51 protein-coding genes and 1 riboswitch are annotated in these 56993 nt (G+C 62.8%); of the genes, 17 read left to right on the top strand and 34 right to left on the bottom strand.

Annotated features, from left to right (window positions below; translation table 11 throughout):
- Positions 1-1244 precede the first annotated feature (1244 nt).
- Genes pglX through J4F42_01190 form a run of 3 tightly spaced genes read right to left on the bottom strand, consistent with a single transcriptional unit; the run spans position 1245 to position 7425 of the window.
- Positions 1245-2360: a BREX-2 system adenine-specific DNA-methyltransferase PglX gene (gene pglX, locus J4F42_01200; protein MCE2484100.1), complete on the bottom strand. Its 1116-nt coding sequence runs from the start codon at positions 2358-2360 to the stop codon at positions 1245-1247.
- A gap of 11 nt (positions 2361-2371) precedes the next feature.
- On the bottom strand, positions 2372-6544 hold the full coding sequence (gene pglW / locus J4F42_01195) for a BREX system serine/threonine kinase PglW (GenBank protein ID MCE2484099.1): 4173 nt from the start codon (positions 6542-6544) through the stop codon (positions 2372-2374).
- Positions 6545-6558: 14 nt separating this feature from the next.
- Positions 6559-7425, bottom strand: coding sequence for an SDR family NAD(P)-dependent oxidoreductase (locus J4F42_01190; GenBank protein ID MCE2484098.1), 867 nt, complete (start codon positions 7423-7425; stop codon positions 6559-6561).
- A gap of 190 nt (positions 7426-7615) precedes the next feature.
- Between J4F42_01190 and J4F42_01185 the strand changes: the two genes are divergently transcribed.
- Positions 7616-8389 carry an SDR family oxidoreductase gene (locus tag J4F42_01185; GenBank protein ID MCE2484097.1) on the top strand — a complete coding sequence of 258 codons (774 nt, stop codon included), beginning with the start codon at positions 7616-7618 and terminating at the stop codon, positions 8387-8389.
- A 12-nt stretch (positions 8390-8401) separates the two neighbouring features.
- Here J4F42_01185 and J4F42_01180 read toward each other — a convergent pair whose 3' ends face one another.
- Positions 8402-9109, bottom strand: a complete 708-nt coding sequence (locus J4F42_01180; protein MCE2484096.1) for an SDR family NAD(P)-dependent oxidoreductase — start codon at positions 9107-9109, stop codon at positions 8402-8404.
- Positions 9110-9252: 143 nt separating this feature from the next.
- Here J4F42_01180 and J4F42_01175 point away from each other — a divergent pair, with 143 nt between their 5' ends.
- From J4F42_01175 to shc, 4 genes are all read left to right on the top strand, one after another.
- The gene (locus tag J4F42_01175; protein ID MCE2484095.1) at positions 9253-10137 is read left to right on the top strand and encodes a CoA transferase subunit A; all 885 of its coding nucleotides are present in this window, start codon (positions 9253-9255) and stop codon (positions 10135-10137) included.
- Positions 10138-10227: 90 nt separating this feature from the next.
- Positions 10228-11025: a hypothetical protein gene (locus J4F42_01170; GenBank protein MCE2484094.1), complete on the top strand. Its 798-nt coding sequence runs from the start codon at positions 10228-10230 to the stop codon at positions 11023-11025.
- Positions 11026-11027: 2 nt separating this feature from the next.
- Entirely contained in the window at positions 11028-11300 is a 273-nt protein-coding gene (locus tag J4F42_01165) for a hypothetical protein (protein ID MCE2484093.1), read from the top strand.
- A 3-nt stretch (positions 11301-11303) separates the two neighbouring features.
- The gene (shc, locus tag J4F42_01160; protein MCE2484092.1) at positions 11304-13382 is read left to right on the top strand and encodes a squalene--hopene cyclase; all 2079 of its coding nucleotides are present in this window, start codon (positions 11304-11306) and stop codon (positions 13380-13382) included.
- On the opposite strand, the gene J4F42_01155 is transcribed toward shc, so the two are convergent.
- Positions 13268-14080, bottom strand: coding sequence for an arginyltransferase (locus J4F42_01155; GenBank protein ID MCE2484091.1), 813 nt, complete (start codon positions 14078-14080; stop codon positions 13268-13270). The two genes, shc and J4F42_01155, sit on opposite strands and share 115 nt — an antisense overlap.
- Positions 14081-14083: 3 nt before the next feature.
- Positions 14084-15985, bottom strand: coding sequence for a PQQ-binding-like beta-propeller repeat protein (locus J4F42_01150; protein MCE2484090.1), 1902 nt, complete (start codon positions 15983-15985; stop codon positions 14084-14086).
- 214 nt (positions 15986-16199) lie between these two features.
- Here J4F42_01150 and J4F42_01145 point away from each other — a divergent pair, with 214 nt between their 5' ends.
- Both J4F42_01145 and J4F42_01140 read left to right on the top strand, forming a co-directional pair.
- Positions 16200-17402: a DUF418 domain-containing protein gene (locus J4F42_01145; protein ID MCE2484089.1), complete on the top strand. Its 1203-nt coding sequence runs from the start codon at positions 16200-16202 to the stop codon at positions 17400-17402.
- A 226-nt stretch (positions 17403-17628) separates the two neighbouring features.
- Positions 17629-18825: an ATP-binding protein gene (locus J4F42_01140; GenBank protein ID MCE2484088.1), complete on the top strand. Its 1197-nt coding sequence runs from the start codon at positions 17629-17631 to the stop codon at positions 18823-18825.
- 160 nt (positions 18826-18985) lie between these two features.
- Here the strand turns inward: J4F42_01140 and J4F42_01135 are convergent, their stop codons facing one another.
- The 4 genes from J4F42_01135 to J4F42_01120 form a co-directional block, all read right to left on the bottom strand.
- On the bottom strand, positions 18986-19723 hold the full coding sequence (locus J4F42_01135) for a hypothetical protein (GenBank protein MCE2484087.1): 738 nt from the start codon (positions 19721-19723) through the stop codon (positions 18986-18988).
- A 167-nt stretch (positions 19724-19890) separates the two neighbouring features.
- Positions 19891-20280, bottom strand: coding sequence for a DUF2237 domain-containing protein (locus tag J4F42_01130; protein ID MCE2484086.1), 390 nt, complete (start codon positions 20278-20280; stop codon positions 19891-19893).
- Positions 20281-20353: 73 nt separating this feature from the next.
- Positions 20354-20848 (bottom strand): DUF3617 family protein, encoded by a 495-nt coding sequence (locus tag J4F42_01125; GenBank protein ID MCE2484085.1) that lies wholly within the window; start codon positions 20846-20848, stop codon positions 20354-20356.
- Between the two features lie 14 nt (positions 20849-20862).
- Entirely contained in the window at positions 20863-23244 is a 2382-nt protein-coding gene (locus J4F42_01120) for an MMPL family transporter (GenBank protein ID MCE2484084.1), read from the bottom strand.
- Positions 23245-23462: 218 nt separating this feature from the next.
- Between J4F42_01120 and J4F42_01115 the strand changes: the two genes are divergently transcribed.
- From J4F42_01115 to mnhG, 6 genes are all read left to right on the top strand, one after another.
- Positions 23463-26234 carry a DUF4040 domain-containing protein gene (locus J4F42_01115; GenBank protein ID MCE2484083.1) on the top strand — a complete coding sequence of 924 codons (2772 nt, stop codon included), beginning with the start codon at positions 23463-23465 and terminating at the stop codon, positions 26232-26234.
- Between the two features lie 10 nt (positions 26235-26244).
- Positions 26245-26577, top strand: coding sequence for a Na(+)/H(+) antiporter subunit C (locus J4F42_01110; GenBank protein ID MCE2484082.1), 333 nt, complete (start codon positions 26245-26247; stop codon positions 26575-26577).
- 59 nt (positions 26578-26636) lie between these two features.
- Positions 26637-28124, top strand: a complete 1488-nt coding sequence (locus J4F42_01105) for a hypothetical protein (protein ID MCE2484081.1) — start codon at positions 26637-26639, stop codon at positions 28122-28124.
- A 94-nt stretch (positions 28125-28218) separates the two neighbouring features.
- On the top strand, positions 28219-28758 hold the full coding sequence (locus tag J4F42_01100) for a Na+/H+ antiporter subunit E (protein ID MCE2484080.1): 540 nt from the start codon (positions 28219-28221) through the stop codon (positions 28756-28758).
- Between the two features lie 12 nt (positions 28759-28770).
- Positions 28771-29058: a hypothetical protein gene (locus J4F42_01095; protein MCE2484079.1), complete on the top strand. Its 288-nt coding sequence runs from the start codon at positions 28771-28773 to the stop codon at positions 29056-29058.
- Positions 29036-29434: a monovalent cation/H(+) antiporter subunit G gene (gene mnhG, locus J4F42_01090; GenBank protein ID MCE2484078.1), complete on the top strand. Its 399-nt coding sequence runs from the start codon at positions 29036-29038 to the stop codon at positions 29432-29434. Before J4F42_01095 ends, mnhG begins: the two co-directional genes overlap by 23 nt.
- Here the strand turns inward: mnhG and J4F42_01085 are convergent.
- From J4F42_01085 to J4F42_01075, 3 genes are read right to left on the bottom strand one after another with little or no spacing between them, the layout of a single operon-like run.
- A complete protein-coding gene (locus tag J4F42_01085) occupies positions 29411-31636 on the bottom strand; it encodes an LPS-assembly protein LptD (GenBank protein MCE2484077.1) in 2226 nt (741 codons plus the stop codon). The genes mnhG and J4F42_01085 overlap by 24 nt on opposite strands.
- Positions 31633-32913: a bifunctional folylpolyglutamate synthase/dihydrofolate synthase gene (locus J4F42_01080; protein ID MCE2484076.1), complete on the bottom strand. Its 1281-nt coding sequence runs from the start codon at positions 32911-32913 to the stop codon at positions 31633-31635. The genes J4F42_01085 and J4F42_01080 overlap by 4 nt, the downstream gene beginning before the upstream one ends.
- A gap of 21 nt (positions 32914-32934) precedes the next feature.
- Positions 32935-33792, bottom strand: coding sequence for an acetyl-CoA carboxylase carboxyltransferase subunit beta (locus J4F42_01075; GenBank protein MCE2484075.1), 858 nt, complete (start codon positions 33790-33792; stop codon positions 32935-32937).
- Positions 33793-34002: 210 nt separating this feature from the next.
- On the opposite strand from J4F42_01075, the gene J4F42_01070 reads away from it, so the two are divergent.
- Positions 34003-35832, top strand: a complete 1830-nt coding sequence (locus tag J4F42_01070) for an NAD(P)/FAD-dependent oxidoreductase (GenBank protein ID MCE2484074.1) — start codon at positions 34003-34005, stop codon at positions 35830-35832.
- Here the strand turns inward: J4F42_01070 and J4F42_01065 are convergent.
- The 3 genes from J4F42_01065 to J4F42_01055 are packed head-to-tail and all read right to left on the bottom strand — an operon-like array spanning position 35817 to position 36631.
- Entirely contained in the window at positions 35817-35978 is a 162-nt protein-coding gene (locus J4F42_01065; GenBank protein MCE2484073.1) for a hypothetical protein, read from the bottom strand. The two genes, J4F42_01070 and J4F42_01065, sit on opposite strands and share 16 nt — an antisense overlap.
- A gap of 25 nt (positions 35979-36003) precedes the next feature.
- Complete coding sequence (locus J4F42_01060) at positions 36004-36291, bottom strand: HigA family addiction module antidote protein (GenBank protein ID MCE2484072.1); 288 nt, start codon at positions 36289-36291, stop codon at positions 36004-36006.
- Between the two features lie 16 nt (positions 36292-36307).
- Entirely contained in the window at positions 36308-36631 is a 324-nt protein-coding gene (locus tag J4F42_01055; protein ID MCE2484071.1) for a type II toxin-antitoxin system RelE/ParE family toxin, read from the bottom strand.
- A gap of 117 nt (positions 36632-36748) precedes the next feature.
- Here J4F42_01055 and J4F42_01050 point away from each other — a divergent pair, with 117 nt between their 5' ends.
- Positions 36749-36925, top strand: a complete 177-nt coding sequence (locus tag J4F42_01050; protein ID MCE2484070.1) for a hypothetical protein — start codon at positions 36749-36751, stop codon at positions 36923-36925.
- Between the two features lie 18 nt (positions 36926-36943).
- Here the strand turns inward: J4F42_01050 and J4F42_01045 are convergent, their stop codons facing one another.
- From J4F42_01045 to J4F42_01015, 7 genes are all read right to left on the bottom strand, one after another.
- Complete coding sequence (locus J4F42_01045) at positions 36944-37228, bottom strand: HigA family addiction module antidote protein (protein ID MCE2484069.1); 285 nt, start codon at positions 37226-37228, stop codon at positions 36944-36946.
- Positions 37229-37301: 73 nt separating this feature from the next.
- Positions 37302-37967: a hypothetical protein gene (locus J4F42_01040; protein MCE2484068.1), complete on the bottom strand. Its 666-nt coding sequence runs from the start codon at positions 37965-37967 to the stop codon at positions 37302-37304.
- Between the two features lie 72 nt (positions 37968-38039).
- The gene (locus J4F42_01035) at positions 38040-38984 is read right to left on the bottom strand and encodes a DUF262 domain-containing protein (GenBank protein MCE2484067.1); all 945 of its coding nucleotides are present in this window, start codon (positions 38982-38984) and stop codon (positions 38040-38042) included.
- Positions 38985-39165: 181 nt separating this feature from the next.
- Positions 39166-39504, bottom strand: a complete 339-nt coding sequence (locus tag J4F42_01030) for an XRE family transcriptional regulator (protein ID MCE2484066.1) — start codon at positions 39502-39504, stop codon at positions 39166-39168.
- Positions 39501-39869, bottom strand: coding sequence for a type II toxin-antitoxin system RelE/ParE family toxin (locus tag J4F42_01025; protein ID MCE2484065.1), 369 nt, complete (start codon positions 39867-39869; stop codon positions 39501-39503). The genes J4F42_01030 and J4F42_01025 overlap by 4 nt, the downstream gene beginning before the upstream one ends.
- 350 nt (positions 39870-40219) lie before the next feature.
- On the bottom strand, positions 40220-40894 hold the full coding sequence (locus tag J4F42_01020; protein ID MCE2484064.1) for a hypothetical protein: 675 nt from the start codon (positions 40892-40894) through the stop codon (positions 40220-40222).
- A complete protein-coding gene (locus J4F42_01015; GenBank protein ID MCE2484063.1) occupies positions 40878-41267 on the bottom strand; it encodes a hypothetical protein in 390 nt (129 codons plus the stop codon). The genes J4F42_01020 and J4F42_01015 overlap by 17 nt, the downstream gene beginning before the upstream one ends.
- Before the next feature lie 111 nt (positions 41268-41378).
- Positions 41379-41581: riboswitch (cobalamin riboswitch) on the top strand.
- A gap of 154 nt (positions 41582-41735) precedes the next feature.
- On the opposite strand from J4F42_01015, the gene J4F42_01010 reads away from it, so the two are divergent.
- On the top strand, positions 41736-43775 hold the full coding sequence (locus J4F42_01010; GenBank protein MCE2484062.1) for a TonB-dependent receptor: 2040 nt from the start codon (positions 41736-41738) through the stop codon (positions 43773-43775).
- Positions 43776-43791: 16 nt separating this feature from the next.
- Here J4F42_01010 and J4F42_01005 read toward each other — a convergent pair whose 3' ends face one another.
- The 11 genes from J4F42_01005 to J4F42_00955 all read right to left on the bottom strand — a co-directional run bounded on the left by J4F42_01005 (position 43792) and on the right by J4F42_00955 (position 55345).
- On the bottom strand, positions 43792-44799 hold the full coding sequence (locus J4F42_01005; protein MCE2484061.1) for a threonine-phosphate decarboxylase: 1008 nt from the start codon (positions 44797-44799) through the stop codon (positions 43792-43794).
- On the bottom strand, positions 44796-45746 hold the full coding sequence (cobD, locus tag J4F42_01000) for a cobalamin biosynthesis protein CobD (GenBank protein ID MCE2484060.1): 951 nt from the start codon (positions 45744-45746) through the stop codon (positions 44796-44798). Before cobD ends, J4F42_01005 begins: the two co-directional genes overlap by 4 nt.
- A gap of 2 nt (positions 45747-45748) precedes the next feature.
- Entirely contained in the window at positions 45749-46522 is a 774-nt protein-coding gene (locus tag J4F42_00995) for an ABC transporter ATP-binding protein (protein MCE2484059.1), read from the bottom strand.
- A complete protein-coding gene (locus J4F42_00990) occupies positions 46515-47504 on the bottom strand; it encodes an iron ABC transporter permease (GenBank protein ID MCE2484058.1) in 990 nt (329 codons plus the stop codon). Before J4F42_00990 ends, J4F42_00995 begins: the two co-directional genes overlap by 8 nt.
- On the bottom strand, positions 47501-48352 hold the full coding sequence (locus J4F42_00985) for an ABC transporter substrate-binding protein (protein MCE2484057.1): 852 nt from the start codon (positions 48350-48352) through the stop codon (positions 47501-47503). Before J4F42_00985 ends, J4F42_00990 begins: the two co-directional genes overlap by 4 nt.
- Positions 48336-48908 (bottom strand): cob(I)yrinic acid a,c-diamide adenosyltransferase, encoded by a 573-nt coding sequence (gene cobO, locus J4F42_00980; protein MCE2484056.1) that lies wholly within the window; start codon positions 48906-48908, stop codon positions 48336-48338. Before cobO ends, J4F42_00985 begins: the two co-directional genes overlap by 17 nt.
- Before the next feature lie 142 nt (positions 48909-49050).
- Positions 49051-49584 carry a bifunctional adenosylcobinamide kinase/adenosylcobinamide-phosphate guanylyltransferase gene (gene cobU / locus J4F42_00975; GenBank protein MCE2484055.1) on the bottom strand — a complete coding sequence of 178 codons (534 nt, stop codon included), beginning with the start codon at positions 49582-49584 and terminating at the stop codon, positions 49051-49053.
- Between the two features lie 27 nt (positions 49585-49611).
- On the bottom strand, positions 49612-51237 hold the full coding sequence (locus J4F42_00970) for a YdiU family protein (protein ID MCE2484054.1): 1626 nt from the start codon (positions 51235-51237) through the stop codon (positions 49612-49614).
- 494 nt (positions 51238-51731) lie between these two features.
- Complete coding sequence (locus J4F42_00965; GenBank protein ID MCE2484053.1) at positions 51732-52643, bottom strand: ATP-grasp domain-containing protein; 912 nt, start codon at positions 52641-52643, stop codon at positions 51732-51734.
- Entirely contained in the window at positions 52592-54298 is a 1707-nt protein-coding gene (locus J4F42_00960; GenBank protein MCE2484052.1) for a glutamine--tRNA ligase/YqeY domain fusion protein, read from the bottom strand. The genes J4F42_00965 and J4F42_00960 overlap by 52 nt, the downstream gene beginning before the upstream one ends.
- A 36-nt stretch (positions 54299-54334) precedes the next feature.
- Positions 54335-55345 (bottom strand): LLM class F420-dependent oxidoreductase, encoded by a 1011-nt coding sequence (locus tag J4F42_00955; GenBank protein MCE2484051.1) that lies wholly within the window; start codon positions 55343-55345, stop codon positions 54335-54337.
- 152 nt (positions 55346-55497) lie between these two features.
- On the opposite strand from J4F42_00955, the gene J4F42_00950 reads away from it, so the two are divergent.
- A complete protein-coding gene (locus tag J4F42_00950; protein MCE2484050.1) occupies positions 55498-56913 on the top strand; it encodes an FAD-dependent oxidoreductase in 1416 nt (471 codons plus the stop codon).
- The last annotated feature ends 80 nt before the right edge of the window (positions 56914-56993 follow it).

Below are 56993 nucleotides of genomic sequence, written 5' to 3'. Positions count from 1 at the left end.
TACCTCTCGTTATGGAATCTGGTCGGCTCTGTTTATACTCCTCTGTCAAGGAGTTGAGAAAATTAGGCAGTTCTTCTGGTTTCCGTTTGGGTACTGGAAACTTGGCTAAGCCCCCGGAGGTATATTCGAAAAAGCGTTCCCATTCTTCATTTGCGATTCCCCCACCTATTCCTCCGTTTCCTTTATCGTGGAGCACCTGCTTCATCCAAAAGCACGCCGTAGAGCTATTGAGCAGACCGAGCAGAGCAAGATGATCATCCTCGGTGGCATCGCTGGGCAACTTGATGATCGGCGCTGAGCGGTTGAAGACCTTCCCGCCACGATCAAGGACGAAGTGATTATGGGTCGAAACGAAGGCAAAGGCGATGGAGAGAGGGGTGCGAAAGCGTTCGCGCTGGAATCGGCTCCACTCATACCACGTGAGCCCTATCTCTCGATGGTTACCATTGGGCTCTCGTCGGAGCCACAAATGAGTACGATGAGGCCAAAGGAAACGTATAACAGGCGCCTCTGAGAACTCGACTATTGGTTGCAATTCAGAGTTGTAAGGGAAAAGAGTTGCATTGGGGTCTGTGATGGCCCAGTCGCGGACGCGATCACCTTCCACATTAAATACCGTATTTTTTTTCTCGATTCCGCGTCTGAGAAAGTCGCCCTCTTTCGCAAAATAGACATCATCGGCCCGGGTCATGCAGACAAACCCAATTATCCCGATACATTCGGAAAGCGTCTGATTCGATTCCTGATCAAGAAAATCTTTTAAGTCTGTCGCACCACCTCCGCTGAGAGTCCAGGGATGGTGAGTGAAGGATAGGAGGTCTGCATCTCGGACACTGATGTAATCGCTTTCCGAGTTAGGATGATGAATTTGATTTAGGATAGCTGTCCAGACCAATCCTTGTGAGGGATCGGTCGGCGTAGTCGGTTCTCCCTTAATCCCCATCGCGGTGCGAACCGTTGCTCCCCTAGAACGTCTGTTACGTCCAAAGAGAATAATCGTTGGGGTCCCATGCCCAGGGATATATGCTCCCGATGTATCAATAACGTGAGTCAGATCAATCGTAGGCAAAAACTTTTCGATCAGCTTCTTACCAAACTCCCGCTTCATAAACGAATTAGCCGTAATTTGACCAGTGAATCCACCACTGACGGCAAGGCTGAATATTCTCTGCATAAATGGAACGGAGAGGGAATACTGGCGGTGGCAGGAAGAGTGGCGTTCCCGATACGCATTGTTCAACGCCCTATCCTTCACCGTGATATATGGCGGGTTCGCCACCACCGCATGATAATGCCCCGGCTTCAGAATCCGATACAGCTCTTCCCGATCTTCGTTCTGATACACATGATCGAGTGCGTGCCAGCCCATCCCCAGCTGATCGCCACCCGGTACACCATGAATCAACGAATCCCCACACGCCACATGAATCCGAAACGCCGGCGTCAGCCATCCGCTTAATCCCGGACTCTTTCATCGCCGCCAGCAGTAAGCGAAAGCGGGCGATTGCGGCGGCATACGGGTTCACGTCTACGCCACACACGCTATCCAAGGCCCGCTGTGCCAATACCCGCACGTTCGTGCCCGGCTCCTGGCGCTGCCAGCGGTCGAGCAAACGGCCGAAACTGCCCAGCAGAAAATGACCACTGCCGCAGGCCGGGTCAATCATACGGAAGTCTTGCAGCCCAAATTCCTCCAGAGCCGGCTCTAAGGTCCGGTCGAGAATGAACTCTTCGACAAACTTCGGGGTTTGCAAAAGGGCGTACTTCTTGCGGGCGGCTTCGGACAGGTCTTGATACAGGTCGCCCAAGAAGCGGGTGGCCCAGTCCGGGTCGGTGAAGTCGTGGACTAAAGCGCCCGTCTCGGCGTCAATGCGCTGAAAGAATCTCAGCAGCTGTCCCGCCGCGTCGCCACTCAACCAGTTGGGAAGTTCGTGGACCGGGTTGTGCTGACCGAAGATGTCACTCGCGCCCGGCAAGGCAGACAGGCTGCGGAAGGTGTGGAGCAGGTACTCCCGGTCTGTCTCGGTTGGATGGGTACGAAAGTACAGCTCGTGTTCGTCTCGGGCGCGGACGAGGCGCTCTCCCGGGCCGGAGATGGTGGGTGGGATGGGATCGATGAGCCGGTTGTCTTCCAGGAAACGGGCGAAGACGCAGCTGAGAACCCAGGCGGCAGCGACCTGGGTGATGTAGTCTTCGCGCCACGTCTCGTAGATCTGGGCGGTGCGTTCGGCCTCTTGGGCTTTTCGGTATTCTGAGTAAAGGGTCTGGCGGACTTCCGGGATGGCGTCGGAGTCGCTGCGTTCCAGGAGGTCGGCTTCAAGGGTACGAAGCCGGGCTTGGAGGTCTGTGAGGAGAGACATGAATAGAACTCCTATCGCAGCCACAGGTCCGGCACCCGCACCCGTTGGCCCGGACTCAACAGCGGAACCGCCCTCCCCTCCAGCATTGCCTGCTGATCTCCCGCCAACAGCAACCACAGCCCCGGTATGCCCCCGGGTCTCCCGACCGACTCCCGCAGCCGTTCCAGCACTGCCATCTGATCGTAGCGCGCCAATAAGCCGGCATACATCATCAGGACCGTTTTCTCCGCCCGCATTAACCGCTCCTCAACCAGCGGCATTGCTCGATACTCGACCAACCTCGTTAAAGAGTCCCAATCTCCCTGGTACGGTCTTGCATCAGCCTGTAGCACCAGCTCCCAATCCACCTTCGCCTCGTCCGCCTTGTGTCGGAGCGCCTCAATAAACATCCCCTCAAAATCCACCAACTCAACCGGAAACCGTTCTGACAACGCTCGCCCCGCCGATTCATAACGCTTCGGATTGACCACTAAGGCCAAAAACGATCCTTCCTGCGCCCCTCGCCTCAGGCGTTCCTCAAACCGCCGCGCATCGGCCTGTTCGGGAGTCACCTCTCCTCCCTCGACCACCGACCCGGAAAACGAGTCGCTCGTTCCAGAAACAGAAACTGCCTCAAACGAGCGACTGACATACTTCTTCTCTGTCGCCTTCCACTCAAAATGTAATCCTGCATCGCGCAGCACGGCGTCCAGCTCTGGGCGGTCAAGCAGCTTTGCCGCCTCTGGATACCGGCTCTGCACCCGGGCATGCAGCTCCTGCACGCTAAGCTTGCCGACATACAAGGCGCCTTGCGACAGCTTGAGCGCTCGCGCGGCATCCATTCCGCGCGGGTATAACTCCTGACGGCTGGATACCGCTGCGTGCCGCGAAGCCGCCGCCGCCAGCTGCACGAGGCGAGAATCAGACAAGGTCGGAGCCCCGGTCGGAGGCTGAATCTTCCGGAGTCGCTCCAAGACCCAAGCCGGAGAAACGAGCGGGTCCTCCTTAGCAAGTGAATCTGCCTGATTGCCGAGACGGCTGGCATACGCGGCCAACTCTTGGCTGACTGCCACCAGCACGCGCTCGGGGTCGCGTCGCACGGCAAACCGTGGCGCTTTTTTTGTCTGCTCAGCTTCGATACCCGAGCGTGCCACTGCCAGCGCAAGCTGGGTGCGCAGCGGTTCGTCCCGAGAGGAACCACGGGCCAGCAGCAGCGCCTCGGCCAGTTCGGTGACAACCATCACTCCGCCGGCATGAGTCAGTATGTCTACCATATCGCTCCGCAGCTTGGTCAGCGCGGGCTCTTTAGACCAGCGTATGAAGAATTTGCCGAGCCGTTGCCCAACCTGTGCTCGCGACATCTTCAGATGTCGCCCAACGTCAGACTGACTCGGCCACGCGTCGCCTAACTGAGAATCGAGGCCCAGCAGGGCTCGCACGGACCGCCGGCTTGTCTCGTCATCCCGTGTTCCGCCACTGGTGATGCGGCGAGCCAATAGATCCACGCTCAGCAAGCCATACTCAATCGGCGCTGTAGGGGGCACCGGCTCGTCTGCCAGGCTGTCCAGACTGTCGGCAATCGACGGGCTGTCGGGCTGTTCGCGGAGGATTTTGATAAGCGTCGCAATATCGCGTCGGGTCTTATTGCCGACGCCCCGCAGTCGCTGCAACTTACGCAAAGGAACGCTCAACAGGTCTTCGACAGTCAGGATGTTTTCCCGATCAAGGACGTTGCTGGCGAGGGTTCCCAAAGCAAGCTCTGAGATGCGGGTATCGGGCGCCACTCCAGCGAGGCGCTGACGGAGCGTTTCTTCGTCGTCAAGATCAGCGACCAACTGGGACTGCTCCACCCCTTCAAAAGCCTGCCGCCAGGTCCGCAGCATGTCCTCAGCGTTATCAAACCGCTCGGCCGGGTTACGACGAAAGGCCGCTTGGAAGAACGCGGTTAGGCCATCTCGCAGACTGGAGTCAAACAGTTCGGCATCGAGCGTAATCTCACAGTCAAGAAGCGAAGGATCGGTCTTGCCGTCCCCCCACTGGGGCAGCGTGCCGGTGGCCAGTTCATGCAGTGTCATGGCTGCGGCGTAACGCTCCGCGTGCAGATCCCAGCGGGGTGGTTTGCGCAGCGGCAGGAGCGGATCGAGATAGCTCGTCGTACCGGCTCGGATATTGTCGGCGGGGGCGCGAGAGAGCGAAAAATCGAACAGCACCAGATGCAGGCGGGAGCCGCTGCCGACATTACCAACGGCGATATTGTCGGGCTTGATGTCGCGGTGCGAAATCCCCTGTTCCTCCAAAAAATTCACAACCCCAAGGAGATCTTCACCAAACCGCTGGAGGAGGTCTATTGACAGCCGCCCCTCCTTACGGAGCCGCTCGCCGAGGGTTTCGACCCGACGCGTTTCCCGGTCGGCGAGCACTGGTCGGAGCAGAATCGCGACGCGGTCGCCCAATTCGAGCACCTCGGCGTACTCAACGAGGTGAGGGTGACGCAGTTTTTGCAGCACCTCGGCCTCATCCCGGAGACGAGTATTATGCTCGGGGTCGCTGGCAAGTTTGAGGACAAACTCTTGGCTATCACGTTCGACAAGCAAAGCGACGGAAGACGCTCTCTGACCGAGACGCTTGAGGACGGTGAAGTTCCCGGCAAGGCGGTCTCCTTTTTGGGCTCGATTGGGATCATCAATGGCGTCGTCGGCAGGGGTGGTGAGGTCATCTTCGACCGCCTCCAGATAGGCCAAAAAGTCGGCCGCTGAGTCGATACGCTCCATGACCTCGGGATGGGTGCTGTACTGAATGAGAATCTGGAGTTCTTCGCTGGCGCCATTGAGGACAGAGCTGATCTGAAGTCCTTTGGTTTCCCGCAGTTTTTCGTGCAGCTCAAGGCTGCTGGCGGCCGGGGCAACCCCTGAGAACAGATGGTAGGCAATCGCACCAAGCGAGAAGACATCCATGTACTCGCCAATAGTCGCCTCATCTGTGAGTGCTTCTGGCGCCAGATACGCCATCCGGGCATCTTCGACGAAGCGGTCAATATGCGATGTTGGTGTTATCTCTCGTGAAACGTCAGCTGAACTGCTGCCGAGCCGAGAGCCGACCTGCCAATTAAGTATCTTGATCCGTGGCTGAGCAGAGTTCGGTGCGATCACGAAAATACTTTGTGGGCTTAGCCCACGGTGGATGACTTTCTTTTCGTGGGCAAAACGAACCGCTTCGGCTATTTGGCGAGCCAGATCCAAGGCCAGATCAAGACTTAGCGCCTCTCGGGGTGCCGCGAGGTAATGGTCGAGTCGGACCGACGACGCATCGTACTCAAAAATAATGGCGGGGCCGAGTTCGTGCGGAGTGAAACCGTGCGTACGCAGAATGCCTGGATGCTGGAGCATCTCAAGGAGTTGAAACTCCCGTTTGGCCGCCCGCTCGATTTTCTGCCGATCCTCTTCCGACGCCTCAGCCCGCACCTGATACAGTCGTACCCAGCGCTGCGTCTCAGGGATTTGGGCATGACTTGCCCGCCAGTCTTGATAGCCCGGTCCGTCTGCGACAATCTCATCCAGGATATAGTCACCGACCCGCCGCTGGCGCTGCGAGGGCCGAATGCCAGCCTGCTCAAGCGCTTGGCTAACGGTCTTTGCGGTCGGCCTATCGTGGGTGCCTCTGGGCTGACGATCAAGACCCGGACATTTACGCCCCCGGATTGCGGCCATGATACCGGGCCGGTCTGGCCTACCGGCCTCTTTGTCTCGGTCACGCAGACAGACGTGGTAGCGTGCCGTGCCCTGCAACCCGCATTGAAGCTCGGGCGCGGAGCAGAACACCAAGGTTTCGAGATAGGGTAAGCGTCCCTTTTTCCTGCTGACTTTCTGGCGCTGCAACAGCGCGGCAAGCTTTTTGGCTTTGGTGTTGGCCGCGATCAATGGATTATCAGTTGTCAATCGCCTATTGTCGGTCTCCCAGATCCAGGTCCCGGCGTCACCGGATAAACGGCCCGGGCGGCTCTTGATCTCAATCAGAAAAAAGCCCTGTGGCGAGAAGACAAGCAAATCAACTTCATTGATACTGCCGTCGTCGGCAATGAACTCAAAGTTTGACCAAGCTCGATACGGCTCATGGGAGGGAAACCGCTGGCGCACGAACTCCAGCGCTTCACGTTCCCACGGAAAGCGCGATTCGGCGATGGTAGTCCAGTTTTTTGCCTCGTCCATTGCCGTATTCGTTATCAGCTCCCGGACGCGCCGAAAAAGCCCGGCATGGCCAGCGTCGGGTTGCGCTGCTCCAGAATGTCTTCCATGCGCAAACGCACCGTCTCCAGCAGTTCCGGGTGGGGCAGGATGTAGAACTTTTCGTCCTGGACGGCGGCAAAGACCTTTTCGGCCAGCTCGGCCGGCGGCATGCCCTGCTCGATAAACTGCCGGAAGGTCTGGCCCATGGCTTGGCCGGCTTCGTCCAGCTCCTGCTCGGGGGTCTGCAACTCGGACGGCCGGTTGCGCTCGGAGTCGAGGATGTTGGTCCTGACAAAGCCCGGGCACAGAACCGACACCTTGACCGGTGCAGCCTGCATCATGAGTTCGTAGTGGAGCGACTCGGACAGGGTCACCACCCCGTGTTTGGTCACATCGTAGATGCTCATGAACGGCCCCGACACCAGCCCGGCCATGGAAGCCGTATTGACGATATGGCCGTCGGTGCCCTGCTCCAGCATGATGGGCACGAAGGTCCGCACGCCGTGAATCACACCCCACAGGTTGACGCCCATCACCCATTCCCAATCCTTGAGCGGATGACTCCAAGTGATACCGCCCGCGCCAACGCCCGCGTTGTTGCACACAATATGCACGCCGCCAAAGGCGTCCACGGCGCGCCGGGCCAGGCTTTCGACCTGGTCGGCCTTGGACACATCGGTCACGACACCCAGAGCCTGCGCGCCCTGCGCCTTCAGCTCGTGCTCGGCAGCCCGCAGCGCCTCGGCCTCGACATCGGCCAGCACGACTTTCATCTGTGCGGCGGCAAAGCGCCCGGCCAGGGCTCGACCAATCCCGCTGGCGGCTCCGGTGACAACGGCAACTCGATCAGCAAATTCCTTCATACGTGTTCCTCTCTCTAGGTGATGGACTCGCGCCACAGGGTAGCAGTGATGGCTGGAGGGGAAAACGACCCCCAGGCAGGGGCGAGTGTTTCTCTTGCTTCTTTTGGCCGTCGTGCTACAGCACACCCCAAGCTGACGACGGAAGGCGAGACGCCTTCCCACCAGACAGAGCACCACAGGAGGACACAGCATGGATCTTGGTCTGACAGGACGGGTGGCGATCATTACCGGAGCCAGCTACGGCCTCGGCCAGGCAATGGCCGAGTCTCTGGTTCAGGAGGGCGCGCAGGTGGCGATCTGCGCCCGGGGCGCCGAGCAGCTGGAGCAAACCGCCGCCAAACTCGGCCCTCAGGCCCTGGCGGTCCAGGCCGATGTGAGCAAGGCGGCCGATATCAATACTCTGTTTGAAAAAACCCAGGAGCGTTTCGGCAAGGTTGATATCCTGATCAACAACGCCGGCTGGTACCACCTCAGCCAGGCGCTCGATCTGTCCGACGACGAGTGGCAGGACAATCTCGATGTCAACCTGTTCAGCGTCATCCGCTGCTCGCGGCTGGCCCTGCCGGCCATGCGCCAACAGCGCTGGGGCCGGATCATCAACATTTCGTCGGTCTTCGGCAAACAGCCCAGCGCCGGCCTGATCGACTACAACACCACCAAGGCGGCCGTCATCAGCCTGACCAAGACCCTGGCCGACGAGCTGGCCAAGGACAACATCCTGGTCAACGCCGTGTGTCCCGGACCGGTTCGCACCCCGCTGTGGGAGGGGCTGGCCACCACCTTCAATCCCGACGACCCGGACGCCATGATCAACGACTTTGCCGCCGCCAATATTCCCCTCGGCCGCTTCGGCCGGCCCGAGGAAATCGCCAGCCTGGTCACCTTTCTGGCCTCGGAACGCTCCAGCTTCATTACCGGGGCGGCGTATGACATTGACGGCGGCACGGTCAAGAACATGGGCTGAAACATGGGCTGACTAAAAGCTCTCTTCAGCCGGCCGGATGTCAAACTCCTGCATCCAGGTATCGCGCGGCTGGGCCACGGCCTGGGCCACGACCCGGGCGATGGACCGCGCATCCAGCATGCCGGGTCGGCAGGCCCGGTCCTCGCCCAGCGGCACACTGTCTATCCCGCCGTCGATAATCACGTGGAAGACATGAATGCCCTGGGGCCCGAACTCCCGGGCGTTGCACTGAGCCAGGGCGCGCAGGGCAAACTTGCCCGGCGCAAAGCCGGATGACTTGGCATAGCCCTTGACCGAACTGGTTGCGCCAATATACACCACCGTCCCGCCGCCGTTGGCCAGCATGTCGGGAATCGCCTGCTTGACACACAGAAACGGCCCGAAGGTACAGCCACGCAAGTGGTTCTCGAACTCGTCCGGGCTCAGGTCCAGAAACGAGCCGCGTTTGGCCGCGCTGGCGTTGGCGATCAGCAGGCTGACCGGCCCAAGCTCGCTCCGCACCCGCTCAAAGGTCGCCGCGACCTGGTCACGGTCGGTAATATCGGTCGCCCAGAACACACACTGCTCGGCCAGACTGCCGAGCCCGTCCCGAATCCGGTCCAGCGACTGCTGGTTGCGGGCCAGGGCGGCCACCCGATAGCCCTCCTGGGCAAAAGTCTCAACAAAGCGCGCTCCAATACCCGCTCCAACACCGGCAACGACTGCGATACGCTCACTCATACGTCTTCCTCCTGACTGCACACCGGAGTGTGATTTGTGACTGTTCTCGGTTTTGCCATTGGCGTTTTGCCATGTGAGTTTTGATTTTTCCCTCCTCTTATCGTATATGTCAGCCCACACGGGCAAGGAGGGAAACATAGCCTATGTCGGCAGTAGAACGAAGCCCACACATACTCGACGAGGCGGACGCCGCCGGCTGGATCGAAGACGGCATGACGGTCGCGGTCGGCGAACCGGCTCCCATGGCCCTGCTGCGCCATATCATCCGGCGCGGGGTGAAAAACCTGACCGTGGTGGCCAGCGGCCTGTCGCTGGACCTGCTGATTGCCGCCGGGTGTGTCAGCAAAGCCGTCAGCTACTACGCCGGCGGTGGCTTTGGGGTGGCCGTCGCGCCCTCGTTCCGGCGCGCGGCTGAGCAGAGCCAGATCGAAGTCTGGGAGTGCGAAGAGGGTATTCTGACGGCCGGCCTGCGGGCCGCCGCCCAGGATTTGCCGTTTCTGCCCTGGCGCGGCGGGGTCGGCACCTCGTTGCCCGAGATCAACCCCGACCTCAAGGTCATGACCGACCCGATCAAGGGCGAGACCCTGCTGGCCGTGCCGGCGATCACACCCGATGTCAGCCTCTTGCACGCCGCCACCTCCGACCCGTACGGCAATGTTCAGCATTTCGGCGGGCCGGGCTGGCTCGACCTGTTCCTGTACCGGGCGGCCGACCGGACGCTCGTCCAGGTCGAAAAAATCATCGCCAACGAGGATGTCCGGGCCAACCCGTGGGCGACGACGATTGCTGCGGCCGACGGCGTGCTGCGCATGCCCTACGGCGCCCATCCGTTCTACAGTCGCGGCTATTACACTACGGACAACGCGTTCTTGAAAACCTATGTCCGGGCCGCCACTGACGCGGCTCAGCACGACGACCCGGCCGGCCTGGACCACTTTCTGAACCACTACTGCCGGGAGCCCGAGACCCACGCCGACTATCTGGAACGCATCGGAATCAAGCGCCTGCTGTCGCTGTACGAGTACTAGAAGAGCGAGAGACCCCCTCACCCTACCGGAACGAGGGCGTCCCGCCCTCGCCGGTTCTCTGCCAAGAGGGAGAGGGAAAAAAAGGATACCATGCAACATGACTGTACGCCCCAAGAAATCATGGCCGTGTTCCTGGCCCGGGAGCTGAAAGACGGCGAGCTGCTCCAGGTCGGCGTGGCCATGCCGGTGGCCGAGGCTGCGGTCCGCCTGGCCCACAGCCTGCACGGCCCGAACATGGAGCTGATCTTCCTCGGCACGCGCATGAACGTGGCGCATCTGGACAGCCTGCCCATGCCGGCCTTTGGCTGGGACCGACGGGTGGTGCGCTGGGCCGAGTCGTACAGCGACACCGGGCACCGTTTTGACCGGCTGCGGGGCTGGCGCAAGCGCGTCTTTTTCATCGGCGGGGTGCAGATCGACCCCCACGGCAACACCAATCTGATCGGGGTGGGTTCGGATTACACAAAGCTGCGCTTTCGCGGTCCGGGTTCGGTCGGCACGCCGACCCTGAGCACCCACGTCGGCCGCTACTACATTGTGCTCAACTCCCACTCCGCCCGCACCTTTGTAGAGCGCTGCGATTATGTCAGCACCGTCGGCTGGGGCTCGGGCGGAGCCGACGCCCGTAAAAAACTCGGCATTCCGGGCGGCGGTCCCAAGTACTGCGTCACGCCGCTGTGCATCATGGACTTTAGCGAAGACGAAAAGCGCATGCGGCTGCGCTCCCTGCACCCGGGCGTGTCGGTCGAGCAGGTCCAGGACCAGACCGGCTTTCGCCTGGTCATACCCGAGCGGGTTCCGACCACCGAGCTACCCAGCGCCGAAGAGCTGCACGTCCTGCGCAGCCGGGTCGATCAGGCCGGAGTCCTGCGCCGGGAAAGGGGCTGAACATGGCAAATCGAGTGACCAATATGGATCGCAAGCGGAACCGGGCCCAGCGCGCGGTGGGCTATGAATGCTCTCTGGCCGACGGTCAGCGCCTTCAGGTCTGGGTGTCCCAGGATGAGCTGGATCTCGAGTTTCACGGCTTGGACCTCAAGAAGGTGTGCCGCTTGGCCGCCGAGCGAGCCTCGGCCCAGGATATCGAGGCCGGCCAGCTGACCGTCTCACGCGAGCTGCTGATCGAGGTCGAAGAGCGTGAGTTAGGCGGCGGGCGACGCTAACCTATGCCACGCACCGAGCCTGATTCTGCTCAACACCTTGACCTGTTCCGGCTCGAAGCCTGCATCCAGGCCGCCGCCGCCTGGCTGTACCAGCACCAGGCCGAGGACGGCTACTGGGTCGGCATGCTGGAGTCCAACTGCTGCATGGAGGCCGAGTGGCTGCTGGCCATGCATATCCTGGGCTACGAGCATCCGCGCAAAGACGACATCGTCCACACCCTGCTCACGGCTCAGCGCCAGGACGGCGCGTGGGAGATCTACTACGGGGCACCGGACGGCGATATCAACACCACGGTCGAGTGCTACGCCGCGCTGCGGGCCAGCGGTCTGGCGCCCGACAGCCCAGCCCTCAGAAAAGCCCGGGACTGGATCCTAGCCCACGGCGGGTTCGACACCATCCGCGTTTTCACCCGCTACTGGCTGGCCCTCATCGGCGAATGGCCGTGGGACAAAACGCCCTGCCTGCCGCCCGAGGTGATTGCCTTCCCCGGCTGGTTTCCGTTCAACATCTACAATTTTGCCTCCTGGGCGCGGGCGACCCTGGTGCCGCTGACCGTTCTGTCGGCCCGCCGCTTTTCCCGCCGCCTGCCGCCCGAGCGACGTTTGGACGAACTCTTTCCGCTGGGGCGACAGCGGACCTACGCCGGCCTGCCGCGCAAAGCCGGTCTGCTGTCGTGGCAGACGTTTTTCCTGGCCGCCGACGCCGCGCTGCACGCCTATCAGAAGCTCGGCTTCACGCCCGGCCGCGAGACCGCCATCCGGCAGTGTCTGGAGTGGATCATCAAACATCAGGACGCCGACGGCGCCTGGGGCGGCATTCAGCCACCGTGGATCTACAGTCTGATGGCGCTCCACGTCGAGGGCTATCCGCTGAGCCACCCGGTCGTGGCTGCGGGCCTGGCCGCCCTTGACAGGCACTGGTCGTACGAGCGGGACGGCGGGCTGCACATTCAGGCCAGCGAGTCACCCGTCTGGGATACCCTGCTGGCAAGCCTGGCCCTGCTCGACTGCGGCCACCGACTTCAGCAGTCAGAACCGATGCAGACCGCCCTGACCTGGATTCTCGGCCAGGAGGTCGTCACCAGCGGAGACTGGCAGGTCAAGCTGCCCGAGGTCACACCCGGCGGCTGGGCGTTTGAGCGGGCCAACGCCGCCTATCCAGATATTGACGACACGGCGGTAGCCCTGATCGTCCTGGCCCAGCTGCGTGAACAGTGCCCGGACGACGGACGTTTTGACGCCCCAATCGCCCGGGCCGTGGACTGGATTCTGGCCATGCAGTCCGCCAACGGCGGCTGGGGCGCGTTTGACCGCGACAACGACACACAGCTACTGACCAGGATTCCGTTCTGCGACTTCGGCGAGGCGCTTGACCCGCCCAGCGTCGATGTCACAGCCCACGTGGTGGAGGCCTTCGGCCTGCTCGGCTACGACGCCGCTCATCCGGCAATGGCCCGCGCCCTGGCCTATATCCGCGCCGAACAAGAGCCCGAAGGCAGCTGGTTCGGTCGCTGGGGGGTGAACCATATCTACGGCACGGCTGCGGTCCTGCCGGCGCTCAAGGCCATCGGCGAGGACATGAGCGCGACCGCAGTCCAGCGGGCCGGGGCGTGGCTGGCCGCCCACCAAAACCCGGACGGCGGCTGGGGAGAGACTTGCGCGTCGTATATGGATGACCGCCTGCGGGGTACGGGACCGAGCACCGCGTCCCAGACCGCCTGGGCGCTGATGGCCCTGGTCGCCCTGGACGGGCGCGATTTTGAGGCTTCAATTCGGCGTGGGACGGACTATCTGCTCGGCACTCAGCGGGACGGCAGCTGGGACGAGCCCTACTATACCGGCACCGGCTTCCCCGGCTATGGCACCGGCGCGCGGACCGATCTCCAGGTCCAGGCAATGAAGAAACGCTTTGCCCAGGGCACCGAGCTACAGCGCGGTTTCATGATCAACTACAACATGTACCGCCACTATTTCCCGCTCATGGCGCTGGGCCGCGTGCGGGAGTATTTCGGCCGTACCGAATCCTCTGCCGACGGCGCGGACACCGCCCGCCACTCCGGCTCCTCATCATCGGCCGGATAGCGGGTCAGTATCTCGTGGGGTCGGTAGTTGGCCTTATAGGCCATGGACTGGCTGTCGGCGACCCAGTAGCCCAGATAGTGATGCCTGAGACCCAGCCGCCGGGCGTGGGCCAGCTGCTGCAAGATGGAGAACACCCCCGGCGACTGCATCCGCCAGGCCGGGTCGTGGAAAAAATAAATGCTGGATAAAGACTCGGCCGTCACATCGGCCAGGCCGATACCGACCAGGCGGCCCTGCCGGTAGTACTGAAACTCGCGGGCAAACTCCCAGTTGCCCATCAGGAAGCTGCGGGCGTAGGAGCTCGGGTTGTGACGGTGCGGCGGCCAGCCCTTTTCCCGGTGCATGAAGCGGTGGTAGGCGTTGAACAGGCGCAGGTGTTCGGCCGTCAGGGTCGGTTCCTGGACCACGACTTCCACATCCGCGTTGCGCTTCAGGGCGCGCCGCTGGCTGCGCGAGGGGCAGAACGCCGCCACCGGCAGACGCAGGCTGCGACACTGGTCGCAGGCCGGACAGGCCGGTCGAAAAAACTCGCAGCCAAAGCGCCGCCAGCCGCGTCTCAGCAGGCGCTCATAGTCCTCGCTGCCGAGTTCGATCAGAATCCGATAGTGCAGCGAGGCGGTCCGCTCGGGCAGGTACGGACACGCATAGCGCGGCGTCTGAAAGCGCTGGATCTCGACGATGTTGGCGTGGCCGGCCATCGTTTATTCGCCGGGCTCAAACGCGATCAAGGCGTTGCCCGAGCGGGCGCCCCAGAACCCATAGCCCGAGTTGACGTACACCACGCCGTCAACAATTGTCGGCCCGGGACCGTCAAACGCCCCACCCCGAGTCGGCACGCCGTTGGTACTGTCGTACTCCTGGTCGGCGTTATAGTCCCACAGCAGCGTGCCGTCGGTGGTTGAATAGGCCCGCAGATGGGAATCGACCGAGCCGGAAAACACGACCCCGGGAATCACCGACACGGCTGCGGATTGGGCCGGGCTGCACTGCGTGCGGTCGCCACAGCCCGGCGGCGGTACGTGCCACAGCCGGTTTCCGCTGGCCAGATCGTAGGCGAACATCCCGCCCCCGACGCTGGGGTCGAGTTCGGTCGTCCAGCCGGCCTGCGAATCCTCGATCGTTCTCAGACCGATATCCGACAGGGCCACATACACCGTGCTGGCATCCGCCGCCGGGCCCCACTGAATCCCGCCGGCCAGGCCGCCCTTGCCGACCCGCGCCTGCCACAGGATGGCGCCGTTATTGTCCGGGTCGACGGCGTGCAGCACGCCCGACTTCTGGCCGGCCACCAGCACCCGCTTGCCGTCCGGCAGCTCACGCAGAATCGACGACGAGCCAAAATCCAGATCCGGTCCCCGGGCCTCGGGACAGTTGGTCTGATCGTCCGACTCACAGCCGATATTCCAGGCGTCGTTGGGCGTGAACTGCTGGGACCACAGCATCTCGCCGGTTGCCAAATCAAAGGCGACCAGGGCATCGCTGGTCAGCGAGGGCGGATCGGAATAATTATCCCCGGTCGCCACATACATGACGTTCTTTTTCAGATCCAGGGTCGGGGCCGACCACACCGAGGCGCCCGACGGCCCCCACAGCTGGACCCCCTTGGCGTTTTTGCGCACCGGCTTGGGTTCGTCCGGGATCGTGTAGGCTTTCCAGATCTGTTGCCCGCTGCCGGCATCCAGGGCCACAATCGGGCCGCGAAAGGTGCAGCACTCGTAACTGGGGTCCGAGCCGGCCACCTCTTCCAGGGCCGTGACCGGTACGTATAGCCGGTTGTCGTGCAGGGTCGGCGTTCCGGTAATCCGGGCCAGGCGATGATCGTCCACCCTGGTCTGCCACAGCTCTTCGCCGGTCCGGGCATCGACCGCATACATATTGGCCTCAATATCGCCAAAATACGCGGCGTAGCGGGGCGGATCGGTGTCGGGCAGCCGGCCGATGACGACCGAGGCCCGGACGCCGGCCCGGGGTTTTTTGGCCCAGTACAGGCAGCCGGTCTTGGCGTCAATCGAGTACACGTGGCCGCCCAGGCTGCCGACAAAGACCCGCCCGCCAACAACCGTCGGCTGCGAGGTCTGGTAGTCCATGGGCAGGCCGAACACCCATTTGACCTTGAGTTTGGCCACCTGTTCGGCGCTCAGGCCGGCGGCCGCGGCCGGCTGGAAGCGGCTGTTGGTCTCATCCACGCCCCAGCCGTTCCAGGCGGCCGAGGCGTACGCGGCCGGGAACGCGCCCGGCGCATCGCTGCAAAAGCCGGCCACCGTCGGGTCTTTCTCGGTCACGGCCGGGAGCGTCTTGCCGGTGATATACTCGGACACCGCCCGCCGCTCGGCGCCGGTCCGCATCATGCCCTGGAAGCGCATCTTGCCCAGTTCCATCGAACGCAGCACAAACGCGGCCGGCAGCCTGCGCATCACCTCAAACTTTGGCGCACGGCTCGCCGTGGCATGGCAGGTGGCGCAGTGTTCGCGATAAATGGCCTCGCCGTCCACCTCTTGCACCGGGGCGGCAGCCCGGGCCGTGGCCGCACTCAAAAGCAGCCCGACGACGCACACGCCGAGCGCGTGGCGCAGTCTGTATTCAGTCCATAGTGTGTGTCTCACGTGGCACCCTCCTTCTTGCCTCTTCTTGTCATACATCGGCAAATCAGCGCAACGGTCCTATGCCTTGCCCGTCAAGCGCCCGACCGTTATATCTTTGCCTCCCACACAAGACAATTTGGACCGGACCCTGCCACACTCCGCCCCGACCCTCCCCTCTGACCGCATCCAAGCCATTGACACCATCCGAGGCTTCGCGGTCCTCGGCATTCTGCTCATGAACATTCTGGCCTTCGGGCTGCCGTTCCGAGCCTACTTCGATCCATCCGTAGACGGTGCGCTCAGCGGCGCCGATTTCGGCATCTTCTTCGTCGTCGACTTGCTGGCTGAGGGCGTCATGCGAGCCGTGTTCTCGATGCTGTTCGGGGTGGGGATTGCGCTGGCGGCCAGCCGCGAAGCTCGCTCTGAGGGAGTGGGAATCTACTACCGCCGCCAGTTCTTGCTGCTCGGCCTCGGACTCGTCGATACCTTCGTGCTGCTGTGGACAGGCGACATCCTGGTCTCCTATGCCCTGGCCGGCATGGTGCTGTATCTGTGCCGCAACTGGCGACCGAGGAACCTCGGTATCGCCGCAGGCTGCATCTTCGCCTACCTGGCCATTGTCTACGCCGCGATCTTCCTGGTCCTGTCTTGGGGTCCGGTGCAAGCCAAAGCCGTACAGACGCGCATCGCCGCCGGTCAGGCCGTCTCCGCCGAGGATCAGGCCATGTTCGACGCCTGGGTCGATCTGGAAGCCGTGGTCCATCCCTCGGAGAGCATACGAGCCCGGGAGGCCCTGAAATTCGAGGGGTCTTACCGCCAATCCTTTGTGGCCAACGCCGAGGAGGCCGGCGAGATGTACACCCTTGCCCTGCCGCTGTTCTTCATCTGGGACGCCGCCGCGTGCATGCTGCTCGGCATGGCGCTCTACAAGACCGGCTTCTTCCAGGGCCGGCGCAGCCTGCGTTGCTATGTGCTGGTGGCGATCCTGGGCTTCGTCTGTGGTCTGACGGTCAACGGATTCGAGCTGGCCATGAAGATCGGGAGCGGCTACGCGCCCCAATGGGTGTCGGGCGCATCAGTGTTCACCAACGACCTTGGGCGTGTGTCGATGGCCCTCGGATTCGTCTCTGTGGCAATGATCGCCTGGCAGTACGACTGGTTTGCCAGAGCGCGTCAAGTTCTGGCGGCCGTCGGGCGTATGGCACTCACGAACTACATCCTGCAAAGCGTCTTCGGCCTGGTGATTTTCCACGATTTCGGGCTCGGACTGTGGAACGAACTCGCCCGCCACCAGCTGTACTCCATCGTGCTGGCGGAGTGGATCGTCCTGATCTGGTTCAGCAACTGGTGGCTGGGGCGCTACCGGTTCGGCCCGCTGGAGTGGCTGTGGCGGTCGCTGACCTATGGCCGCGTCCAGCCCATGGCCGTGCCAGGCTGACGGCATCCGGGACCTCCCTGAGGCCCCAAGCCAGCGCTGTCTCCAGGCTCCTGGACTCTCCCCTATTCCGTCTAATTCAGATCGATTGCGTACTCGCGCAGCAGTTCCAGGGGAACAATCTCCAGGGCGCGTTGGTGGGTGGAGGAAAAAATTATCTCGATTATAGTTAAATTATCTATCTTATAATAAAATTGTAATCTGACAAATTTCTGTATAAACTGCATCTATGGACCCAATTCGAAACCCCTATGCACCTGGAGCAGGCACGCAGCCTCCAGCACTGGTCGGCAGAGACGAGGTCCGAGAGACCGCGCGAATTGCACTGGAGCGGATCAAGATCGGCCGTCCAAGCAAAAGTATGCTGATGGTTGGACTACGTGGCGTAGGAAAGACTGTCTTGTTGGACCGGATTCGTGAAGACGCATTGGCGAACCGCATGCACGCACCACGCATAGAAGCGCCTGAAAATCGCTCTCTGGTATCCCTTTTAGCGCCTCAGTTGCGTTCGGCCTTGCTGAAACTCTCGAACAAGGAGGCAGTCAAAAATGTGGCGCAACACGCGCTCAGGGCACTTGCAGGGTTTGTCGGGGCGCTGAAGATGAAGTACCAGGATATCGAGGTCGTTTTGGACTTCGACCCGGAACCCGGGTTGGCGGACAACGGAGACTTGGAGACTGACTTGCAGGACCTATTTGAAGTCGTTGGCGCCGCCGCCAAGGCAGATGGAAGCTGTTTGGTGCTCTTCGTCGATGAACTCCAGTATGTGAAGGAGGATGAACTCGGTGCGCTGATCACGGCGCTACACCGGACGTCTCAACGGCGGCTCCCGGTGACCTTGATCGGGGCAGGTCTCCCCCAGTTACGAGGTCGCATGGGGAAAGCAAAGTCTTACGCCGAGAGGCTTTTTGAGTTTCCTGACATCGGAGCGCTCTCCCCTGATGAAGCAAAATTTGCGATTGCCAAGCCCGCGATAGACGAAGGAGTGGAGATAGATCCCTCCGCCCTCGACGCCGTCGTTTCTCGGACTCAATGCTATCCTTACTTTCTGCAGGAGTGGGGAAAGCACTTATGGGATGTCGCCGAGCGTTCTCCCATTACGGCTTCTAGTGTTGAAGTCGCCTCCAAGCAGGCCATCGCCGACCTCGATAAAAGCTTCTTCCTGGTCAGGTTTGACAGGCTGACGCCCGCAGAGAAAAGATATCTTCGAGCGATGGCCCAACTCGGGGCAGGACCTCATCGTTCAGGAGACATTGCCGGTGTCCTGAACCGTCGCGTCACCTCTTTAGCTCCCACTCGCAGCCAACTGATTAATAAAGGTATGGTGTGGAGCCCGAGTCACGGAGACACAGCTTTTACTGTTCCGATGTTTGACGAGTTTATGTTACGTATCATGCCCGGTGATGAGTGGAGATGGTCCCGGTAGGACTTCAGAAACTTTGGCGCACGGGTCGCCGTGGCATGGCAGGTGGCGCAGTGTTCGCGATAAATGGTCTCGCCGTCCACCTCTTGCACCGGGCGGCAGCCCAGGCCGCATGATGCGGCAGAAGCGATGGAGCCCGGATCCCGCCACTCCAGCAGCGTGTTCAGCCCTCCATATTGGTAAAGTCACGAAACCTCGGATTTTCCGGTATAGACGTATCGGCAAACCACAGCTTGTCCACCCCGTCCGGCAGTCCATTTGGATACGCATCTCGAATTGCGCTGAGCATTGTTGGTTCATCCATAAGAGCGATATCACCGTTTTCGACGAGCAAAACGGTCGTAGTACCCGGCACCTGGTATTTCGCCAGTTTCGCTCTCTTACGGTCCAATATCTTCCTTATTCGCTCTGACAGTGTTTTGTCTTCTGGCGGTGCGAAGCGGGGGAAGGAGACACCTCGTGGCCCCTCTTTCCGTTTTTGGACCCAGAGCCGAAAGGGGGGAGAAAGTAGAGGATCTACCGGAAGGATCCTATCATACCACCCATAAGGCAGCTCGAAGGCGTTACTGGAAACCCAACTCTTGAGAGCAGCACGAAGCTTATCCCAATCCTGGCCTTTCTTGATGGCGTCGTATTCGAGTGTGACGCTCAGATGAAAATCCACGCTGTCAGAGAACTCCTGTTCGAGTCCGCCCGCGACGCGCCGATACCAATCATCGTTCCGATGTTGGTGTGGAATGCTGTCGATGCTCGTATGCTCAATCGCAAAAGGGCCAGCGATTGCATCGATCTCTTTAGTCCGACGATTCTCTTCGTCAGGCCATCGGTCTACCATCAAGTCGGGGAAGCCGATGCCGCGTAAAAAAACGACGAAAGCTTTAATTACATCTTGATCACGCATCTCTCCTCGGAGATTTGGAAAGCCGACGAATTTCTCATTCCTGCCGGATAGCGGCGTGCAATCCTTGTTCCCCGCTCAAGATTGACCAGCAGACCAGACGCCCGCTGGGAAGAGGTGCTCACTTAACGGGATAAGAGGGAGAGGAGGAGCACAAAAATTTCACCTGTCTAATTCAGATCAATCGCATACTCGCGCAGCAGTTTCAGGGGAACAATCTCCAGGGCACGCTGGTGGGTGCGGGTGAGATACACCCGGGGGGCCATGTCGCGCTGGTAGGCTTCGAGCCAGCGCGCCGCACACAAACACCAGCGGTCGCCCGGCTTGACGCCCGGAAAGCCGAACTCGGGCCGAGGGGTCGAGAGATCGTTACCGCGCTGGCGGGAGAATTCCAGAAACTCCTGGCTGGCCTCGACACACACAGTGTGCGAGCCACGATCCTGCTCGCTGGTGTTGCAGCAGCCGTCGCGAAAGAAACCGGTCAGCGGGCTGTCACTACAGGTGTCGAGCGGCTCACCAAACACGTTGACCGAGTCGTCCATCTTCTGGGTTTCCATCATGCGCCTGTCCTCCTGTGCTGGGGTGGGGTGGGGCTTAAATCTCAACGATGATGACCATCGCATTAGGAAGATATCATCGTTGAGCTTTTTCGTCGCTTGGCGGAGCGTCGCCGCCCGCCTGGGCGCCGGCCGCCTGTTCAGACTCCTCGTCACACTCGCCCATATGCCGGCCAACCGCCCGTATGGTCTGCGAAAAGTCTTTGCTCTCAAACCGCATGCGGCTGTTCATGGTCGTCTCGGTCACCGTGTACTCCAGGGTCCCGCTCATCGGCGTTACCCCTTCTCCGCTGCCGCAGCTCAGCCGGGCGGTGAGCGTTTCACCCTCCTGCTTGACATCGCGCAGCTCACACCCCTCGTCCCGAACAAACCCCTCAAACGGATCGACCTCGGGTTCGTCGACACACCGGGTGTGGGTGGTGAAGCGCGGTTGGGGCAGCTCGGGTGAGGAGATGGTGGTGGTAATATGCCACTTGCCGACCGTGACCGGTAAGGTCTGCGCCCAGCCGGTCTGGCTGAGCAGCAGGCCAAGGCCACACCACACCAGGCACACGAGATAACGGAGCTGCATGACAAGACTCCTGTTCACGTCACGGGCGTCGGGCCGTCCGCGCCGTCTTGCGCCGCTGCCGCCCGTAGCACGGCAAAACGCGGCTTGAGCAGAGACACCATTGAGGGAATAAACACCAGGGCGCCGACAATGTGCAGAAACAGGACCAGGGCCAGCAGGAACGCCATCTCGGCCTGGAACTTCATCGGAAAGAACAGCCAGAAGATCACGCTGGCGGTCAGCGTCGTGCCGGTAAACAGAATCGCCCGACCAGTCGTCATCAGGGCGCGCTCAATGGCCTGATCCATGTCGTCGAAATTAGCGCACTCCTCGGTAATCCGGGACAAGACGTAGTAGCCATAGTCGATCCCGATGCCGATCCCGATGGCGGCCACCGGCAGGGAGTTGACGTTCATATCGATACGCGACCAGTACATGATGGCCTCGGTCAGCGGCTGGGCGACAATGGACGGAATCATCACGATCAGCGCCCCGGTCAGAGACCGATAGGTCAGCAGGCTCAACACAAACACCGTGGCCAGGACCAGGGTGAGGTTGACCCGGTAGGACCACTCGACCTCTTCGTTGATGGCGGCCAGAATCCCGAACAGCCCGCCGGCCAGCCGAAACTCAACATCCTCAATCGGGTTGCTGGCAATATACTCCTTGGCCCGATTCAGGGCCTCCATGACCGTGTCGTGCTGGTAATCCCGAAAAAAGATGGTGACGGTGGCGTTCTGGAGGTCTTTATCGACAAAACGCTCCAGGGCCGGCGCCCCGGCCGACATCAGGAAGTAGGCGAACATATTGCCGACATCGACCGACTTCTTGGGCAGAATCGCCCACTTGGGAATCCCTTCCTCAAAGCGCTGGTAAATCTGGCGAATGATATCCGCCCCGCTGACACTGCCCCCGGCCAGGGCGTTGCTGCGCTCCATATGGCGCTGAAAGCGCTCCAGGGCGCGCAGGGCATCCACCCTGCGGAAGGTCCCCGGCTCGGCCCCCTCGGCAATCACCACCAGCTGTGAGATGCCGGCGAAGTCCCGAGCAATAATCCGGTCGTAGGCCACGTTATACGGATGATCGAGGTAAAACAGGGCTTTGCCGAACGACACGTCGCCGATTTTGATCTGCATGGCAAAATAGATGCCGACAAGCAGGGCCAGGCCGAAACAGGTCGCCGTGGCATACCGGGCCCTGCCCCGACTGACCCAGACCAGGCGGTGGTTGATGCCGGTATAGATCCGGTCCGACAGCCGCCGGCCGGCCCGGGGATCGTGACGGGGCGGCGGCAAAAAGCTCAACAGGATGGGGTGGAGGGTGACCACGCTGATCGCAATGGTAAAAATCCAGAAGCTGGACAAAAAGGCCATCTTCTGAATCAGCGGAATCCGGGCCACGGCCAGGCTCAGGATAGCCAGCCCGTCCGAGGCGATGGAGACCAGGGCGGGCGAGAAGAGCCCCAGGTAGGACTGCAAAATGGCGGCGTCTTTGTCCCCCAGGCGGGCGTACTCCTCGTGGTAGCGCTCCATCGACTGGACCGAGTGGGACAGCGCCCGGGCGGTGATCAGCAGAAAGACCACAATCATCAACAGGTCGATGCTGAAGCCCAGCGCACCGGCAAAGCCTAAGGCCCAGACCGTGCTGAGCCCCCCGGAAAAGAGCGGAATCCAGACGCCGTGAATCGTCCGAAAGTAGAACCACAGCAGGGCCATGATCGACGCAATGGTCAGCAGCGTAATCCCGACAATCCACGGCTGGTACTGGAAGATCCAGCAGAACAGGGCCGGGAAACCGGTCATGTAGATAGTGTGGCGGGCGTCGGTCTCCTCGGCCTGGAGGCGGAACAGGTGTTCCTTCATCCGCCCGAAATCGAGGCCCGATTCCCAGAACGCGGCCGTAATCAGGGCCATCTGGGTGTCGTAGGAGACGTGTACGCCGAGAATCCCGTCGTTGGTATACACGGCCTTCTTGATCCGGGCGGCCTGGGCCTGGGTTTTCGGCGGTCCGGGGAAGAACAGCGGCAGGGCCTGGATACCGGCGCTGGATATTTCGATGTTGCGCATCTTGGGATGCGAGATGGACAGCACCTGCCAGCCGTTGACCCCGGGCGTCTCCAGCAGCGCAATCGTCAGCCGGTCGATCTTGTTGAGGGTCTCGATATTGAAGATATCCCCCTGCTCGACCTCGACCGCCATGACCAGGACATTCGCCGAGCCGAACATCCGGGCGTGTTTTTTGACCAGCTGCATGTACGGATGCCCGGGCGGGTAGAAGTCCAGGAAGTTCATCTGGATTTTGGTGTGACCCAACTGGTAGACGAAGAATGCCGTCAGGACGACTGCCAGGCCGAGCACAATCCAGCGCCGGCGCAGCAGAAAGTTGATATAGGCTTCCATCCACCGACGGGGTAACATGGCCCTGCACGCCTCCTCGTGGCGCTTGCGGCCGGCCGGCTGAGACGGCCGACCCACATGCGGTTCATCCGCTCTTCCTCAGCCACACGATCAGGATGAACCGTATTCAAAGACAGGTAGGCTATGGGGCAGCCTCTGAGCTGTCAAGACGCGGCCAGGCGACCAGGAGGACCAGCCTGCCATTGACGCCAGAGGCGATTTATTGAAAATGCACCTCAGTGTCACCGGTTCTCCTCCCTGTCCTTATCATCCTGCCCCTGCTCGGCGCGCTCGTTCCGCTGCCGCCGCGTTTCCGCCAGGCAACCGCCCCCCTGTTCAGCCTGATCCCGGCCGTCCAGGTCTGTGTGGTGGTGGTGCTGTGGTCCGCTATCCAGCACGGCGCCAGCGTCCACATCTCGTGGCCGTGGCTGCCGGCGCTCGGATTGCGGCTGAGTTTGCAGCTCGACGGCCTGAGCTGGCTGTTCGTCAGTCTGATCTCGGGTGTCGGCCTGCTGGTGTTCATCTATGCCGGCTCGTATCTGCGCGACGATCCACATCTCGGACGCCTGTATCGATTTTTGCTGCTGTTCAACAGTGCCATGATGGGCGTGGTGCTGGCCGATAACCTGGTCGTCCTGCTGGTGTTCTGGGAGCTGACCAGCGTCGCCTCGTTTCTACTGATCGGTTTCCGCTCCCAACGCGCCGCAGCCTGCGAGGGGGCGACCAAGGCCCTGGGGCTGACCGCCGGCGGCGGTCTGGTCCTGCTGTTCGGGATTTTTCTGGTCTTTGACCAGACCGGCAGCCTGGAGCTGTCGCAGCTGCTGGCCGCCCAGCCCTCCCTGTCGAGCGCCGTTGGGGTGTGTTTTCTGGTGGCAGCCTTCACCAAGTCGGCCCAGTTTCCGTTTCACATCTGGCTGCCCTCGGCCATGGAAGCCCCGACCCCGGTCAGCGCCTATCTGCACGCGGCCACCATGGTCAAGGCCGGGCTGTACCTGATGGCGCGGGTGTCTCCGCTGTTCGCCGCCGATCCGGTCTGGTCTACGGCCGGCGTCAGCGTCGGAGCCCTGACCATGGTCTGGGGCGGGGCGCTGGCGTGTAAACAGACCGACCTGAAAGCCCTGCTGGCCTACTCGACGGTCAGTCAGCTGGGCCTGATTGTGCTCTTGCTCGGCATTGGAACGCGGCTGGCCATGCTGGCTGCGGTGCTGCACATCGTCAACCACGCGGCGTTCAAGGGCGCCCTGTTTCTGACCGCCGGAGCGGTCGAACACGAAGCCGGCACCCGGGACATCCGCCAACTGGGCAGCCAGCGCCGGGAGATGCCGCTGATTGCCGGGGCGGCCGTACTGGCCTGTCTGTCAATGGCCGGCCTGCCGCCCTTGGGCGGCTTTATCAGCAAAGAGCTGTTCTACGAGTCGGTCTTGACGGTCGGGCCGGGCCTGAGCGCCGTGGCCGTGGCGGCCAGCTGCCTGACCTTCCTGTACTCGGCCCTGCTGTGCTACGGGACGTTTTTTGCCGTGCGGCCGGCCCCCGTCCAGCCTGCCGAGGAGCGCTCCTCGCACTCGTCCGACCGGCCGGACACGCGCCGGCTCGATCACACCCCGGTCGGCATGGCCCTGCCCATCATCGTGCTCAGCGCTCTGGCCCTGGTCTACGGGCTTCTGCCGGGTCTGGCCGAAACCCTGATCGCGCCGGCCCTGGGGACGGCGGACGACTCCGCGTCTCATATCCCGCATCTGGGTCTGTGGCACGGGATTAACCCGCCGCTGCTGCTGAGCGGGCTCAGCCTGGCGGTCGGGCTGGGCTTATTCGTGTCGCGCCGCTCTTTTATCCCCGGCCTGCAAACCGCCCGGGCCTGGTATTCGTTCGACCGGCTGTATGTTGACAGCCTGGCCTGGCTGAGTGCGGCCTTCACCTGGCAGCGCCGCCTGTACATGACCGGGCGCCTGACCGACTACATCTGTTATGTGCTGATCGCCCTCATCCTGGGGCTCAGCCTGCCGGTCTGGCAGTTCTTTGCCGTGACCCCGCTGCAAACCGAGACGACGGTGGCCAGCTGGTACGAAATCGGCTTGGCCGTGCTGATTGGCGTGGCCGCCCTGGCCTGCTGCGTGTTTCGCTCGCGGATCGCCATCATTCTGGCGCTGGGGCTGGTCGGCTCCCTGGTCTCGATCTTTTTCGTACTGTTCAGCGCGCCGGATCTGGCCCTGACCCAGATTCTGGTTGAGGCGGTCGGGCTGGTCCTGTTTCTGCTGGTGCTGCGCTTTTTTTCCCCGCTGGACAATGTCCGGCCGACCGTCAGCCGTCGGCTGCTGCATCTCGGCCTGAGCATCGGCGTCGGAGGCTTGGCCGCTCTCCTGCTCCTGGCCGCCAACATCGAGTTTGCGCCGTCCCTGCTGGCCCCGTATTTCCTGGAAAACAGCTACGCACTGGCCGGCGGGCAGAATGTCGTCAATGTCATTCTGGTCGATTTTCGGGGCTTTGACACCATGGGAGAGATCACCGTGTTTGCGGTTGCCGCGCTGGCCGTGGTGGCCATGATCGAGTTGGGCGGCCCGGGGCGCGGGCGGCTCGGCAGCCTGCTACGGGTTCCCGGGTCCGGCTCGCCGATCCTCCAGTCGTTTGCCCGCCTGACCCTGCACCTGATGCTGCTGTTCGCCATCTATCTGCTGCTGCGCGGCCATAACGCGCCGGGCGGCGGTTTTATCGCCGGGGTGCTGACTGCGGTGGCCATCACCTTTCAGATGATCGCCTTTGACGCCGCCACCTTCCGGCGCGAAACCCTGCTGAACCCGGTTCGGATTGTGAGTCTGGGGTTGTTGGTGGCCGCCCTTACCGGGCTGGGCGCGGTGGCCTTCGGCCAGCCGTTTTTGACCAGCGCGTTCGGCCACTTCTCGGTGCCCCTGCTGGGCGAGGTCGAACTGGCCACAGCCATGGGGTTTGACATCGGCGTGTATCTGGTCGTCGTCGGAACAAGCATCGGCATCATTCAGCGGGTTGCCGAGGCATAGGAGCCGAGCGGTGGAACTCATTCTCATTAGCGTGATTGGCGTACTGTTCGGCTGCGGGACCTATCTCCTGCTCCAGCACCACCTGTTGCAGGTCGTCATTGGCCTGTCGCTCTACTCGCACGCGGCCAACCTGTCCCTGATGCTGTCGGGTGGCCTCGAGCACGGCAGCCCACCGCTGCTCACCTCCCCTCCGCCCTACACCGACCCCCTGCCCCAGGCCCTGGTGCTGACCGCCATTGTGATCAGCTTCGGCATGACCGCCTTTGCCACGGTGCTGGCCTTTCGCACCCGCCAGGTGTGCGACTCAAACGATATTAACGAGCTGGCCGGGGGGGAAGAGTGAGAGGAAGGTGGAATGCGGAATGAAGGAATACAGAGACTGGCCCTAGGGTGACGCTGCGTATGCTGCACGAGCTGTTCATCCTGTTTGTCATCGGCCCGGTCGTGGCCGCTGCGGTTCTGGCCGCGTTTCCGCGACGAGCCGCCCTGCAACGCCTGCTGAGTATAATCACGATTGGCGGGCTGTGGCTGCTGTCCCTGCTCGGACTGTTCTACGTCTGGAGCAGCGGGATCGTGGTTCTGCGCATGGGCAACTGGCCGGCGCCGTTCGGGATTGTCCTGGTGGCCGATGCGCTGAGCATGACGATGGTCGGGCTGAACATGACCATCGCCCTGGCCGTCGGCCTGTTTTCCCTGGCCTCAATTGACCCCGACCGCCAGGAACACTTCTATTTTCCGCTGTTTTTTATCCTGCTGATGGGGGTCAACGGCGCGTTCCTGACCGGCGACCTGTTCAACCTGTTCGTGTTCTTCGAGATCCTGCTGATCGCCTCATTCGCCCTGCTGGTCCTGGGCTCCGAGCCGGGCCAGCTACGGGAGACGCTCAAATACCTGGTCATCAACCTGATTGCCTCGACGTTTTTCCTGCTGGCCCTGGCCGTCACCTACCGCAGCCTGGGCACGCTGAATATGGCCGATCTGGCGCTGAAGATACAGGCGCTGCCGGCCGACAGCCCGCTGCCGACCGTGCTGGCCCTGCTGTTTCTGTTTGTCTTCGGCTCCAAGGCCGCCATCTTTCCGCTGTATTTCTGGCTGCCGGGCCCGTACTTTCAGCCGCCGGCGGGCATGAGCGCCTTTTTTGGCGGTATGCTGACCAAGGTCGGGGTGTACGCCATTTTTCGGACCTTCAGCCTGATGTTTCGCCACGACCCGGGCGTGACCCACGAGCTATTGCTCGTCCTGGCCGCACTCAGCATGCTGCTGGGCGTGTTCGGCGCCCTGTCACAGGTCGATATGAAGCGTATCCTGTCCTACCACATCATCAGCCAGATCGGTTATCTGCTGCTGGGCATCGGCCTGTTGAGCCGCCAGGCGCTGGCCGGCAGCCTGTTCTTCATGGTGCCCTACGTGCTGTCCAAATCGGCCCTGTTTCTGATTGCCGGAGCGGTCCACAGCGTGACCGGTACGACCCAGCTCAAAACCATCGGCGGCCTGCAGTCGCACTCCTGGCTGCTCAGTGGCTTGTTTCTCATCGCCGCCCTGAGCCTGGCCGGCATCCCGCCCCTGGCCGGTTTTTTCAGCAAATTCATCGTCCTCCAGGCCGGTGTCGAGGCCGGACGCTACGGCTATGCCGGCATTGGGCTGGTGGGCGGCCTGCTGACCCTGGCCTCCATGCTCAAAATCTGGAACGGGGTGTTTTGGGGCGCTGAGCAGGGTGAACGGCGGGCCGTGGCCTTGAATCCGCTGCTGCCCGGGATTCTTCTTCTGGTGGCCGGGATTGTGTGGATTGGCCTCTTCCCGGGTGTCCTCTATAGTGTGGCTGAACTCGCAGCCCAACAGGCCTACGAGCCACGGGCCTATATTGAGGCGGTGCTGGGGCCAGACAGGTAGGGGCATGTGCTTGCCCAAAACACGTAGGGGCAACCCCCTGCCCAAAACACGTAGGGGCAACCCCCTGTGGTTGCCCAAAAGCCGAGCAGACACAATGCCGACCCCGACTGAAGAAAATCGCATGTCCGGGCGAGCTTCGCATCCGAGGTCGTCCATACTGCCCCGTCTGACCCTGAACGTCACCCTGGCCTTTACCTGGTGCCTGCTGCACGACGAGATCTCGCTGCACCAGTTTCTGATCGGCTATCTGGTCGGCATCGGCGCCATGCTGTTCTTCCCCCGCTCTTTTGGCCGGGAGTGGCGTTATATCCGCAGAGTGCTGATGGGATTTCGCCTGCTGGGCTTTTTTATCAAAGAGCTGGTCGTGGCCAATATCGACGTGGTCAAGCAGGTCTTGTCGCCACGGCTCAACGTGCGGTCGGGTATTCTGGCCTACCCGCTCGAGGTCCAGCACGATATCCTGATTACGCTGCTGGCCAATATGATCACCCTGACGCCGGGCACCCTGTCGGTTGAGGTGTCGCCCGACCGACGCTTCCTGTTCATCCATTTTCTCGACATTGAGGACATTGAGGCAGAGAAACAGAAGATCAAAGACGGCTTTGAGCGCTATTTGCTGCTGATCGTCGAGTGAAGGCCACCACGCATGATTGAAATCACCTGTTCTATTATGTTGTCCGGTATTACGCTGTCGATCGTGCTCAGCGGCTACCGGGTGATCCGCGGACCGAGCGTGCCTGACCAGGTGGTCGCCCTGGACAATATTGCGGTCAATCTGGTGGCGGCGATCATCGTTGTCTCCATCCGCACGGCCAGCGCCCTGTACATTGATGTCGCGCTGGTGCTGGCCATTCTGTCGTTTCTGAGCACGGTTGCGGCAGCCCGCTATCTGTTGGTAGGAACCGTCATCGATGGACACACCACCGACTCTTGAAATCCTGGTCAGCGGCCTGCTGCTGCTCGGCCTGTTTTTTCTGCTGACCGGCACGATTGGCCTGCTGCGGCTGAGAGACGTGTATTCGCGCATGCACGCCACGAGCAAAAGCACCACCTTTGGCGTGGCCGGGGTGCTGCTGGCAGCCCTGATCTACTTCCGCTTTCTGGGCTTGTCGCCCGGACTCAAAGAGAGCCTGATCCTCGGCTTCCTGCTCCTCACCGCCCCACTTGGCGCCCACATGATCGCCCGCGCCGCCTACCGGACCGGTGTGCCCATGTGGCGGGGCGGCACCGTTGATCAGTTCAAGGACTGGGAGGAACAAGAGGAGCGCCCCCTAGCCGATACACGCTCAGAACATCTGGCGTCCGAATGAACTCAGCCCGACCAGGGTAACGGCAAAGCGGAACTCGACCTCGTCCGGGTTGACCTTATCAACCACGCCGAAATCAAACGCCCAGCATTTCTGGGGTGACAGCAGCCGGAAGTAATAGCTGTTGCGAACGAACGAGGCGTCGTTCAGGTCATAGCGGGTCCGATAGGCGGCCGAGACGTGCTCGGTCAGGCGCAGCACCACGTTGGCGCTCAACTCCTTGAGCAGGCGGTCGGCAATGGCCCGGTAGGAAAAGTAGAGCGTCGTTCGGCGCTGCAGCTGCTGGAACACCGGCGGGGCCGACGGCAGGGGTCGGGGGTCGCGGACGAAGGCTGCAACCCGGGTTGCGGTGACCTCGGATCGATCAAGATCGTACACCGTATCGGTCCGAATGCTGAGAAAGGAAAAGGGGCTGAAACGCGCGTCAAAGGCCACGTCCGAGAAGTGCTGAGCGGTTTCGCTCAGCCCGAAGTTGCCCGGTCCCGCACCGCGCAGGCGCCGCGTCGGATCGTAGGCCTGGGTAATGGTCAGGCGCAGCAGCTCGCGTATCCGTGTGGCGTCCGCGTCGGAGCCGGAGACAAACTTGCCGAGCAGGCGGTTGGTCACCCCATACGCAAACAGGCTGCGCCGATTGATCCGATCCAGCCCGTCAAACAGGGGCAGGTCGTCCTGGCCGACGACCGGGCTGTAGGAGTAGGAGACGTGCGGCTCGACCACATGCTTGAGGCTGTGCAGGCGCCCCCAGCCCAGCCTGAAGACCCGCGACACACGGGTAGCCAGCTCGGCCCGCAACTGCACAGTCTCACGGGTGCGGTCGCCGCCCGGGCTGAAGCTGTGGCCGTCCATGCCGGCCCGGCCCAGATCCTGCACCGATACCGCTTCCCGGGAACCCAGGTGATAGACCGTCTCATGGCCGACCGCGCTCAGCGAGCCAAAGGCATAGCCGCCCAGGGAGAAGGGCACGGACAGCCACGGAGAGATGTGGAGGCGTTGGCCGTAGTAGCCCTTCTGGCGGTAGAAGTTTGCCCCTTGGATATTGAGGCCGGCCTCGGCCCGACCGCCTAACAGCCAGCGCTGAGTCCGAAAACGCAGGGTCGGCAGAACCTGAAAGGCGTAGTCGTCCTCGTTGCGCAAATCCTGGAAGTAAAAGGTATCGGCCCGTAGCTGGGCGTGGCGCCAAGTCTTGACCGCGCCGGCTCGGGAGCGCGTCCAGCGCCGGGAGCGTAGATCGGTATCCTCCAGCCCGACATAATAGGGCGTGTTCATGTTGCGCAAGAAACGGTCGTCGCTGACAAAGAAGAAGTCGCCGTAGCCCTGCACCCCGTACGGCAGGCGCTGGCGATGCGTGCCGGTCAGGCTCCAGCGGTGCCGGGGTGAGCTGGTCGAGGCCACGCCGCCCACCTTTTCGTTAAAGTACGAGGCGATCAGCTGACCCTCGGCGTTGCGGTTCAGGGCATAGCGATACTCGCCCAACAGCCCGAACCGGGCTGCGGTCTCGACATCCGCGGTGAGGGTGACATCGTGGCTTTTGTTCAGCGCCCAGTACAGGGGCTGCTGGAACTGGAAGCCGCGGCGGCTGGAAAACCCGTAGTTGGGAAACAACAGGCCGCTCTGGCGCTCGGTCTGGACCGGAAACAGGGCGTAGGGCAGGTACAGCACCGGTACGTTGCGGACCTTGAGAGTGCCGCCGCGGACCACCCCACGGCCGCGTCTGACGAGGTCGAGCGTCTGAGCCCCGACGGTCCAGTCGGCCTGTTCGGGCTCATCGCACTGACAGGTCGTCATCGTCCCGTCGTCAATGTGATAGGTCTGGCCCAGCGACTTCTGCAAGTTTTTGCCGGTGATCGTGTATTGATGGCTGGGCAGGCGGACCGTGCCGTTGGTGATTCGGCCGGTTTCGTCCTCCATTTCGAACTGGAGTGCCTCGGCTTCGATTGTGCCGCGCGGATTGCGGACCACGACATTGCCTCGGGCGTCGACCTGGTTGGTGGTGCGGTTGAAGCGGATCGAATCGGCCGTGATCCGGGTCGCCCCCCTGGTCACCACCACGTTTCCGCTGGCGGTAACGGTATCGGTGTCCTCTTCATAGCCCAGCGTCTCGGCCTCGACCTCGAGCGGTTGGCTGCTGCTCGGCTCAGCCTGACCCCAGGCCGGGACCGGACCGGTCAGACACAGCACGACGATCAGGCAGGCCAGGCGAATCATCGGCGCTGCCCCCTTAGCGCTGAAGGAAACAGGGGCAGCACCTCGCCGACCAGAAACAGCGAGCCGCATACGACCACAGCCGTGTCGGCGTCAGCCCCGTCGAGCTGCTGCTGGCACGCGGCCCGCGCGTCGCTGCACACCCGGGTCGGGCACGCCCCGGCAAAGGCGGCTGCCACGGCCTGGGGGTCTGCGGCACGCGGATTGCGCACCCGGGTGACGACCGCTTGGTGGGCAATGCGGGCCAGGAGCGGGACCATAGACGGCCAGTCCTTATCGTCCATCACCCCGAACAGCAGCGAGACTCGCCGCCCGCCGAGCACCTCGGGCAGGGCCGACACCAGAGCCGCAACCGCATACGGGTTGTGCGCCCCGTCGAGTATGACAAGAGGCTGATCGCAAACGATCTGGAAACGCCCCGGCCAGACGACCTGCCGCAAGCCGTGGCACAGCTGGGCACCGGAGACGGGAAAATCCGCAGTCAGGCATTCCAGGCTGGCCAGGGCTGCGGCCGCGTTATCGACCTGAAAGGCGCCGGCCAGCCCCAGCGGCAGGTTCTCATACTGCCAGGCCCGGCCCCGATAGCCAAAATGACCCGAACCCGCATCGGCCCAAAAATCCCGACCATAGACCAGGCTCGGACTGCCCTGCCGACGCGCGATGTCGATCAGCACGGCCTGGCTGTCGGCCTCCATCCGGCCGACAACGACCGGGACGCCAGGCTTGATGATGCCGCCCTTCTCAGCCGCGATCCGGGCCACATCGCTGCCCAGATAGGCCTGGTGGTCGAGTCCGATCTGGGTAATCGTCGTCACCAGCGGAGACAGCACATTGGTCGCGTCCAGGCGTCCACCGAGCCCGACCTCAACGACCGCAATATCGACCTCGGCCCGGGCAAAGGTTACAAAGGCAAGCAGCGTCATCAGCTCAAACGGGGTGAGCCCGAGCTCGGCCGGGTCGAGGCGGGAGCGAATCCAGGCTATGCCGTCAACCACGTCCTGTTGCCGAATCCAGCCGGCGCCGAGACGGATGCGTTCGCAGAAGTCGAGCAGATGGGGTGAGGTATACAGGCCAACCCGGTAGCCCGCCGCTCTCAGTACGGCGTGCAGCAGGGCTGCGGTCGAGCCTTTGCCGTTCGTCCCCGCAATGTGCAAGCTGGGAAAGCGGGTGTGAGGGGAGCCGCACAGCGCCAGGGCGCGCTCCACCCTGTCGAGCCCGAGCTGCATACGCTCGACCTCGCGGTCAAACAGGAAGTCCAGGGTCTCGGCGTAACTGAGCATGGACGTCAGCAAATGGACCGGCTAGGGCTGGCCGGGGGTCTCACCCGCGTCGTCCGAGGCGGGGTCGCACAGCAGGCCGAGCAGTTGTGCCAGCACCCCGCGCAGATCCTTACGTTCCACGACCATGTCCAGCATGCCGTGCTCGAGCAGGAACTCCGCCCGCTGAAAGCCCGGCGGCAGGGTCTCGCGGATCGTCTGTTCAATCACCCGCGGGCCGGCAAAGCCGATCAGGGCCTGGGGTTCGGCGATATTGATATCGCCGATCATCCCCAGCGAGGCTGCCACTCCGCCCGTCGTCGGATCGGTCATGACCGAGATATACGGCAGTCCGGCCGCCCGCAGCCGGTTGAGGGCTGTATTGACCTTGGCCATCTGCATCAGGGACAGGACGCCCTCCTGCATGCGGGCACCGCCCGAGGCGGAAAAGAAAATGACCGGCAGGCGTTCCTGCACCGCGTGCTCGACAATCCGGGTCAGCTTCTCGCCCACCACGGTTCCCATGCTGCCGCCCGAAAAGGCAAAATCAAACAGTCCCAGGGCCACCGCTCGGTCCTCAATCGTTGCTACCCCACACACCACCGCCTCGGTTCGACCCGTCTTGGCCTGGGCGTCGGCGATGCGCTGGGGATAGGGTTTGCGGTCGGTAAAGCCGAGCGGGTCGCTGGGCGACAGGTCAACGTCATGCTCGACAAACGAACCGCGGTCAACCACCAGGAACAGACGCTGCTCAACCGTCAGCCTGAGATGCATCCCGCATTTGGGGCACACGAATAAACGCCGCTCGGCCTCCTTGCGGAACAGAATATCCTGACAGGCGCTGCACTTGACCCAAATGGCCTCGGCGTCTTCCTGCGTCCGCCTCGTTTCCGTTGCAGCCATAACTCCTTCTCCCCACGGGCGGACGATGCTCGCTCGGGTATCACCGTTCCCCTTGCCAAGCAGGAAAATCGTGTCTCCAGCGAGCTGTCCCAGCCCCCGCGTCCCTCGGCGCTGTGCGGAGCCTAGCACCTCTCAGCCCGCCTGGTAAGCCCTTGGCGTCTGCCTGGCGACTTTCTGGACAAGGCGACCCGCTTCTTGTAGGTTGCCGCCATGACGACCACCACCGATATCGACATTCCGTCCCTGCTTGAGCAGGCCGACAGACGCACCCTGGCGGCAGTTGTTACCCATCTGGCCGACGACCCGCAGGCCGTTCCCGATCTGCGCGACCGGGCCGCGATTGAGCGCAAGGCGGCCGAGCTGCTACCGGCCTATCTGTCGGGCCAGAAAACGGCCGGACCGCCCAGCGACGAAGTCCTCCAGGCAGCCATGAACCTGGCCGCCGGCATGCCGGTCGCCCCCGAGTACGGCCCCATGGCACGCGAACAGATGGGGCTCGGCCCGCAGGCGCAGGTTGCGCCGCTCACGCCGCCGGCCGACTTCAAGGTGGTGATTATCGGCGCCGGGGTGACCGGCGTCCTGGCCGGCCTCAGACTCGAAGAACTCGGCCTGTCGTCGTTCACGATCCTCGAGAAAAACCCCGAGCCAGGCGGTACCTGGTGGCAGAACAGCTATCCGGGCTGTCGGGTGGATACGCCCAGCCTGCTGTACTCCTACTCCTTTGCGCCCGACATGGGCTGGCCGGAGCACTTCAGTCATCAGCCCGAGCTGCTGAAATACGTCAAGCAGATCGTTGCCGAGCGCAGCTTTGGCGATCGCCTGCAGTGCAACACTGCGGTCGAGACCATGGGCTGGAACGACGCAGACGGGGTGTGGGAGCTGGACCTGCGCCGTGGCGACGGCTCGACCGAGCGCCTCAGGGCCAATTTTGTGATCGGCGCGACCGGTCTGCTGCGGATTCCAAAGTGGCCCCAGATTGAGGGCGTGGACGCCTTTGCGGGCCCGTCGTTCCACTCCACCCACTGGGACCACGGGGTCGATCTGACCGACAAGCGGGTGGCGGTCATCGGCACCGGGGCCAGCGCCAACCAGATCGTGCCGGCCATTGCGCCCCAGACCCGCGAGGTGCTGATCTACCAACGCACACCGCACTGGATGCTGTCCCACCCCCAGTACGGCAAAGCCCTGTCCGGCACCGAGCGCCTGCTGATCGACAAGATCCCGACCTATCTGTCGTGGTTCCGCTTCCGCCAGTTCTGGCAGATCGGCGATTCCATCCTGCCGACCCTGCGCATCGACCCCGACTGGCCCTACCCGGACCGTTCGGTCAACGCGGCTAACGACAAGCTGCGGGGTCAGATGACTGAGTACATCAAGGCCCAGATCGGCGACATGCCGGAGCTGGTCGAAAAGGTGCTGCCCCAGTATCCGCCCTACGGCAAGCGGCTGCTGCTCGACAACGGCTGGTATCAGGCTCTGCGACGCGACAACGTGCAGCTGACCGATACGCCAATCGAGCGTATCACGGCCGACGGAATCACCACCGCCGACGGCCATGAGGCGGTCGATATCATTGTCTTTGCCACCGGCTTTGACACCGGCAAGGTGCTGTGGCCGATTCAGGTCAACGGCCGCAACGGGGTCGATGTGCGCGCCCTGCTCGACGACAGGCTCGAAACCTATCAGGGTATGGCGCTCGAACACTGCCCCAACCTGTTCATCACCCCGGGTCCCAACGGCACGCCCGGCCACGGCGGCAGCGGCATCTTTTTTGCCGAGTGCCAGATCGGCTACATCGTCGAGTGCCTGCGGGCCATGTTCGAGCACAAGTGGTCACGCCTGGAGGTGCGCGGCGAGGCGGTCGAGCAGTTCGTTGACGAGGTCAAGGCCGAGTTGGAGCACTACGTGTGGAGCCTGCCGGGCATCAGCAACTGGTTTCGCGGCTCGCGCGACCGGGTGACGACGCTCATCCCCAAGCGGCTGGTCGATCTGTGGCAGGAGAGCAAAACGCCCAAGTTCGAGGATTATGTCGGCCGCTGATGTCGGCCGCGCGGTCGGAAGGTGGCGGCGAGCTTTTGGCTCTCATCGGTCAGGGTGACGATCTCCCAGCCCAGGCCGTGCAACTGCTCAAGCAAGGGCTTCTTGATGCGGTTGCGTTCGTCCATGCGAAGGGACTGCGGCCTCATAGTCATCACTCCCGTAGCACCAGTATCACGAAACCGCAGCCGGCACCTCACCTTCGATCACGTGCCCTTTGACGCTCTCCACTACCGAGATGTCGTATGCGCTTTGCAGGTTCATCCAGAATGCCGGTCCGGTTCCAAGGTAGCGGCCGAGGCGCACGGCAGTCTCGGCCGTGACCGCCCGTTCGCCTCGCAGGATGGCGGTAATCCGGTTTGCCGGGACACGGATGGCGAGCGCAAGCCGGTTTGCGCTCATGCCTCGTGCTTCCAGTTCCGCCCGCAGTACCCGGCCGGGATGTGTCTTCACTCGCGTCATGGCCTACCTCCCGATTTCATCCTTTGTGATAGTCCTCGATAGTGACCTCGTGCGCATTACCGGCCTCGAATCGAAACGTCACCCGCCAGCGCCGGTTCACCGTCATTGCCCATTGTCCCCGCCGGTCGCCGGTCAGTGCGTGGAGCCGAACGGCCCGAAGTGCGCGCAGCGGAGCCAGCGAAGACGCAGCGTCAAGCGCATCGAGCAGCATCAATGCCCGCTCGTAGTCAAGGCCGCGAAAGCCTCTCAGCCGGCCGCCCTCGAACAGCCGGCGACTCTTGCTGTCTCCGAACGATTGAATCACGGGGGTGACGATAGGATGTCTGGTGTAATACGTCAAACGTACAAATCGAGCAGCGGGAGGCGTCTCCGGGATTTTGATTCTCGCCGGTCAGGTCGCTGATCTCCCAGCCCAGGCTGTGCAACTGCTCAAGCAACGGATTCTCGACAGGGTCTCGTGCAGTGTCTTGACGAGGTTAAGGCTGAATTGGAGCACTATGTGTGGAGCCTGCCGGGCATCAGCAGCTGGTTTTGCGGCTCGCGCGACCGGGTGACGACGCTCATCCCCAAGCGGCTGGTCGATCTGTGGCAGGAGAGCAAAACGCCCGGGTTCGAGGATTACAGCGGCCGCTGAGCGAGCCGACCTACTCATCTATGCTACCGATGACAGCCGCTTAACCTTGATTCGACCGGCGCGTTTCATCGTTTGGGCGAGGTCATAGGCCGCCTGCACCCGGTACCAGGTACTTGCTCCGCCACCGAATGCCTTGTCGAGTCGGGTCACCATCTCCGGTGAGAGTCCTGAACGGCCATTAACGATATCGGACAGCTGCTTACGGCTGACCCCAAGCTTTCTTGCCGCTTCTGTCACGCTGAGCCCCAGCGCCTCCAGACAATCATGACGGACGGACAGGCCCGGATGGGGCGGGTTCTTCATCGGTATATCGCGGGTCTCCTTCAGCGATAATTGACCAAATCCACATCACTGACAGGTGCACCCTCGAAACACGTCAGCTCCCGAGGCGCTGAACTTCTGGAAGCAACGTCTCAGCGCGTGCGGCAAGAAACTCATCATAGTTGCCAGCCACAAGAACGTCATAGTCGATACTATGACTGACGAGACGCCTACGAATCTCTGCCTCGCCGAGCGTACTCGCATCAATCCTCTTCTGGAGATATTCAATCGGGGACTTAGCAGAGATGTTACGATTGGTCTTCCAGGTCACCAGCGCGCAATTCAACGCTCTGTAAACCTTCCCTTGCTCTTCGCCTGCATCTTCCAAGAGGTCTATTGGGAAAATATGGTGGTATTCCCTTGAACGGAGGCTGTCACGAGTTGCTTGACTACCGTCGGCGAAATCGAGTCCTCCCTGTCGGAGGGAGATGAGTAGAATTGCCCGAGCCAAACGCTCTCTTTTCTTCGGCCAACCAGCCAGCAGCAGGTCTTCGGCCGTTGGAAGTGGATGCCTCTCGTCGTTGAAGATGAGTGGAACACCGGCATCCTGGCCTTTGAGCCGTGGAGCCAGCAGTCTGTAATCGGCGAAGATACGGCCATTGGTGGCCAATTCGTAGCGATCAGTTAAGAACGCACGCCATAGAAACTTCCGAAGGAGGAGACGCGCTTCGCCTTCGCCATCCAAGCCGTCGGGGGCGTGAGCCCATAAGGCGACAAGCAACGGAGTCGCCGCATCGGAAGGAATACGCGTTGAATCGAATACGTGTTCTTCATCAAGGAAACTCGCCGCTCGCTAGGCTCCGCTCACGAGTTTGGCCCAGTTATCGATCAAACCTTCGGCAAAGTCGTTGCTAAGCATAACGCTTTTGCTGGGTTCACGATCCTGGAGCAGCGCACCCGCATTCAGGATGACCTGAGCAGGCTCTGCGAAGATCTCAAGCGTCGGCGCCTCTTTCCGCAGCTCCGAGACAAGTTCGTGCAGTGAAAATCCGGTGGCCGCTTCGACCTGCGCAACCACGATGTCGTAAGTGCTAAGAGGCTGCACCGACGTATTCATCTTCACGAACACGTCGAGAGCTGTTTCCCTTGGAGTAGTGGGTGGGAGGGAGAGGGACAGGAACGGCAAATTGAACCCCGCGAACCGAGCGGGCAGGTCTGCGCCTAATGAAATCAACCGAATAAGCTCGTCGGTATCATCTTGAGCAGCCGATTTCGCCCACTCCTTAAACTCTTTTTCAGCCTCGTGGTCAGGACGCAGAAGTCTGGCTGGTATGAGCTGACGGTCCCAGACGCTGACTGGATCATCAGCCCATAGAGGATAGAGCCTTCCATTTTTGCGCCAACGACCTTGAGACATTGTTCGCAGCGGACCGGAAGACTCATCTTCTTGCTCGTCGGAATTCATCTCCACAAAGTACGTTCGATCTGGATAGTTGTCGGTGAGGCTACGCCACAGGGCTGTCAGACGCTGTTGACCATCGAGGAGATGTTCCACGATTTTATCACCGTTTTCAGGAGCACCGACCATCACCCTGGAGACAAAAGGTTCTTCATCACCCACTTCGAGTACGAGCAGTGCACCCGCTGGAAGTTCTCGTAAAACCGTATCAAGAAGCCCAGCAACCATTCTATGGGTCCATGCCTCGAAGCGCTGAAATCGAGGAAGGACCACCTGGCGAGTGCGAATGCGGGCAAACCAGTCGTTCAGTGAGCGATTCCGTGCTTCCATAATTTTCAAAGCCTCCTTGGGATGTCCAAACTATAAGCAGTCCACGCTTGTCAGATTATGCTTCGCTCATCCGACCCACTCATCCATGACACAGAAAAGGCCAAGCGAGTATGACCTATGAGACGGACCGACGGGAGTTTGTCAGGCGCTTGAGGAGACTGGCGAGCGAGAGCACGACGGCGGTCCATTGCTATGACTTTGTCGAAGGCTCTTCCTTGTCCAGATCCGCAATGCCGGTCAACACAACCGGCGGACGGTCGGGAAATTCCGCCACCAAACTCAGCTTGCCGCCCATCGCTCTGACGTAGCCCCGGAGCGTGGAAATCAACAGATCGCTCCGCTTTTCGAGGCGCGACACGTTTTCCTGATTGATCCCGAGTTCCTTGGCTACACGCACCTGCGTCTGTTTCCGCGCCCTGCGCAGGTCTTGGAGCGACATCTCTTCGGCAATCAGCACTCTGGCCCGTTCCTCCACTTTTTTTCGCCGCGCTCTGGGCAGCTTATCCATTCTCTCCTGTAGCGTCGTCATCTGGACCTCCTCTCGTCCTTCAGCCGGGCGAGATGCGCGTCAAACCGTTCGTCCGCCTTCTTGATCAGCTGTCGGTAAAAACGTCTTTCGCTGACACCCGACTTGTTGCCGGCCACCAACAGGACGGCCCGCCGCCTGGGATCAAAGGCAAAGGCGATCCGCCACACGCCGTCAGCGACCTGAAAGCGAAGCTCCTTCATATTGGCGTGGTGTGATCCGCGCAGCGTGTCTACCCGCGGACGGCCCAGCGTCGGTCCGAACACTTCGAGAAGCTTCGCCTGGGCGAGCAGTTCGTCCTGCACTGCGGCAGGCAGAGCATCGAATTCCGGGTCAAAGGCCGGATCGAAACCGACTTCCCAAACCATGCCTTTAATATTATCTAAGAATCATATGCTGTCAAAGGCATATCAAAGTCTTGTGGCGAGGCAGTCCAGCAGTTCGTTGATGGGGTCAAGGCCGAGCTGGAGCAGTATGTGTGGAGCCTGCCGGGCATCAGCAACTGGTTTCGCGGCTCGCGCGACCGGGTAGCGGCGCTCATCCCCAAGCGGCTGGTCGATCTGTGGCAGGAGAGCAAAACGCCCAGGCTCGGGGATTATGTCGGCCGCTGAACAAGCCGAAACAGTCTTGTAGGTCGGCTTAGCCCAAGGCGTAAGCCGACACCTCCGTACCCGTCGGATTACGCTCCGCTCATCCGACCTACTCACCTGTTCGTTTTCTAACCGTGGCCATCATCTGAATCATCGTCATGACCTGAATCATCGTCGTGATCGGCCTCATCGTCGTGTCCAGAGCCGTGGTCGTCATCCTCATCATGGCCAGCAAAATCAGCCGGAATGAGAGCCCCGCCGAGAACCCAGTTCCGAATGGTCTCAATCTCCTCGTCGGACAGAGGCGGCATATCCTGGGGCATACGCTTGCCACGAGACGGTGAGTCCGTGGCGATCTTCTCCACCAGATAGCTCGCATCCGGGTGACCCGGATTGATGAGAAAGGTGTCGGTCAGCTGATGGCTTCTGACGGCGATCGTACCGCCTGGCATATTACTCGCGCTTAAATCCAGGCCTGCGACGGGATTGCCGTTGTTGTGGTCGCTCGAATGGCAGGGAAAACAACGGGCGCTGAAGATTGCCTGCACCGCGTGCAGGGTCTCAGCGGTTGTTTCATCCTCGGTGTAGGCTTCGATGATGCCAGTGTTCTGGGCGGCCAGAGAATAGCGAACCCGCAGGTTGGCCGATCTGTCCATGTCGGTCCCGGTCGTCGCGTTGATGATCAGCATGTCGTTGCTGAGAGCATCAACCCCGGTCCAGGCTTCCTCCAGGCTGAAGTTTTCGACGACCTCAACATTTCCGAGCTTTGCAACACTGATAGTGTGCTCAGATAGTGTGCTCAAGCATAACCGGCTCGCAGCCCTCAGCCCGGATTTCGACACCGACGGTATGCTCACCGGGGCTCAGCAGGGCATAGTTGAAGACACCCGAGTAGCTGGTGTCGAGGGGCGCACCCTCCACCGCCATCTGCACGTCTGCGCGTGAGCTACAGCACGGAATGATGGAATCTTCCTGGGTGACCCCGTCGATACGCAGATGGATAGTCACGGGAGCACCGTTCGTCGCAAACGCCCAACCGTTTATCGTCCCGATCCCGACAATGCCGGTATGGTCGGGCGGGTTGTCCAGGAATGCCGTGATTGTGTTCGCCCGGACTGCCGACGACGTCAGCAGCAGGACGAGCAGGCCAAGCAGCCAGATTCTTCCTCTTTCCATCGTTCTCCCTCCTTTTCCTTGCCTACAGCGGCTTTCCATACCAAGTCAGACCCACTCCGACAAGAATGCTGGGCGCGCGCTTGACAATACGGCGGCCCTCCGATACCACAGGCTCCGAACAGCGCTTGAGGTACCCATACGGGGTGAAAAGGGAAGCCGGTGCGAAGCCGGCGCGGTCCCGCCACTGTGATGGGGGAGCCCGTCTCGATCATGTCACTGCTGGTGCAAGCCGGTGGGAAGGCCGATGACGGGCGCTGGGGCGTACGCCCCCGAACCCCTAAGCCAGGAGACCTGCCTGAAGCCACCAACCGGCCTCTCCGCGGAGGGAGAAGGGTTACAGCGTGCTCCCGCTCTGGATATCCACCGCACAGGCGCTCAGCCTGGCAGGCTTCCAGTCGTCTTCACACCCTGTGTTCCACCCCCCCATCTCTCCTCTCTCCGAACGGAAGGTGTCCCCGAGGAGGGAAGATGGGAAAGTTCTCACAGCGTGTAGCCGTTCTGGCCGTGTCGTTCCTGATCTGGCAGACGGGCGGTCCAGCCGCCTCAGCCCAGGCACAGTCCACCCCGCAAGCGTCTGCTTCAGCCGACGAGCCGCGGCGGCCTCGCCTCCGGTTCGCACCGACCACCGTGCTCGACCCCATGATCGTCACCGCCTCCAAGCTCGAAGAACCCCTCTCGCAGGTGTCGAACGCGGTGACGGTCGTGACACAGCAAGACATCACCCGACGCCAGACGACCGACCTGTTTGAGCAGCTGCGCGAGGTGCCGGGTTTCACCTTCGTCCAGACCGGCAGCCGGGGCGCCGCGACCTCGCTGTTTACGCGCGGAGGTGAATCCGACCACAACCTGATCCTGATCGACGGGGTCAAGGTCAACCGGGCCGGCGGCAGCTTCAAATTCAATGATGTGACGACGCTGGGCGTGGGCCGCATCGAGGTGGTGCGCGGCCCGCAGAGCGCCCTGTACGGTTCCGACGCCATGAGTTCGGTCATCCAACTCCTGACGCCGCGCGGACAGGGCCCGGCACGCGCCACGCTGGGCTTCCGCGCGGGCAACCCCGACACCTTTGAGGAGCGTTTCAGCCTGTCCGGCGGGACGGCCCTCTACGGCTACAACGTGGCTGTCGGGCGGGTTGACAGCGGGGGCGTCCTACCGGTCAACAACGACTACAGCAGCACGACCCTAGCCTCCCGCTTCGACCTTGACCCAGGCGATGAGCTGCAACTCACCACCACCCTGCGCTACATCGACAGCCGCTTTCGCGTTCCCACCAGCAGCGGTGATATTCTTGATCGGCAGGGGAACGGCCTGGACCCCCGGGCGACCAGCGACAACCGCCGCCTCATTCTCGGACCGCGGGCCACCTATCAGCCCACCCCGTGGTGGAGGCACAATCTGCAGCTGGGAGTGGTGTACGAATGGTTCACCTATCGTGATCCGGAAGACGGCAGCATTGACTGCCGAGACGATGACGCCGTGACCTACAACGATTGCGACGGACTGGGCTCGCTGACCATCAACAGCGAGTACCGGCTGTCGGCCGACTACTCGTCCGACTTTTTCCTGCCCCTGACCCTCGGCCTGACGCCGACCTTTACCATCGGCGGCTCTATCGAGGACGAACACTACAGCCAGAAGAATGGGCCCAGTGGCAGCCGCAACGCCCAGTCCTTCTACTCTCAGCTGCACCTGGCCTGGCGCGAGAGGCTGTTCGTCACGTCCGGCTTCCGCCTGGACGATGCGGTCACGTATGGGACGCACCTCAGCCCCCGGGTCTCGGCCGCCCTGATTATTCCCGGCCTCAACACCAAACTGCGTGGCGGCTACAGCCAGGGCATCAAGGCGGCCAGTTTTTCTCAGAACGTCGATACCGCATTTTCCCGCGGCAACCCTGACCTGGAGGCCGAGGAGTCCGAGAGCTGGGAAATCGGTCTCGACCAGCCCTTGACCCTGGGCGTCTTGGACGCGCAGTTGAACCTGACCTATTTTTCGACCGAATACAAAAACCTGATCGCCTATACCTTCGCGCCCGAACTGACCTCGAATTACATCAACGTGCACCGCGTCCGCAGCCGTGGGCTTGAGGTCGGGACAGCCGTCGGCCTGCCCTACGGATTCTCGCTGCGCGGCGCGTATACCTACCTGGAAACCGAGGTGCTGGACAACGCCGGAAACGACGGCTTCGGGTCCTTCAGGCGGGGTGAGCCCCTGGTCCGACGGCCCAAGCACGTGGGCTCGTTCACCCTGAACTACGCCGGCGAGCGCCTGAACGCCAACTTTCATCTGTACGTCAAGGGCAATGTCACCGAGCGGCGCGGCGCCCTGCACGACGGCTACGAGCGGGCCGACCTGGCTCTGTCGTACCTGCTGTTCGAGAACCGTTGGGGTATCCGTTCCCTGAGCCTGGAGGGCAAGGCGAACAATCTGTTTGACGCCGACTATCAGGATATCTTGTACTTTTCGTCCGCGGAAACGACCTTTCTGGCCGGCTTTCGGGCAGAGTTCTGAGCCGGTCGCCGAAGGCTCAGCGGGCGAGCAGCGCCTGGCTGAGGCGCGCCTCCGCAGCCGCGTCGGGCGGCAGGCCGATGCGCAGCCGGTTTCGGCTCCAATCGAAGCCGCGAACGAAGATCCCGCACTCGGCCAAACGGTGCCAGACCCTGCCGGCGTCGTCCACCTCAACGAAGCGGAAGAGGTCGGTGCCGCCCACCACCCGTAGCCCGGCTGCGTTCAGCACCGCGTCCAGACGCGCCCGCGCCGTGGCCAGCCGCTGACGGGTGGCCCGCTGCCAGCCGACATCCCGGTAGGCCCGCGTTCCCGCAGCCAGGGCCGGGCCGGAGACACTCCACACCCCCAGACACGCGCGGGCCGTTTCCACCGCGTCCCACGGCGCCATCAGCGCCCCGAGCCGGAGTCCGGGAAGGCCGAAGAACTTGCCGAACGAACGCAGCAGTATGAGCCCCGGCCGGCCGCCACTGGCCGCCATCGACAGCTCCGGCCGCACATCGGCGTAGGCTTCGTCAACAATCAGCCAGCCGCCCTTTGCGGCCAGGGCTGCCCACGCCGCCTCAAGCCGGTCCGGTTTCCAGACCCGGCCATCCGGATTGTTCGGGTTGCACAGGACGACGAGATCGGCCGTGGCCAGGGCATCCAGGGGGTCGGATGTTTCGACGACCCGACAGCCTGCCGCCCGCCACACCTCGGCGTGGTCGGCAAAGCTCGGCCGGGTAATGACCACCCGCGTCCCGGACCGGGGCCGGAGCATTACCGGCAGCAGACGGATCAGCAGCTCGCTGCCCGGCACGGGGAGGACACACGCTGCGGGCGCCCCAAATGCCGCTGCCATGGCTTCCCGGCAGGCTGCGGTCGCGCTGGCACTCGGCAAACGGTGGAGGGTCTCCGGCTGCGGGCTGTCCACCGGGTACGGCCAGGGGTTGATACCGGTAGACAGGTCGATCCAGGGCTCTGGTGCCTGGGGGAAGCGGGCACGTATGAGGTCGAGCGCCCCGCCGTGGACAAACCCGTCCAGCCTCATGGTGCGCTTCCTCCGGCCGCCACTAAGAGCAGCACCAGCCCAAGGAGCGCCATGGTCCGCCCGTAGAGATACAAGCCGCGCCGGGCGTCTGTTGGCCCAGGGTCCGGGGCGGCCGCGTTGAGCCAGGGCTCGTCGGCCAGCTCCCCTGTATACACACGCGGGCCGCCCAGCCGGATGCCGAGCGCCCCGGCCATGGCGCTCTCGGGCCAGCCGGCGTTGGGCGAGCGGTGGCGTCGGGCGTCGCGGAGCATCACGCGGATCGCGGCAGACCTGAGGCTGGCCAGTGCAATCAGTCCGCCGGTGAGCCGGGCCGGAATGAGGTTCGCCACATCGTCGAGCCGGGCGGCAAAACCGCCGAACGCCTCCAGGCGCGTGGTCCGGTGGCCGAGCATGGAATCCAGCGTATTGATGGCCTTGTAGGCCGCCAACCCCGGCAAGCCGAACAGGCTGCCCCAGAACAGCGGCGCGACCACGCCGTCGGAGGCGTTCTCGGCCAGACTCTCCAGGTTGGCACGCGCGACGCCCGCGCTGTCGAGCCGGGCGGGGTCGCGGCCAACGATGCGGCCGACGGCCTGGCGGGCACCCACCAAGTCGCCGTGTTCCAGGTGCTGGACCACGTGCAGGACATGACAATACAGACTGCGGGTGGCCAGGAGGCTGGAGGCTATTATCACTTCCACGGCGAAACCGACCGGCGTCTGTGGCAGGAGGGCAACGAGAAGGCAGGCGGACAGGGTGGCTGCGCTGACGACAACGAGTGCGGTCAGCATGCCGAGCACGCGGCGCGCGGCCGAGGAAAAGCGATCCAGATTCAGGGCCGTTTCGAGCCCCGAGATCAAGGCGCCGATCCAGACCACCGGGTGGCGGATGCGGCGGTACAGCCGGTCGGGCCAGCCGCAGACGGCTTCGAGCAGAAACGCGCCCAACATGAGAGCGGCGAACGCCACGCTCAGGCCACCTCTTCGATCTGCACGGCCCACTCGGCGCCGTGCCGCTCAACCCGCGCGCGTACCCCGTAGACCGTCCGGATGCGGTCGGCGGTCAGGGTCTCCTGGGGCGAACCGTCGGCCAGCACGACACCGTCCTTCATCCATACCAGCCGGTCAGCAAAGCGAACGGCCAGCCCGATGTCGTGCAGCACGACCAGCACGCCGCCGCCCGCGTCGGCAAAGCGCCGCAGCAGGTCCATGACCTGGAACTGGTGGCGCAGGTCGAGGGATGCGGTCGGCTCGTCGGCAACCAGCAGCGGGGCTTCAGCGGCAAAAGCCCGGGCACAGTGAACGCGGGCGAGTTCGCCACCGGACAAGGTGTCGGTCCGACGCTGGGCCAGGTCAAGCAGGTCACAGGCGCCCACCGCGCGGTCAACCGCCTCGGCATCTGCGGCGCGCAGGCGGCCGAGCGCCGCGCCGTGGGCGAAGCGTCCCAGCGCAACCACGTCACGCACGGTGTTGGGCCAGGCCAGCGGGCGGACCTGGGGCAGATAGCCCACCCGGCGGGCGCGTTCCGTGGGCGAGAGTTTTGCCGTCGGCCGACCGTCCAGGCTTGCCGCTCCCGCCGAAAGCCGTATGAGACCCAGAGTGGCGCGTAGCAGGGTGGTTTTACCCGCGCCGTTAGGCCCGAGCAGGGCGACCAGTTCGCCGGACCGCAGACGGCAGGACGCCGCGTTCACCAGCGTCGCCCGGCCGACCCTGACCGTCACCTCGCTGGCGCACAGCTCAGTCACGCACCGCCCTCCGCTGCAGGGTGATCCACACAAAGGCCGGCGCGCCGATCAGGGCCGCAACCACACCCAGCTTCAGCTCCGAGTCGGTCGGCAACAGACGGACCCCGATGTCGGCGAGTTCGAGAATCACCCCGGCCAGCAGGGCCGAGGGCAGCAGGCTGCGCGCCGGGTCGTGATCGACACGAGGGCGTACCAGGTGCGGAGCAATAATACCGACGAAGCCGATAGTCCCCGCGATGGCGACCGCCGCGCCGGTGGCCAGCCCGGTGCCCAGTACGACCGCCAGACGCTGGCGACGCAGGTTGAGGCCCACGCCGGCCGCAGCTTCCTCACCCAGAGTGAGTGCCGACAAACCTCGTCGGGTCATGAACAGCACGGCCAAACCGACGGCCAGGAACGGCAGGGCGAGCGCCAGGTCGTCGGCGCTGCGGTTGGCGACCGAGCCCAGCATCCAGTTCACCATGTCCGCCAGTGAGAACGGGTTGGGGGCAAGATTCATCAGTAGTGCCATGGTCGCCCCGGCGAAGCTCGACAGGCCGACGCCAACCAGGATGAGGGTCACCACCGAGGACGTGCGCAGCGCGACCAGGGCGATGAGGGCCGAGGCTGCGGACGCGCCCGTGATGGCTGCCACCGGCACACTATAGGCCCAGGCGTCGGCCAGGCCGTAGTACAGGACGAAGGTCGCCCCCAGGGACGCCGAGGCCGATACGCCCAGGACACCCGGCTCCGCCAGCGGGTTGCGCAGCAGCCCCTGCAGGGCCGCGCCACTCGCCCCCAGGGCGGCGCCGACCACAAACGCCGCAGCCGCGCGCGGCAGACGGATGTGCCACACCACGAGGCTGTCGCCGGCCGGAGCCTGACCCAGCAGGGCGGCCAGGACGCGGGGCACGCTCATAGGGGTCGTGCCGAGAAAACAGGCAGCCGCCAGTGCCGCAACGGCAGCTGCGGCCAGGGCCAGATTGAGCCAGCTGAAGCTCACCGCGCCGGCTCTCCGCGTCCGGTCGTGGCCAGCGCCTCAATAGCGTCCAGCAAGAACCAGCCGCCACAGGCGACCCAGGCGCCCTCAAGCCGGACCGTTGGGCGCTCGCGGAGTTGGCGGCGGGCTATGGGGTGGCGGGCCGCACTCCAGGCGTTGTCGTGATTGGTCGCTCCCCACAAGACCGCAGCCACGAGATCGGGGTGTTCATAGGCCAGGCGTTCGAGCGGCAGGGAGCGCCAGCCGGGCTCGTGCTGGAAGTTGGCCAGACCCGCCGCGCGCAGCATCTCGTGGACCAGGGTGCCGGGGCCGCTCGTCACGCCGGCCGGCGTCATGTACAGAGCCTCCGGCGCGTCCGGCAGGGCGCGCAGGGCTGCGAGTCGGGCGTTCATCTCGGCGACCACCTGCGCACCACGCGCCGGCTGGTCCAGCCCCTCGGCGACGGCCGTGATCGTATTCCGAATGCCGTCGAGGTCATCGGCAAAGTCGATTTGCAGCACGGGCGTCCCCATACGCTCGACAAACGTGGTGACCTGCGGTCCCCCGCCGTAGGAACGAACGACCAGATCGGGTTGGAGGACAAGCACGTCCTCGGCTCGCGGACGAACCTGCCTCAGCCCCCGCGCCTGGCCGCGCATATACGAGAAGGTTTTCTCCGCGTCGGGTGAGACGGCCAGGATGTGCCCACGTGGCGCCAGCTTGAGCACATACTGGTCGGCGCAGTAGTCGAGACTGACAATACGTGTCGGCGGGTCCAGGCGTGGCGGCGGCTCGGCAGGGCTGCACGCGATCAGGCCGACCAGAACGGTGAGAACGGTCAGCCGGGGCAGCGCCTCAGAAATCAATCCCATGCTGGGCTTTAATACCGGCTTTGAAGGGATGCTTGACCTCGCGCATCTCACTGACGAGGTCGGCATAATCCATCAGCTCCTGTTTGGCGTCGCGTCCGGTCAGAATCACGCTCGTCCGGGTCGAGCGCGCCCTGAGGCCCGCAAGTACGGTCTCGACGGACAGGTAGTCGTAGCGGAGCGCGATATTGATTTCGTCCAGCACGACCAGGTCACGGTCGCCGCTCTCCATCAATTCCCGCGCCTTGGCGAAGGCGGCGGCAGCGGCGGCCGTGTCGCGGGCACGGTCCTGGGTGTTCCAGGTGAATCCCTCACCCATGCAATGCCAGACGAGTTGATCGGGAAACCTGGCGAAGAACTTGTGCTCGCCGGTCAGCCATTTGCCTTTGATAAACTGCACGACGCCGACCCGCTGACCCCAGCCGAGCGCCCGGGCAATCACGCCAAAGGCCGAACTCGATTTCCCTTTGCCGTCGCCGGTGTAGACCAGCACCAGACCGCGTTCCGGGTGACGGGCCGCCCTCACCTTGCGGCGATGCTCGGCCTGCACAGCCTGCATCTTTTCCTTATGTGTGTCGGCGCTGGACATGGGCGATGCAGGCCCATATACACGCAGCGTCCGCTCGGAGTCAAGGCCGACGACCCGACTGTCAGGGGTGCTCGCCGTGTCTCCTGCAAGCCGCCGCTCCCGCTTCAGATATTCACTCAGTCCCCTTGAGGAGGACCGGCAGCCCCGCAGCCACAAAGTAGACGCGCGTCGCCAGCCGGGCGACCGCCTGGTTGAGCCGGCCGGCGTGGTCACGGAAAGCCCGCGCTGCGGCGTTGTCCGGCACGATGCCGAGGCCGACTTCGTTGGCGACCAGGACCACCGGTCCGGGCACCCCGGCCAGCGCGTCGAGCAGCCCGTCCTGGGCCGCGTCTATCCTCTGGCCGTGATACATGAGGTTGCCCAGCCACACCGTGAGGCAATCGACCAGCAGGCACACCTGGGGCGCGCCCTCCTGCCGAATGGCATCCGCGAGATCGAGGGGCACCTCCAGTGTACGCCAACCCGACCCGCGCTGGCGGCGGTGGGCTTCGATACGGCGGACCATCTCATCGTCGACACGTTCGGCGGTGGCGATGTAGACCTGTCGGCTGTGCCGACGCGCCAGGCTTTCGGCAAAAGTGCTCTTGCCCGAGCGCGCGCCGCCGAGAACCAGGCTGATGCCGGGGTGAGGTTCGACCGTAGTCATGGGCGGGTCGGCGTATGAACCGTGGGGTCAGGAGCTGCACGACAGCATCGAGCAGCCCGCCCGCTGACGCGCCCAGTCGGGCCGCTTTTTGGCGTAGTCGTCTTTATCGGGCTGGTCATCATAGGGGTGGCGCAGCAGGTCGAGCAATTCGTGCAGCCTCGTAGGGTCGCCCTGCTCGGCTTTATCTATGGCCAGCTGGGCCAGATAGTTACGCAGCACATATTTGGGATTGACGGCATTCATGCGTTTGCGGCGCGCTTCGTCTGAAGTCCGGTCGGCACGGACACGGGCTGCATAGCGGCGCAGCCAGTTGCCGATCCGCAGTGTGTGGCTACGGCTCAGCTGTTCGGGCACGTAGTAGGCGTCCAGCAACGGCTCGGGCAGGGCTTCATCGTCGGCCTGTTCCCGGTCGAAGGCTGGGCCGTCAAGTTCAAGCTCGGCCAGCCTTCGGTAGAAAATCGTCATATCGGTTTCCGCCAGGCACAGGATGGCCAGCAGTTCGGCCACCAGTTCATCGTCGCTTTGCGGCTCGAAGGATCGCAGCCCCAGCTTGCCGGCCATCATGCTTCGCCAGCCGTGCTCGAAGTCTGTGACAAAGCCGCTGAGAAGGTCTTCCAGGGCTTCGGTTTGGCCGATCAGGGGCAGCACGGCATTGGCCAGCTGGGCCAGGTTCCACTGGGCGATCTGGGGCTGATTGCCGAAGCAGTAGCGACGACCGACCGCGTCGGTGGTGTTGGGCGTCCATTTGGGATCGTAATCTTCCAGCCAGCCGTACGGCCCGTAGTCGATGGTCAGACCCAGGATCGACATGTTGTCGGTGTTCATCACCCCGTGGACAAAACCGACCCGCAGCCAGTCCACGATCAGCCGGGCGGTTGTGCGACACACCTCCTGAAACCAGGCCAGGTAGACCGCCGCCGACGGCTGGCCGAGATGGGGAAAGTCGGTCCGGATGGTGTAATCCAGGAGCTGTTGCAAGACCTCGGTCTCTCCCCGTGCGGCAAAGAGTTGAAAATTCCCGAAGCGGGTAAATGAGGGCGCCACGCGACACACCACCGCGCCCGGCTCGGGCTTGGGGTTGCCGTCATAGAACATGTCCCGGACGACCTGCTCGCCGGTTGCGATCAGGCTCAGGGCACGGGTGGTGGGGACGCCCAGATGATGCATGGCCTCGCTACACAAGAACTCGCGCAGCGACGAGCGCAGGACGGCCAGACCGTCGGCCTGGCGGGAATACGGCGTGGGGCCGGCGCCTTTGAGCTGGACAACCCAGCGCCGCCCCTGGTTGACAATCTCCCCCAGGTTGATCGCCCGCCCGTCTCCGAGCTGCCCGGCCCAGCTGCCAAACTGATGGCCACCGTAACACATGGCGTAGGGGTCCATGCCCGACAACACCCGGTTACCGGAAAAGACCTGAACGAACTCGTCCGATTCGCACTCGGCGCGGCTCAGGCCGATGTCCTGGGCGACTTCCCAGGCGTAGGCCAGCAGCCGGGGCCGGGCCACGCGGGTCGGCTGGACGCGCGAGTAACAGGCAGACTCGACCTGACGGCGGTAATTGTCGGTTTCCGGGTCGGCCGGCAGATCGCGCGTAAAGCGGTTGTCAAAGCAAAGGCCGAGGTTTGACGGCTCGGAGGTGTGTTCGGTGTTCATGGTTCCCTCAATCAGACCAGACTGGAGACTAGGCCAGGCCGCAGGCTTGTGCAAGTGAGTCGGCTCGACCGGTGGGTGACGATTGTGAATCGTATTGGCACCGGGCTGCCGAACTGCGACGGCCCTGAGTTGGATTGCAGCCGTCCCCGCCGATTGACACGGCCACGGTTCAGGAGGATAGTGGGGGGCCAACTGTGGGCGGTTCACGCTTATTTCCTGTCCCATCCAATAAGCTCCTATCTTCCATCGTTGACCGGTTTTAGCACTCCAGTGTGTGGAGGAGCCCTTTACCCTGACGCTTGCCGATTGAAGAACGACCGGCAGCGCTCGGCATTCGGAAGAAGGAGACACAGATGTTCGGCATACCGCTAGTCGCTATTGCCATAGGAATTGTTTGTACAGTACTGATCGGCGCGATGTACATCGCGGATCGAAAGAAAAGCAGCGCCTCAAACGACGAAGCGTCGTAGATCGGCGGAGCGGAGCGTTCTCAATCAGACTGCCGATTCTTCGGATATCCAGGCCGACAGTACGGTCTTGTACATGTCGATGACCGGCCGCGTGCCGTTGGTGGCGATGACATGGTCAAAGCGCGGCCCGGAGTTGAGTTCCAGGAGATACAGCCGCCCGTCCACGGCGCGCACGATATCGAAGCCGACAAAGCCAAGGTCCAGCAGCCCGTAGACGGGCCGGACAAAGGCTGCCAGTTCGTCCAGCAACGCGGCGTGCTCGATCAGGATCGCCCGAGCCGAGGTGCCCTCCCAGTAGCGGGCGTTGAATGTAGACGGGTCGCCGGAACGCGCGTAGACCAGGACCGGCGTCTGTTTGTAGCACACCAGCCGGTACTCGTGTGCGGTCGGGATGAACTCCTGGGCCAGGGCAACGTAATCGTACAGGTGAGAGTGTTTGTCAAAAACCGTTTCAATGGCGGTCTGGGTGTCCCTGGCCGCGTGACACAGAAAAACGTTTGAGCCAAACGATCCCCGGTTGCTCTTGACGATGAGCGGGTAGCCGAGTTCGGCCTCAACCGCAGCCACGATCTCGGAGGCCGAGCGGTAGCGCACATAACGGGTGTAGCGCGCATCGACCCGATAGCTCAGAAAGGCCAGGGTTCTGGGACAGCGGACGGCGTCTTTGAGCAGGCAGTAGGTGTGGTATTTGTCTTTGCACAGCCCGGCCACCGACTCGGCGTTGAACGGCGTGCGGTTGAGCTGAAAATAGTGGGCTTGGCCGCCAAGCACGATTCTGACCAGGTTGTGGTCCGGGTCGAGGTAGTCGAAGTCCAGGCCGAGCTGGCGACAGGCGGCGCTCAGACACCGGATGTTGTTTTCCAGAGCCCAGTCCTCCGTCCGGTCTACGCCCGGCCTGCTTTTTGGGCCTTCTGGGCCTTCTGGATTTTGGCCCACGTATCCCGCAGGGTGACCGTCCGATTAAAAACCGGCGAGCCCCCAACCGAATCCGGATCGACACAGAAATAGCCCAGGCGCTCGAACTGATAGCGGCCGCCGACCTCGGCTTCGGCCAGGCCGGGTTCGAGCTGGCAGGCGGCCAGCACCTCCAGCGAGTCGGGGTTCAGAAAATCGGTATAGCTGCGCCCGTCCTCAACCGTGTCGGGGTCGGGCCGGGTGAACAGACTGTCGTACAGCCGGACTTCGGCCGGGATGGCGTGGGCGGCCGAGACCCAGTGCAGGGTCGCCTTGACTTTGCGCGACTCGGCCGAGCCGCCGCTGCGGGTTTCCGGGTCATACGTGCAGCGCAGCTCAACGATATTGCCGTCCTCGTCTTTGATCACCTCGACGCACTTGATGATGTAGGCGTAGCGCAGCCGCACCTCGCGCCCCGGTGCCAGACGGAAAAACTTGCGGGGCGGGTCTTCCCGAAAATCGTCCCGCTCGATATACACCACCCGCGAAAACGGCAGCTGACGGGTGCCGGCACCGGGGTCCTCGGGGTTGTTGACGGCGGCAAGCTGCTCGACCCGGTCGGGTGGATAGTTGTCGATCACGACCCGCAGCGGGCGCAGCACGGCCATGACCCGGGGTGCGCGTTTGTTGAGATCGTCCCGCACATAGTGTTCGAGCATGGCCATATCGACCACGCTGTTACGCTTGGCCACACCGATGCGCTCGCAGAAATTGCGGATCGACTCCGGCGTGTAGCCGCGGCGCCGCAAGCCCTTGAGGGTCGGCAGGCGCGGGTCGTCCCAGCCGCTGACGTGGCGGTTGGTGACGAGTTCCAACAGTTTGCGCTTGCTCATTACGGTATAGGTCAGGTTGAGGCGAGCAAACTCGAGCTGCTGCGGCTGACACGGCACCGGCAATTCCCTGAGAAACCACTCGTACAGGGGCCGGTGGTCCTCAAACTCCAGGGTACAGATCGAGTGGGTGATGCCCTCAAGGGCGTCGGACTGGCCGTGGGTGAAGTCGTACATGGGGTAGATGCACCAGGCGTCTCCGGTCCGGTGGTGGGTGGCCCGGCGGATACGGTAAATCACCGGGTCGCGCAGATTGAGATTGGGCGAGGCCATGTCGATTTTGGCTCGCAAGACCAGGCTGCCGTCCTCGAACTCGCCGGCCCGCATGCGGGCGAACAGGTCGAGGTTGTCCTCGACCGAGCGGTCTCGATACGGGCTGTTTTTGCCCGGCTGGGTGAGGGTGCCGCGGTACTCGCGTATCTGGTCGGCGCTCAGGCTGTCCACATACGCCTTGCCGTTGGTGATCAGCTGGACGGCGTAGCCGTACAGCTGCTCATAGTAGTCCGAGGCGTAGAACAGTTTGTCCTGCCAGTCAAAGCCCAGCCAGCGGACATCCTCCTGAATGGACTCGACGTACTCCAGGTCTTCCTTGGTCGGGTTGGTGTCGTCGAAGCGCAGGTGGCACACCCCGTGGTGTTCGGCCGCCAGACCAAAGTTGAGGCAGATGGATTTGGCGTGGCCGATGTGCAGATAGCCGTTGGGCTCGGGCGGAAAGCGGGTCACCACCCGGCCGCCGTTTTTGTTGGCCCTGAGGTCGGCGGCAATAATCTCGCGGATAAAGTCTAGCGGGGTGTCATGCGCGCTCATGGCAACAGCCTCTCGCGTGATCGCCGGGGGGCCGGCTCAGAACCGGGCGGGCGCCAGGTCGCGCACGGCCTGGAGCAGGCGCTGGCGCTTGACCGCCGGGTCTTTGGCAAAGCTCTGAAATTGCAGAAAAGCCGTGCTCACTCCGGCCTCCATGTAGCGCCGGACATGGGCGTGTATGTCCTCAGCCGATCCGGTCAGAATAAGCTCGTCGATGACCGACTGCGGCACCGCCGCCACCGCCGCCCTGCGATCGCCGCTGCTCCAGGCCTGCCACATCGGTCCCAACACCTCTGCCCGTCCCAGCCACTCGTGGAAGGCTTTGTAGACCGGGACGTTGAGATAGGTGTTGATATGGCGTCGGATGCCCGTATCGGTCTCGGCCGAGGGCGGATCGACACACACAAACACCCGGGCCGTGATCTCCACCGTGTCGGGATCCCGGCCGGCATTCTGGGCGGCCGCGTGGACAACGGCGACCGATTTTTTGATATCCCCGGCCGACAGCCAGTTGAGAATCGCGCCGTCGGCGATCTGGCCGGCCAGGCTCAACATGGCCGGGCGTAGGGCGGCCAGGTGAATCGGGATGGGCGCGCTGGGCGGCCGGCTCAGCCGAAAACCCTGCACCTGGAAGGTCTGGCCCTCAAACACCACCCGTTCGCCGGCGAAGACCTGGTGCAGAAAGCCGACCATCTCGCGCACCCGGCTGAGCGGTTTCCGGAACTGGCCGCCGTTCCAGCTCTCGACAATCGGCTGCGAGCCCGCTCCCAGACCCAGACAGAAGCGGCCCGGGGCGGCCTCGGCCAGCCCGGCGGCGCTCATGGCCAGGGTGGCCGGACCGCGGGTGTAGACGTTGGCAATCGCGGTACCCAGCCGCAGCTGGGTGGCCGAACCGATCAGGGCCAGGGGAGAAAAACAATCCGTGCCGTCAACTTCCAGGGACCAGGCGTCGGTATAGCCCAGCTGCTCGGCCTGACGGGCCAGTTCGGCGTGCTCGGCCAGCGGGACCTCCTCAATCGGAACGGACAGGGACCAGCGTTCGTGCGTCATGGCGTGCTCCGTATTTCCCCTTTTCGGGGGGGATTATACACGTCGAATCGAGGACGTATCTAGTCCGGTTGACGGCTTGGGTCAGAGCCGCTAGCGTGCGGCCTTTATAAAAAGGGGTCCCGCAGGGGGATTCCGAGTGAGAAAGGGACAGTATGGCAGAGCATCTGGGCAGCCCGGCAAATCCCCTCCGGGTTGCGATTTTCGGTTCTGGGCCGGCCGGATTTTATGCGGTCGCAGAGTTGTTGCGGCAGAAGGACTACACGGCAACGGTTGACCTGTTCGACCGGCTGCCGACCCCCTACGGGCTGGTACGCGGCGGCGTGGCCCCGGATCACCAGAAGATCAAGGCGGTCATCAGGCAGTACGAAAAAACCGCCGGCCAGGAGCGTTTTCGGTTTTTCGGCAATGTGAGCTTCGGCACTGACCTCGGCCTCGACGACGTGCTGGCCCACTATCACCAGGTCCTGTTTGCCACCGGTGCGGAATCCGACCGCCGCCTGGGTATTCCCGGCGAAGACCTGTTCGGCAGCTACCCGGCGACGATTTTTGTCGGCTGGTACAACGGTCATCCCGACTATCGCGACCTGGAGTTTGACCTCAGTCAGGTCGAGCGGGTGGCGGTCATCGGCAACGGCAATGTGGCCATGGATGTGACGCGCATCCTGGCCAAGTCGGTTGAAGAGTTATCGACTACCGATATCACCGACTATGCGCTGGAAACCCTGGCCAAGAGCGCGGTCAAAGAGATCTTTCTGCTGGGCCGGCGGGGTGCTGCTCAGGCCGCATTTACCAATCCGGAGATCCGCGAGCTGACCCAGATCCCCGAGGTCGACCTGGTCATCCATCCGCCCGATCTGGTCATGGACGATCTCAGCCAGGAATTTCTGGACCAGGCTCCAGCCGTCCATCAGCGCAATGTTGATATCCTGGCCGCACATCTGGAGAAGGGCCAGAGCGGAGGGCGGCGCAAGATTCGGGTCCGGTTTTTTGTCTCGCCGGTCGAAATCCTGGGCGACGAGCGGGTCGAGGGCATGCGGCTGGAGAAGAACAAGCTGGTCAAAGACGAGAGCGGCACGCTACGCGCGCGGGGAACCGGCGTCTACGAGGAATTCCCCATTCAGATGATCTTTCGCTCCATCGGCTACAAGGGCCACCGTCTGCCGGGCGTGCCGTTTGACGAACGCGCCGGCATCATTCCCAACCAGGACGGGCGGGTGATTGCTCAAGACACCGGCGCGGTGGTGCCGCGAGTGTATGTCACGGGTTGGATCAAGCGCGGTCCGTCCGGCGTTGTCGGCACCAATAAGCCCGACGCGGTCGACAGCGTCAGACACATGCTTGAAGACGTTCCGGCTTTAGCCGACGGCTCAGTCAGCCCGCCCGAGGCGTTGCCCCGGCTGTTGTCGGACAGAGGCGTGCGCTACGTCAGTTTTACCGACTGGAAACAGCTGGACCGGATTGAGGTCGAGGCCGGCAAGCCCCTGGGCAAGCCGCGCGAGAAGCTGACCACCGTCCGGGCCATGCTCGACGCCCTGGACAAAGAGGAAACGCGTCCTCCATCCGTATAAATTTGAGGCCGGCCATACTCAGCCCCTGGGGTGATATTTGCGGTGCACCTCGCGCAGCCGCTCATTGCTCAGATGGGTGT

The organism is Desulfurellaceae bacterium (assembly GCA_021296095.1).
Classification (GTDB): domain Bacteria; phylum Desulfobacterota; class Binatia; order Bin18; family Bin18; genus JAAXHF01.
The sequence above is the reverse complement of the archived record's forward strand: the minus strand, read 5'-3'. Positions and strand labels throughout refer to the sequence as shown.

What these genes read in the sequence shown, in the direction of transcription:
- pglX (MCE2484100.1), bottom strand. Translation starts at nt 2,360, where the DNA reads ATGTCTCTCCTCACAGACCTCCAAGCCCGGCTTCGTACCCTTGAAGCC.
- pglW (MCE2484099.1), bottom strand. Translation starts at nt 6,544, where the DNA reads ATGGACGAGGCAAAAAACTGGACTACCATCGCCGAATCGCGCTTTCCG.
- J4F42_01190 (MCE2484098.1), bottom strand. Translation starts at nt 7,425, where the DNA reads ATGAAGGAATTTGCTGATCGAGTTGCCGTTGTCACCGGAGCCGCCAGC.
- J4F42_01185 (MCE2484097.1), top strand. Translation starts at nt 7,616, where the DNA reads ATGGATCTTGGTCTGACAGGACGGGTGGCGATCATTACCGGAGCCAGC.
- J4F42_01180 (MCE2484096.1), bottom strand. Translation starts at nt 9,109, where the DNA reads ATGAGTGAGCGTATCGCAGTCGTTGCCGGTGTTGGAGCGGGTATTGGA.
- J4F42_01175 (MCE2484095.1), top strand. Translation starts at nt 9,253, where the DNA reads ATGTCGGCAGTAGAACGAAGCCCACACATACTCGACGAGGCGGACGCC.
- J4F42_01170 (MCE2484094.1), top strand. Translation starts at nt 10,228, where the DNA reads ATGCAACATGACTGTACGCCCCAAGAAATCATGGCCGTGTTCCTGGCC.
- J4F42_01165 (MCE2484093.1), top strand. Translation starts at nt 11,028, where the DNA reads ATGGCAAATCGAGTGACCAATATGGATCGCAAGCGGAACCGGGCCCAG.
- shc (MCE2484092.1), top strand. Translation starts at nt 11,304, where the DNA reads ATGCCACGCACCGAGCCTGATTCTGCTCAACACCTTGACCTGTTCCGG.
- J4F42_01155 (MCE2484091.1), bottom strand. Translation starts at nt 14,080, where the DNA reads ATGGCCGGCCACGCCAACATCGTCGAGATCCAGCGCTTTCAGACGCCG.
- J4F42_01145 (MCE2484089.1), top strand. Translation starts at nt 16,200, where the DNA reads ATGAACATTCTGGCCTTCGGGCTGCCGTTCCGAGCCTACTTCGATCCA.
- J4F42_01140 (MCE2484088.1), top strand. Translation starts at nt 17,629, where the DNA reads ATGGACCCAATTCGAAACCCCTATGCACCTGGAGCAGGCACGCAGCCT.
- J4F42_01135 (MCE2484087.1), bottom strand. Translation starts at nt 19,723, where the DNA reads ATGCGTGATCAAGATGTAATTAAAGCTTTCGTCGTTTTTTTACGCGGC.
- J4F42_01130 (MCE2484086.1), bottom strand. Translation starts at nt 20,280, where the DNA reads ATGATGGAAACCCAGAAGATGGACGACTCGGTCAACGTGTTTGGTGAG.
- J4F42_01125 (MCE2484085.1), bottom strand. Translation starts at nt 20,848, where the DNA reads ATGCAGCTCCGTTATCTCGTGTGCCTGGTGTGGTGTGGCCTTGGCCTG.
- J4F42_01120 (MCE2484084.1), bottom strand. Translation starts at nt 23,244, where the DNA reads ATGTTACCCCGTCGGTGGATGGAAGCCTATATCAACTTTCTGCTGCGC.
- J4F42_01105 (MCE2484081.1), top strand. Translation starts at nt 26,637, where the DNA reads ATGCTGCACGAGCTGTTCATCCTGTTTGTCATCGGCCCGGTCGTGGCC.
- J4F42_01100 (MCE2484080.1), top strand. Translation starts at nt 28,219, where the DNA reads ATGCCGACCCCGACTGAAGAAAATCGCATGTCCGGGCGAGCTTCGCAT.
- J4F42_01095 (MCE2484079.1), top strand. Translation starts at nt 28,771, where the DNA reads ATGATTGAAATCACCTGTTCTATTATGTTGTCCGGTATTACGCTGTCG.
- mnhG (MCE2484078.1), top strand. Translation starts at nt 29,036, where the DNA reads ATGGACACACCACCGACTCTTGAAATCCTGGTCAGCGGCCTGCTGCTG.
- J4F42_01085 (MCE2484077.1), bottom strand. Translation starts at nt 31,636, where the DNA reads ATGATTCGCCTGGCCTGCCTGATCGTCGTGCTGTGTCTGACCGGTCCG.
- J4F42_01080 (MCE2484076.1), bottom strand. Translation starts at nt 32,913, where the DNA reads ATGCTCAGTTACGCCGAGACCCTGGACTTCCTGTTTGACCGCGAGGTC.
- J4F42_01075 (MCE2484075.1), bottom strand. Translation starts at nt 33,792, where the DNA reads ATGGCTGCAACGGAAACGAGGCGGACGCAGGAAGACGCCGAGGCCATT.
- J4F42_01070 (MCE2484074.1), top strand. Translation starts at nt 34,003, where the DNA reads ATGACGACCACCACCGATATCGACATTCCGTCCCTGCTTGAGCAGGCC.
- J4F42_01065 (MCE2484073.1), bottom strand. Translation starts at nt 35,978, where the DNA reads ATGAGGCCGCAGTCCCTTCGCATGGACGAACGCAACCGCATCAAGAAG.
- J4F42_01060 (MCE2484072.1), bottom strand. Translation starts at nt 36,291, where the DNA reads ATGACGCGAGTGAAGACACATCCCGGCCGGGTACTGCGGGCGGAACTG.
- J4F42_01045 (MCE2484069.1), bottom strand. Translation starts at nt 37,228, where the DNA reads ATGAAGAACCCGCCCCATCCGGGCCTGTCCGTCCGTCATGATTGTCTG.
- J4F42_01030 (MCE2484066.1), bottom strand. Translation starts at nt 39,504, where the DNA reads ATGACGACGCTACAGGAGAGAATGGATAAGCTGCCCAGAGCGCGGCGA.
- J4F42_01025 (MCE2484065.1), bottom strand. Translation starts at nt 39,869, where the DNA reads ATGGTTTGGGAAGTCGGTTTCGATCCGGCCTTTGACCCGGAATTCGAT.
- J4F42_01015 (MCE2484063.1), bottom strand. Translation starts at nt 41,267, where the DNA reads ATGGAAAGAGGAAGAATCTGGCTGCTTGGCCTGCTCGTCCTGCTGCTG.
- J4F42_01010 (MCE2484062.1), top strand. Translation starts at nt 41,736, where the DNA reads ATGGGAAAGTTCTCACAGCGTGTAGCCGTTCTGGCCGTGTCGTTCCTG.
- J4F42_01005 (MCE2484061.1), bottom strand. Translation starts at nt 44,799, where the DNA reads ATGAGGCTGGACGGGTTTGTCCACGGCGGGGCGCTCGACCTCATACGT.
- J4F42_00985 (MCE2484057.1), bottom strand. Translation starts at nt 48,352, where the DNA reads ATGGGATTGATTTCTGAGGCGCTGCCCCGGCTGACCGTTCTCACCGTT.
- cobO (MCE2484056.1), bottom strand. Translation starts at nt 48,908, where the DNA reads ATGCAGGCTGTGCAGGCCGAGCATCGCCGCAAGGTGAGGGCGGCCCGT.
- cobU (MCE2484055.1), bottom strand. Translation starts at nt 49,584, where the DNA reads ATGACTACGGTCGAACCTCACCCCGGCATCAGCCTGGTTCTCGGCGGC.
- J4F42_00970 (MCE2484054.1), bottom strand. Translation starts at nt 51,237, where the DNA reads ATGAACACCGAACACACCTCCGAGCCGTCAAACCTCGGCCTTTGCTTT.
- J4F42_00960 (MCE2484052.1), bottom strand. Translation starts at nt 54,298, where the DNA reads ATGAGCGCGCATGACACCCCGCTAGACTTTATCCGCGAGATTATTGCC.
- J4F42_00955 (MCE2484051.1), bottom strand. Translation starts at nt 55,345, where the DNA reads ATGACGCACGAACGCTGGTCCCTGTCCGTTCCGATTGAGGAGGTCCCG.
- J4F42_00950 (MCE2484050.1), top strand. Translation starts at nt 55,498, where the DNA reads ATGGCAGAGCATCTGGGCAGCCCGGCAAATCCCCTCCGGGTTGCGATT.